Source organism: Sutcliffiella horikoshii, assembly GCF_044809035.1.
Taxonomy (GTDB): domain Bacteria; phylum Bacillota; class Bacilli; order Bacillales; family Bacillaceae_I; genus Sutcliffiella_A; species Sutcliffiella_A horikoshii_G.
On sequence record NZ_CP085237.1, the window covers coordinates 3,094,511 to 3,152,181 of the forward strand.

Genomic DNA, 57,671 nt, shown 5'->3' on the forward strand with positions numbered 1-57,671 from the left:
GAATGTGATGCCAGTTTTAAAGGAAGATAGTTGGTATCGAAACAACGGATATGCTACTGGAGGAGTCCTTCAGGAAAATTCGAAAATATTTGCTAATACTTACTCTTCCACTTCTTACAATCACAGCAACTTAAATAATGTAGTAGTGGTAAGTAAAGGAGACATTACCATTACAGGATTAGGTGCAAAGGGTTTTAAAGGAATTCTTATTGCTCCATACGGGAAAGTAACATTTGGTGGTGCATCATTCGAAGGAATTGTTATTGCTAGAGACGGTTTCTATACACAAACAAACCCATCCATTACATTCAACAATATTGAAAACTTTTTCCCAAATGAAAATGCACTTCCGTTTGAATAATTAGAGCTGCTCACAAACCTGAGCAGCTTTTTACTTTATTTTTCTGGTACTACTTCTATCCGATTCGTCCAAATATACCCCGAGAACCCGTCCGGAACCCTCACCATATCCTCCTCTGAATCAAATCCTTCTGAAAATCCCCCATCGCCAGCAACGATGATTACCCTTGTATCCACTTTATCCATTCGCTCCTGGAATTTTCCGGACCATCCCCATAAAAATGGACCTATCTTCTCAGGAATATGCAGCTGGGTTTCTTCACAAGCTTCAGGAACATAACCTGTCCAGCCGATTGCGATATATGGAATAGGCAGCTTTTGATGGTACCTTTGGACATCACCCTCATATCAGGCAGCTTATCCTTAAAGCTAGAAATCGGCTGATCTCCTCCGTAAACGGCCAAGCTTTCCAAATTCGTTAAAGGATTGCTTTTCAAATAATCCGCAAGTAAATCGCCTTCTTTCGGATCATCACTTTTTATATGAATCAGCAGTTCATTATCAGGGAATTTTTCCAGGACCTCCCCAAGCGTCGGAATTAGCCCAACTCCTTTTCCACGTAAAGGGTACGTCTTTCCATTGTCTGCCGTGTAGCCATAGCCAACATCCAACTGACGAAGTTCTTCAATTGAGTGTTCTCGCGTTACACCTTCTCCATCTGTTCTGCATTCCAATGTCCAGTCATGAAAAACGGCGAATTCCCCGTCTGTTGTGGGATGAACATCCAACTCCACAACATCTGCTCCAAGCCGGAAAGCTTCTTCCATAGAAGCAATCGTGTTCTCGATATAGAAATGCTCCGGTTCGTAGATTCTTTCTGCCGTACATGAGTCCCACTCAATTCCTTCCATGGAAAATGTTTGGTGAACACCCCTATGAGCCAAGAGCTTTGGTTCACTTTTTTCGTTATCTAAAAAGAGAGAGGTGTTATTGAAGAACATGAAAACAATTAATATGAACATGCCTATGCCAAAATATTTGAAAACCTTTTTAATTTTTTTCATTTAAAATCAGTCTCCTTCCCAAAACAAAACCGCCCCTATAAAAGAGGCGGCCCAATCAAATCCTTAGCGTACACCAAAGAATTTTTTAATTTTAAACATAACTCCCTTATTTTCATCTTCTAGGGATTGAAGTGGAACGGATTCACCAAGGATGCGTCTTGCGATGTTGCGGTAGGCGATGGATGCCCTGCTGGTCGGATCCATGACGATTGGTTCACCACTGTTGGATGCACGGATGACACTGTCATCATCAGCAACAATTCCGATGATGTCGATTGCTAGGATGGATACTATTTCATCCACATCAAGCATTTCTCCGTTTTTCACCATATGGTTACGGATACGGTTGACGACAAGTCTTGGCGGTTCAATATTTTCTTCTTTTTCAAGCAGCCCTATAATACGGTCTGCGTCCCTCACAGAGGAAATTTCAGGTGTGGTCACGACAATGGCTCTGTCCGCGCCGGCAATGGCATTTTGGAAGCCTTGTTCGATTCCTGCAGGGCAATCTATGATGATATAATCATAGTCTTGTTTTAACTCTGCAATCAGTTTCTTCATCTGTTCAGGTTTTACTGCCGACTTGTCACTTGTTTGTGCAGCCGGCAGGAGCTTCAGGCATTCAAAGCGTTTATCATTGATTAAGGCCTGGTGCGTTTTGCAACGTCCTTCGATGACGTCGACCAGGTCATAAATGATTCGGTTTTCAAGCCCCATGACAACATCAAGGTTGCGAAGCCCGATATCTGTATCTACTAAACATACTCTTTTTCCTTGTAAGGCAAGAGCCGTCCCGATATTTGCAGAAGTTGTTGTCTTGCCGACTCCACCTTTACCAGAAGTAATTACGATAGCCTCTCCCACTTGTTACATTCTCCTTTCAAGCCGTGTTAACATCGGTCTTAGTTGTGAAAGCAATTGTAAGCGGTCTATGACAATTTGATCTTGATCATCTATATAGGCGCTCTCCATTTCACTGCTTCCTTCTAGTTGTTCACTTAAATCTGGAGCGCGGTTTATCGTGTTATCAATAGAAAGCAAGGTTGGCTTCATCAAGCTGGCTGCAATGATGGCATCTTTTTTTCCTTGAAGCCCTGCATACGCGCTGCCGCGAAGTGCACCAAGGATGAAAATATTGCCTCCAGCCTTTACTGTTCCGCCGGGGTTCACATCTCCAATGAGGAGAAGGTCGCCCTCTACTTCAAGAACCTGTCCCGAACGGATCATTTTGGCAACAGGAACGATTTCTGATTCCTTTTTCCACTGATTGGCCTGTTCTTTTGTGACGACATTGCTTTCAATGTCTTCCACAATAAAGTTTTTCTTGCTTCGTATTACATCACGCAGCTTTTCTTGTTGCTTATTGGTTAGAAAACGATTCCCCACCTTTAATCGGACTCCAAGGAGCGGGGTTTCGTCTGGATTGCTATTCGACGTTAGTTTTGCTTCAATTTCAGCTAAAAGTTCTTGAAATGAGCATGTATCATCGAGATGCAGGGTTAGGCCCTCTTTTGTGCCCTTAATGGTTACATACTGTTGTTTTTGTCTATTCACGACGTTCACCTCAACAAGTATATAATTCGACATCGTCCTTCTATTTCCTTTTTCCTATACTCATAAAATAAAAAAAGATTGCTAGATTTAGTATGTAATGGAAAAGCCCGTCCCGTTGATGGGGATGGGGCTTTTTTAGGTCAACTCATCTTTCTGCTCGATTGCCAGGCGTTCCATGAACAGTTTGATTGGGAAGAGTAGGATTAGTGTAATGATGGCGTTGAAAATGATAGTGGGTACCAGGCGTACGGATAAAAAGTCGGAATGTGTCAGTTCGGTGGTTCCTATTAAGGAATGAATGCCAAATACAAGATGCTCTGTGATGGCAATGGAGACCAATACCATTAGAAAAGCGATCAAGTAGTTTGCATGGACAAACCGTAAAATACTAGACACAATATAGACCGAAATTCCGAACGCAAACAGGTAAACACCCAAGATTTCCGTGTAAACCACATCATACAAAAAGCCAAACAGCATCGCGCAGATCAAACCCACATATGGACTTGTGTAAATGGCACAAAGGACAATGACAATGAGCATAAACCTGGGCACGATAACCCAATTTTCATTGAAACTATGCAGTCCAAAGAAATCGACACTTATACTTTCAAGAATAAACAAGAAAAGAAGCAGGGCTGGTAAGACGTATTTTCTCACTCAGAGCCCCCCTCTTCAGATGCTTCTTCTTCTGATTCGACTGGTTCATCACCTGATATTAGTGTGCGTTTTACAATCATGACTTGATTGATGTCGTAAAAGTCAGCTGCAGGTTTAACATAAGCCATCTGTGTTAATCCGTACTCATCTGCAACTACTTCGGTTACCTCCCCGATCATTAGTCCTTCAGGGAATACGCCGCCAAGCCCTGAGGAAAGAACTTTCTCTCCTTCTTTCACTTCCGCTTGGTGAGGAATACGCTTTAAGAGCAGTGCACCTTTTTCTTCATCATATCCTTCGATTAATCCGAAGATATCTTCTTCTCCTTGTATGTAGGCAGAGATTCGATTCTTAGGATCGAGCGAGCTCAACAATTGGACTGTGGAAGTGAATGCATTGGCCTGCTTGATTTTACCGATCAAGCCACCTGAGGTGATAACGGCCATGTCTTTTTCCACGCCATTTTGTTTGCCTTTATTAACTGTAATCTGTTCGACCCATTGATCTGGGTTTCTGCCGATAACAGTGGCAGGTTTTGGTTCATAATCGCGTAGTGAATCGAGCTCGCCGATTACTTCGCGGAATTCTTCGTTTTCTTGTTCCAGCTTCTGGACTTTCGTTTCTAAGAGAGCATATTCTTCTAGTCTAGCACGCAGCAGTTTATTCTCTTCATACGTATCCTTTATATATCCTACATTATCAAAGAAACCCGCCATAGCATGTGCGGGTCTATAAAAGATAGATTGGACAAAGCCTGTGGAGTCCTTTACGAACTGTTCAGGCCATGTCAAATCGTCCCGTTCTTTTAAAGAGAAACCAATCAATGCCACTAGAAAAATTAAGCTCACCAACAAAATAATCAACCTTTTATTGAGGAAAAATTGTGGCATGACTTAACACCTACTTAGCGATAATCTCTTGATTTCTTTTTAAACTCATCAATATAATCCAGTGCTTTACCTGTTCCGATAGCAACACAATCCAATGGATTTTCAGCAATAATAACCGGCATTTTCGTTTCTTCACTAATGACTTTATCTAAGTTGCGAAGTAATGCTCCGCCACCAGTAAGTACGATCCCGCGGTCCATAATATCAGAAGCCAACTCAGGCGGCGTGCGTTCTAATGTTGCTTTTACGGAATCAACAATGGCAGTTACGGTATCCTTCAGTGCTTCTCCCACTTCTTTAGCGGTGATTTCCACTGTTTTAGGAAGTCCTGTCAACAGGTCACGTCCACGGATATCCATTGGTTCAATACCTTCTGGATCTCCGGCAGAACCAACCTCAAGCTTCAACGCTTCCGCTGTACGCTCCCCGATCATCAGGTTGTAGTTTTTACGGATGTACGCAATGATGGCATCATCCATTTCATCCCCGGCCACACGGATAGACTGGCTGGTAACAATTCCACCAAGGGAAATGATCGCTACTTCCGTCGTTCCTCCACCGATATCAACAACCATGCTTCCAGTAGGTTCCCAAACTGGTAGGTTCGCACCAATTGCTGCTGCAAACGGTTCTTCGATCGGGTAGGCATCACGTGCGCCTGCCTGGCGAGTCGCATCAATTACTGCTCTTTCTTCTACCGCTGTGATTCCGGATGGAACACAAACCATAACATATGGCTTACGAGAGAAGGAACTTTTGTTTTTCAACGCTTGTTTAATATAATATTTCATCATGATAGCCGTTGTTTCGTAATCGGCAATGACTCCATCTTTCATCGGACGCAATGCGACAACATTCCCCGGCGTACGACCAATCATGTTTTTTGCATCGTTTCCGACAGCAACAATGGATCTTGTGTCAGTTTGCAGCGCCACAACAGACGGCTCACGCACAACAATCCCTTTTCCTTTAATAAAAACTAATGTATTGGCTGTTCCCAAGTCAATACCAAGATCTCTCGTTCCAAACATATAAGTGTATCTCCCTTTCTGATACTAATGCGTAATAGTGGTAAATGAAAAGTGATAAGTCGGACGAAGCATGCCCATATATTTTCATTAACATGTGGATAACGTTTATTGTAGAAATTTGATGGATTAAGAAGGTTGTCCTTCCAAACTCATGAGTAATATTATAGCGTAGGATAGGAAAAAAGCATAGTACTTACACGTAGCCTTTTTCTTTCAAACTGATGAATTTCTGATCGCCGATGATTAAATGGTCCAAAAGCTCTATGCCGATAAGCTTTCCGCATTCACTAAGACGCTTGGTCACATCGATGTCCTCACGACTTGGAGCCGGGTCTCCAGATGGATGATTATGGATACAAATAAAGGATGCCGCCGACCGCCTGAAAGCTTCCTTGAACACCTCGCGCGGATGGACTATGGAAGCATTCAAGCTCCCGATGAAGACGGTCTGTTGATGGAGCACCTGATTTTTTGTATTCAAGTAAAGGCAGACAAAGTGCTCTTGAGACAAGAAACGCATATCTTCCATTACATAATTGGCTGCATCTTCAGGAGAACGGATGACATACCTGTCCTCATACTGCAGCCGGTGAATTCTTCTTCCAAGCTCCACCGCTGCCATTAATTGGACAGCTTTTACCTTTCCGATCCCTTTTAAGTCCGTGATTTCTTCAATAGAAGCGTCCTTTAACAATCGCAAGCCTTCAAAATTCACTAAAAGCTTGTTTGCTAATTGCAGGACCGATTCCTCTTTGGAACCGGTCCGAAGCAAGATGGCAAGGAGCTCATGATTGGAAAGGCTTTTGGGCCCATCTTGGAGCATCCTCTCTCTTGGCCGTTGATCTTCGGGGTAATCTTTTATCATCAGTGCAGTGGTTTTAGTGGATTCCAATTCACTCTTCCCCCTCATAATAAAGATGGAGGGTCATGCAACGGCCATTTTATTCAAAGCTTTTCAGTTCACGAACCGTTCTTGAAAGCGGAAGCCCCACAATAGAAAAGTAATCTCCTTTAATTTCTTTTACAAAAAGAGCCCCTACTTCCTGGATCCCATACGAACCAGCTTTGTCCATTGGCTCCCCAGACTGAATATAGAACTCGATATCCTCATCTGTCAGTTCCCAAAATGTCACAGAGGTCTTTTCATAAAAAGTTACTTCTTTTTCTTTACTGAGTATCGCCACCCCGCTAATTACATAATGGGTGTTTCCGCTCAGAGTTCGCAATGTGGCTCTTGCCTCTTCTTCACTTTCCGGTTTTCCAAGGACCTTATCTCCAAGGACGACAATCGTATCAGAGCCGATAACAACGGCATCTTGATTTTCTTGGAAAACATTTTGCGCTTTCTGATAAGCAAGAGTGGTGGCAATTTCTTCTGGTGTGAGTTCAGGGTCAAAGGTTTCTTCTATGTTGCTCACCTTCACGGTAAACGGGAGATGTACTTGTTGGAGAAGTTCCTTTCTTCTGGGGGATCCTGAGGCTAAAATAAGAGGTTTCATGTTTTATCACCTTCCGCAAGTAGTCAAAAATTTTGAGAGATACAGGTTAATCCTATCACAAAGAAAGTCGATGGAACAAATTTCTTATGTGGTTTTGTGAAGATTGTTTTTTGGGCAGAAAAAAAGCCCCAAAATTTGTTTTTGGGACTTTGATGAATCAGGAAATCAACTAGAAGTTTAACGTTACTTTCCGCTACAGTCACTTGTTTCTTAATACAAAAATGCTGTGGCGTCTAGGAGTTTTTGTTGGGCATTCCATAGGGATTGTGCGTTATTGGATTCTTGGTAGGACTGTAGATCTTCGTATGCGCCGGCAAGGGAAATCTTCCAACTTTTAGTTGCGTCTGTAAGTTCGGCATCTTTAATGGCTGCCACTTTTTCAAAGGACGCACTTAGGCTGTCTGCGGTAGAGCTGTCCAAAGAGCTGCCTTGTAAAAGTGAGGCCGTTGCCACGGTTAGTTGATTGTACAACACCTGACCTTCTTGGATTAACAGTGTATCCTGTTGAGTAAGAGAGTCTATTGTTTTTTCTGAGAGAGCCATTTCTTTTGCAAAAGGTTCAAATCCTTTTGCTTGGACTTCCGTTGCAATTTGTTTCATGCCATCCACGCTTTGTCCCACTGCCATCAAGACAAAAGTAGGTTCAGAGCCAACAGCGACGGCAGGAAAACCAGCAGCTTTTAATCTGTCCATTTCTGCATTCGCACCATCCATTGTAGAAAAAGCACCTGCCTGAAGTACAGAAATGTTCTGGGCAGAAATCGTTGCACTGTCGTCACCGCTTACGGCTGGAGCATCTGGTGTATTACTTGTTTCTGGTGTAGCAGGGGCAACCGTCGGTACGGCAGGATTCAATGGTGATTCTGACATGTTCATGACTCCAAGAATGAGAAAACCGAGACATGTTCCGATTCCGATTGCCATACCGATGGAAACTAACAACTGTTTTGAGAAGGATGGGGGCACGAACTTTTTCTTTTTTCCAAAGGGCACTTGACGCGCTTTTTCCCCCTTATCTTTTTTCAACTGACGGAGATCTTCAATATAAGAGGGCTTAGTTGAAGAACTTTTCGTGTTTTGTTCTGTTGTTGGTGTTGGTGTTTCTTCCGGAAGGACCCACTCGAAGTCTTCCTCTTTTTTCTCTGCTGCCGCTGCGGATTCATTCACAATGATAATTGGCCGTTCCTCTTCCGGGAAATTTTCCTTTTCCGGGACATCTTTTTGCTGGGGGTTTCCTTTTTCTTTCGTATTCTTTTTCTTCTTTTTGCCGTAGCCATACGAGTTTTCTTTTCCATTAATTTTTATTTTAACCTGGTGATTGTCCACTTTTCCCACCTCCGTGTACATTTTACAATTTTTGTCTTGGTCAGATTTGTTTCATCCTATCATAGGCCATAAAAAAAAGAACAAGACTTTTGTCGTCTTGTCCTAATTCTTTTCCGACACATTATATGATGGTTCAATCATTTCGACCATTTCCACGGAAATAATTTAGTTGTTGTCGATAAATGGGTTAACTCGGTTGCCAGGCTCAGGAACGGATAATGGCGGAAGTTCTTCTATTAAATCATCCAGCTCCGGATGATAAAAAGCAGATACGGTAACCGAGTAAGTTAAAGGTTCTAGTTCCTGATCCGTTGAAGTGACTTCCGGCAGTCCGGTGAAGCTGACTGATTCAATCTGCGTAATTCTAGTCAAACTCTCTAATGCAGTTAGAAAGGTAGACAAGTCTTCATATACTTCCGATTCAACCGATAGATTGACTGTTACTTTTTTCAACCCTTCCGGCAGGTACACCTCTTCTTGCACAGTCTCTTCTTCCTCATCATGCATGGTCTCATACTCTTCCAATGTGGTAGAAGCAGGGACAAATTCCCCTTCTCCAAAAGACATGCTTACGATGGTGCTTTCAGATAATACTTCCGCTTTTTCCAACTCCAAGATCAGTTGTTCTAAAAAAGGAGTAACAGGAATTTTTCGTTGCAGTTCAACAGTTGTGTTGCCGTTCGCCTGCGCGGTTTGCTCTTGTTGCTCTAAAACTTGAATGAGCTGCTCTTCAATGTTTTTTTCTTGGTGCAACTGTTCTGCTCGTGCTTCCTTTGGTGCATAGGATAAATAATAGAAACCCGCAATACCCAGTACAACGAGGAGAACGCAGGAGCTTAGAAGAACATAATGCTTCCGTTCAAGTTCTATCATCATAGTTCTTCGCCTCCATCCTCATCTGTTTCCGTATCCGTTTCTATGCCGTCTTCTGATTCTGTTTCTTCCTCTTCTAACTCATCCACTGCTTGAAATGCACTACGGTCAAAACCAAGAGTATATTGGCCGACATATCTAGGAAGGACATCCATCGTTTCCTCGTCGCCAACCTCTACCGTAGATATGGAAGAAAGATCAATGGAATGGTATTGAGGGGATTCATTTAAATGATAGAGAAAGTAGGCTGCATCCCTTGATTCATCAAATTGAACAGAAAGATTGAGAAGCCCCGTTTCATCATATGAAAAACTTTGGATGAACCCGCGTTCTGGCAACAGCCCAATTAAATCCTGCATGACCGGAACCATTTCAAGCGGATATTCCTCTGCCCATGCGACCGTGTCTTCCAGACGTTGTGCGGAAGAATTTTGCGGGCGATTCATTGCCTCTTCTTTTGCAATCCGTAATTGCTGCGTCATCTCGAGATCTTGTTCGGCCGTTTTGACATCATTATTTATCATAGTAGAAAAAATAAAAATAATAATTGCCGCAAATAACAGGAAAAAAGCACAAATGCCATACACAAGAGGCGTCGTGATATTTCGTGATTTTCTTTTTGGTAATAAGTCGATATCAACTAGCATCATTGCACCTCTTTTAATGCCAACCCTAAAGGATAGTAATATTTCGGGTCAACCGTCTCTTGGTCTTGTGTATAAACTTCCTGTTCAAACGTGTCAACTTTTACAGAAATTTTTTCTCGGATCTTTGCTAATATTAATGGGAAATTAGGGTGATCTCCATGGAGAAGAACCCGATTGATTTCCTCGTTTCCTTGGTTCAAGGAGTAACGGAAAAAGTTCATGATTCGTTCCACTTCAATAATGAAGTCTTCTAAAAACACATTAAATTGGACAATATCCCCCGCCCACTCCAGCTGCGTATTGGTAACCGATACTTCCCAAACCTTCATGTCTTGAGGAAATGCAACAGTCCTCATAAATACAGGTACATGGTTCACAAAGATGCTCAGAGTAATACAGCTCACATCAAAATGTATAACTAAAAGGTGATCCTGTTCATTGCGCTGACCAAATTCATAATAAAGTCTGTACAAACAGAGAGATGAAACATCTGCTGCTGCCGGTTTCATCTTATTGTCCTCTAACATGGCTGACATTTCGGTAACAACCTCTTCTGGCGAAGCAAAAAGTACAAGCTCGGTCTTTTCCGACCGGTGAAGAACATGCACATCAAAAACCGGATCTTCAAAGGGCAAGTGAATGGTTGACCCTAACTCTAGATACAAGTGACCAATGATTTCATCGTCCATGATATTGGAGGGAATGGTCAGTTTCCGTGTAACCACATACTGATCTGGAACAACAAAGCGGACATGCTTCCGTTTCAGTCCCCATTCTTCCACACATTCTTCTAATATTAGACGAAAAATATTTTCATCGACAATCTTCCCGTCACGAATGATATTTGGCGGCAAATATCGTTCATTTGCGCGTTTGACTATCAAAGGATTTAAACTCTTCAACTCTACCATTCGAATGACATGGTCGCGGATAACTATATTTATGAAGTTGTTTTGCTTTGGTTGCAGAAACGAAAATTCCATCCAAAAAGCTCCTTATGTAAGATGATTTACTAGAAGTGTAAAGCAAAATACCAATCTAGTATTTGCTCCCCTTTAAAATAAGTGATCAGTGCAGCCAGTGCGATGGAAGGTCCAAACGGAAACGGGACACCCCTTTTCACTTTTCCAACCACCATCCCGAACAACGCCGCGATCATGCCGATGAGCGAGGATAGGAAAAACGTCAGTATTACAAGCTCCCACCCTAAAACAAAACCTAAAACAGCAAAAAGCTTCACATCCCCACCACCCATTCCACCTTTGGAAATTACGGCGACCAAAAAGGGAATCAAGAATCCAACTGCCAATCCAATCAGGTGGTCTGGTATGGTCTGGTAAGGAATAAAAAACCGTTCGAAAATGAATAGCCCCATGAAGAACAGTAAAATCTTGTTTGGGATGATCATATAATGCAAATCTGATATCACAATGATAATCAGCATGGAAATAAAGGTCCATGCGACAATCAGTTCATACGTCCATCCCATCAAATGCGGAGCTAGGACAAATAGCACAGCCGTTAAAAGCTCGAATAATGGATAAATAGGAGACACGGACTTTTGACAGTGCCGACATCTCCCTTTAAGAAATACATATGAAAGGACGGGAACTAAATCTAGCCCCGTCAATGTGGTCTTGCAATTCGTACAATGTGACCTTGGTGTGACTATTGACTCACCCTTTGGAATCCGTAGGCCTACTACGTTGTAGAAGGAGCCTAGGAGGAGGGCGAAGATTGATACAATAATTAAAATAAGATTAACCTCCTGCAGGTGGAACGATTTCCCCGTCCGCATTAAATATCTTTGCTGAGCCATCATAAGTTAAAGTAGCACCTGATACTTTCCCATTTTTAGTAATTACTTTAACCACAGTATATTTAGAGTCAATTTTCTCAACGTATGTAGAGAAAGTTTCAAGTCCGTGTTCTGTTTCTGTCGCATCACCAGAAGGCTGAATATCGCCATTAGCTATTGCTAACCTTGCCCCACTCATTACTTGTAAAGCTGTTGCAGAGTGTGCATCATTTCGGCTCTTCTCAATAATATTTCCTATACTCGGTATAGCAATCGCAGCAATAATCCCCAATATAACAACAACAGCAAGTAATTCGATAAGCGTTAACCCTTTTTCGTTACGAAGCATTTTTCTACATTTTTGTAACATCGTAATTTTCCTCCCTAATTGGAAATATGTAGTATTTATTTCTATTTATAATTCTATTATACTATCTTCCAAATTTCAATAAGATTTTACACGTTTCTACATCTGAATGTGGTTAAAAATATCGAACATTGGAACTAGTATGGATGTGACTATAGTCCCAACTATGACAGCAAGCACCACAATCATTAATGGCTCTATTAAACTCTTCAATCTGTCTGTTGCGTAATCTACTTCTTTTTCGTAGAATTCCGCTATTTTATCCAGCATGGAGTCCAGTGATCCTGTGCTTTCTCCAATGGTAATCATTTGGGTGACAAGCGGCGGGAACGCCCAGTGGTCTTTCATCGGACCTGTGAGGGACTCCCCTTTTTCTAGTTCTATTTTACTAGCAGCTAGAACGCGTGCAATGACTTCGTTTTCGACAATCTTCTCTACAATGGAGATAGCCTGCAGAATAGGTACGGAACTGGAAAATAAGGAACTAAGTGTTCTTGTTAACCTTGCAATAACTGCCTTTTGTAGTAACGGTCCGAAGATCGGAATACGCAGTAAAGCATAGTCAATATAATACTTGGTCTGTTTATGCTTATTCATTGCCATCAACCCCATGACAGCACCGAACACTAATAATAGGAACAGCCACCAAAAGCTTTGCATCCACTCGCTCGCCCCGAGGACAAATCTTGTAATCAACGGCAGGTCCGCTCCAAAATCGCTGAACATCGCAACAAATGTTGGTACCACGCCAACAAGGAGGAAGATTACAACTCCAATGGCGATAACTCCAAGAACTAATGGATAGGTCAAGGCGGAAACAATCTTTTGCCTTGTCTCGTTCTGTTTTTCAAACTGAGTTGCGAGGCGATCTAGCGTATCATCAAGTGCACCGCTTGCTTCTCCGGCTTTGATCATGTTAATGAACATAGTCGAAAATACTTTTGGGTGCTTGGCTGCCGCTTCAGAAAGCGGATTCCCTTGTTTCATTTCTTCTTCTACATCAAACAGCACTCGTTTCAATGCTTTGCTTGAGGTCTGCTGGGCTAAAACATTGGTTGCTTCTACCACTGATATCCCGGCGCGGATCAGGGTGGAAAATTGGCGCAGGAAGATAACAAAGTCCCGAAGCTTGACTGGGTTCCCGATGGTGATTTCCTTAGTGAATATGGACTCTGGTACTTCCTCTAGATTCATTACTCGTATGCCTTTTTCTTTTAACGTCACAATGGCTTCCCGGCGTGAGCTGCTTGTGATGCTTCCTGTCTGCTTGCCGGCTGTATTTCTTCCGGTGTAGGTAAATCTAGGCATGTTGCATCGACTCCTGTAGGAAGCTTTCGGCTGACAACCTGCTTATATCGCCTTGTTGAATAAGCCTTTTAATACTCATATCAAGTGTGTGCATTCCTTGTGATTTACTTGTCTGCATCACGTTTTGGATTTGATGAATTTTTTCGTTACGAATAAGATTGGCCACTGCCGGTGTGTTGATAAGTATTTCTGTGGCCACCTTTCTTCCCTGCCGATCAATGGTTGGGAACAGGCGCTGTGAAACGATGGAAACCAATACGGACGCAAGTTGAATACGAATCTGAGCTTGTTGCGGCCCAGGAAAAACGTCGATAATCCGGTCAATCGTGGATGGTGCACTTGTCGTATGTAGGGTTCCTAAAACAAGATGACCGGTTTCTGCTGCCGTTATCGCTGTTTGTATTGTTTCTAGGTCACGCAATTCCCCAACCAAAATGATATCTGGATCTTGACGCAGTGAAGCGCGTAGACCTGATGCGAAGCTTCCTGTATCAATACCAACTTCACGCTGATCAATCATACATTGATTATGTCGATGCAAATATTCAATCGGATCTTCAAGCGTAATGATATGTTTTTTCTGCGACCTGTTCATAAAGTCAATCATCGATGCCAGAGTGGTCGATTTTCCACTTCCTGTCGGACCGGTTACGAGAATCAAGCCTTGAGGTTTGTCCATCAAAGCTTGAAGAATGGACGGCAGTTTCAATTCTTCCAATGAAGGAATTCTTGTTGGAATGATACGGATCGCTATCGCTACAGAGTTTCGTTGTCTGTAGGCATTCACTCGAAACCTCGAAATGCCCGGAACACTGTAGGAAAAGTCCAGTTCCCCTTTTTCTTCAAAGCGGTCCCACATAAATTCAGGAATCATTTGTTTTGCCAATGTTTCCGTGTCTTCAGGACTCAGGGTATCTTCCCCGTATCGCTTCAGCTCTCCATTGACCCGAAAGACTGGCGGCACTCCAACAGATAGATGGATGTCCGATGCTTTGAATTCATATGCGGCGTGAAGCCAATTGTTTATCTTCTCAATCATGGTCATTCACCTACTCCGATAAAGCGACACGCAAGATTTCCTCGGTAGTCGTTAATCCCTTTTTCACTTTTTCTAAACCATCATCTATTAAAAATACGGTATCCTGTTCATAAGCAAGTTCACGAATGGTCTGAACGGATTCATTGTTCATGACAAGTTTTTTCATTTTATCATTGATGACTAATAGCTCATGGATGGCAAGACGGCCTTTATAGCCTGTCATATAACATGTTCCACAGCCTTTTCCTCTTGGTACCTTTTCGACGGTTAACCCGCGTTTTGCAAAGATCTCGATCTCTCTTGCCGTCGGTTCCTCCATTTTGGTGCAATCACGGCATACTTTTCTCACCAACCGTTGAGCAAGGACGCCATTGATGGATGATGCAACCAGAAACGGTTCTACCTTCATATCAATCAATCTCGTAATGGTACTGATAGAGTCATTGGTATGTAGGGTGCTAAGTACTAGATGACCAGTTAAGGAAGCGCGGATGGCCACTTCCGCTGTTTCTCTATCACGGATTTCCCCTACCATGATCACATTCGGATCTTGACGGAGAATGGCGCGAAGTCCCTTGGCAAACGTCATCCCGACATTTGTATTCACCTGGATTTGATTGATTCCTTCCAGCTGGTATTCAACAGGATCTTCGACAGTTATGATATTGACTTCTTCGCTGTTCAGATGGTTAAGCGCTGCATAGAGGGTGGAGGATTTCCCTGAACCAGTCGGACCAGTAATAAGAATGATTCCAGTAGGTCTGTGAATCAGATCCATAAATCGTTCATTGTTCTTTATATTGAACCCTAGCTGAGAAATGTCGTTTAATGCGCTGCTCATATCAAGTATACGCATTACGATTTTCTCCCCGAAAACCGTTGGTAAGGTGGATACCCGGACATCTACAGGATGAAAATCAATATTCGTTTTGATTCTGCCGTCCTGCGGTACACGGTGTTCGGTGATATCCATTTTTCCAAGGATCTTGATTCTTGCTATCAAAACGTTCTGTGTATGTTTCGGTAACGTTCTCTCTGTTCGAAGCACACCGTCAATACGGTAGCGCACAACGACTTTCGTTTCATGAGGGTCGATGTGAATATCACTTGCCCTTTGCTGAACTGCATTTTGCAGGAGCTGATTCACAATTCGTACAATTGGAGAATCATCCTCTGTGATGCTCTCTTCCTGCACCTTCATTTCCACATTTGGTTCAAAACCATCTAAAAGCTCGTCCATGGAATCGTTTGTTTCGTAATATTTATTGATGGAACGCAGAATATCATCTTTTGTCGCAATGACAGGCTCTACTTCAAAGCCTGTGGATAAACGAAGGTCATCCATGGCGAAAAAATCCATTGGATCTGCCATCGCAACAAATAGTTTATCCGCTTCTTTTTTTAACGGGATGATTAAATTTCTTTTTGCAAAGTCTTTGGAAACTAGATGTATGAGCTTTTCATCCAGCGGATAACGATACAAGCTGACATGAGGGATTCCCAATTGAAATTCTAGTACCTCTATAAGCTGCTGTTCGGTGATATATCCTTTTTGAAGGAGCACATCTCCTATTTTTTGTTCACGTGTTTTTTCTTTTAATGCACTTTGCAATTGACTTTCTGTGATGATCCCGGCATCAACTAGCAGGTCACCAAGTCTTTTTCTGATTTGTACCATTGGATTCATCCTTTTGCGTCACTTATTTGCCCGTATAATCACTGCCAGATCCCGGGTTGTTGTTATCATCATCGCCTGCATTTCCATTCCCTGAGCCTGTGTTGTTGTTTGTCCCACCAGTGTTTGTATTGTTGTTTGATCCACCAGTGTTCGTGTTTTGATTTCCGTTAGTGTTATTTGTATTGGTGTTGGAACCAGATGTGTTTGTGTTTGTATTCGTATTAGGATTGTAATTTGTATTATTGTTGGAGTTGCCGAAATTCGTGTTTGTTCCTGTGTTAATGTTAGAGCCGATATTGGTATTCGTATTCGTATTCGTATTTGTTCCGGTATTATTTCCGATTGTATTTGGATTGTTTGGATCTGTAGCAACGACAGGCGTTGTTAATCCGTGCAGCTCCACGCGCTGTATTGGAGCATAGAAATCTTCACTGTAGACGATAGTTTCCATAATTTTTCCTTCAGCGTCTGTTGCAGTGCGCACCAGTTGTACATAGGAGCCATTTTGACCTGGCTCTTTTACACGCGTCCCGGATCCTGGAATCGTCGCAGAATACTGGACAACCGTTTTCGGTGAAAGGGTCTGCATTTCCACTTGCTCCACTTCATAGGTGTATGGTAGCGGACCACCTTTTAACTCGCCTGTGAGGGAAGTTCCACTTACTGACAAAGTGATGGTGTATTCACTCGAATTTGTGTTGGTAAAAGCGAAATCCATCTTATCTTTTTGGTAACGTGCTTCAAATCCATCAGAAGCCCATGTAGGAAGCTCTTTGGAGATATGGCGTTCTACCACACCGAAGTTGGTAGGTGCAATTAATTCATATAACATAGAGGCAAACATGCTCGCAGCCTCATCGGATAAAGTAAGCTCTTCCGTCTCAAGCCAAGTCTTCACCGAGAATACTTCACTTTCGCGAAGTTTGATTTCTTTGCCATTCAATGCTCCTTGAAGCTCGTTTACGCCAGTTTGGCCAGCAATATTCAATGTAATTTGAAGAGCAGTCTGATCCATCACTTCATCATCTACAAGGTAATCAGAAAATGAGAAAGTATGGTCCCCTTCTTTGAGGTGAGAGGCTACTTCTTCCAAGTCCTTTTTCAATTTTTCCGTATCCATGGCAGAAAAAATGTCAGATGTTTGGGAGAGAACTTCGATTTGCTCCAATAAGATCCCATTAGGTAGCTCTACCTTCAATGGATTCTGGGAACCGTCCTCTGCGTACTCCACTGTTTCGGGTATGTAAAAAGTAAAAACATCTTTCGGAAAAGGTTGTAGTTCCCCCGCCCATTCCAAATAAACCGTTCCATTGGATAACCAACTGTTTTTAGCTGCCTCCACTTTATCCAATGCATCTGTTTTAGACGTGTTGCTTACTTCTGCATTTGCGATAAGGGTGGATGCAGAAAACGAATTGGTATGTGGCAGCCACTGATTGGTGACCATGGTTCCGACTTGGATAAAACCAAAAATAAATAATGTACAAACAAGCAAAGCTGCCAATAGTTTTAAACTTTGCATTCCTTTCCCTCCACTCTAAAAACCTTTGGATGAGTCATTTGTTATGCTATTTTTTTGTTCCATTGTGTGTTGTTGTTCAGTTGAAGATTTGAATAATGGCAATCTTTGAAGAAGAATAGCGGTAAGCAGCAGGAGAAGTATCATGGATAGTATGCTATGCCATAAAGTGAGAAGTTCAAATATGTATATTCCTAACACGCTAACCCCAAAAGCAATTGTGGGAATAACCCATTTTCCTGTTTTAGAAAATTTCATTGGAAATAAAAAGAATAGTGCCAACAGTAGTAGTAGTGCCAGACCGGCAAATAAATAGTCCCCCAACTCGTCACCGCTTTCTGTGTATTTTACGTTTTTTGTTGAACGAAGTAGACTATTGTAATTGTATAATAAAGCCAGGTAATTTGAAATAGTAGATTACAAGATAAAACATTTTATTGAAGAAATTGTTTATTAAACCAATAATTTTTTTTACATATCTTTGAAACATTTCTTGATTTCGGACGTTGTTGTGGTGAGAGGGGGGCCAGATGAAACAATCTATTGATGATATTTATGAAGAGCATATGCAGGATATTTTCAGGTACCTCCTTTCCTTATGCAGGGAGCATCATCTAGCGGAAGATCTTGTACAGGAAACATTTTTGCGTGCGTATTTATATTTGGAGAATTATCGGGGTGAGGATGTGAAGCCTTGGTTGTTCCGGATTGCTCATAATGCGTTTATCGACCACTACCGGAAACACAAGCGGACCATTGTGAAGGAACAAGGTTTTTTCCATCGGCTATTTGGCAAAGGGAAAGGCACCGAACAGGAAGTGCTCTTGAAATCAGAGGTTGCCGAGGTTATGGAAGCAATCAACACGTTGAACGAGCAGCAAGCTCAAGCCATCCTCCTTTATGATTACCATAGCTTTAGCTATAAGGAAGCGGCAGATGCCATGGGCGTCACTGATACGTATTTTAAAGTTCTGCTCTACCGCGCTCGTCAAAAAGTTAGAAGCATTCAAGGAAAGGAGAACGAAAAAGAATGAACGATGATTTTAAGGAAAGATTAGAACGTTATGATAAAGGCGAAATGAGCCCCGAAGAAAAGGAAGAATTTGAAAAAGAAATGAGCGCTCGGGAAGAACAATGGATGAAGCCCTTAATGGATAAAAAGAAGCAACGGAAGATATTGCGAGCAAGTAAGTGGAAGGCGCGGATTGGGACGGCTTTGACCGCTATACCAATTCTCCTGTTGGTTATGATGGCCTCCTCTGTCTTAACAAACCTCTATTATCATGGATTTTCGACTGGTTTATCGGAAGAATATACACGTTCTCAGAAATTGGCTGATGTTATCAGCTTTTCTCAATTGGTAACAGATCCTTTTGCTGAAAAGTATAGTGCAGATACAGAAGTTGGAACATTTTTTAAAATGGGGGTAACGAAGGAGTTAAGAAAGCAGGTCGGAAAAGAATTCTATACTGTCGGAGAAATGAATGTAGATTTCCTATTTTCTAAAATGGGGGCAGTGGAGAAAAAGTATTACGGAAAAGATGAAAATACCCCTGCAGAATTTCAGCATCCTTCCCTCCTTTCAGAATATAAATATGACTCCTCATCGGAGTGGGAAAGACTTGAAATGCTACCTGAAGGAACAGTTGCTACCACCTTTATCACTTTTACAGAATTAATGTCCACGGAAAAAGTATTTGAACAATTTGAAGGGAAAGATCTTGAGGTAATCTGGTTTCCAGTGGATATTCCTGATGAAAGGGATAACTATCATCCGATATCCAACATAGGTTTTCCAAACTATCCTATCTTTCACACAGATGATTGGTCCCTTACTTCGAGAACGGAGGAACGTTCTCTTTTCGGTTCTATCTCTACGGAAAGCAGGTCTGCACCTGTTTATGAAGAAGGCGATACAGAGATGTTGCATGAACAGTTTTTAAAGACCCTTCACTTTCTAAAAGATTATCAAAAAGAATTTAATCAGATTCAATACATGCATAATGATATAAAGTTGAATGAACTTGTCCGCTATCTCGAGAAAAATGATATTGCCCATCATGGGGTTGTTATAACCGGACCAACTAAAGAGATTCTCTCCTTGAAAGACGAAAAATGGATCGGAGCCATTCAAGTGGATGAAGTAGCCTTATGGAACTGGAGTAACTAATAAAAAACTCTCGCCAGCAAATTGGCGAGAGTTCTTTCGTTATGATGTTTTCCGATATTCCGCAACTTTATTTCGACCAGCCTTCTTCGCCCCCACATACATTGCTCTGTCTGCGTGGCGGATCAGATCAAGTGTGTCCTCTGCATCATCTGGCGCTGTGGCAAACCCGATACTTGCCGTTACTTTCACCATTTGAGCTCCCTGGGTTTCACGAATATGTTGTTTGAGTGCAAATGATCGTGTGGCAAGATGCACCCTGATGCGTTCGGCGAGTTCAAAGCATTGTCCGCGTTCCATATCAGGAAGTAGAATGACGAATTCTTCTCCGCCATAGCGGGCAACCGTTCCTTTGCTGCCCACAAGGATCGTAAGTCTTTCCGCGACCTGCATAAGTATCTCATTCCCACTTTGATGCCCGTAAACATCGTTCACTTTCTTAAAGTGATCCAAATCCAACATTATTAGGGAGAGGCATTTCGAATGACCCTTGTTTAGCTTCTCGTATTCTTTATCTAATACACTTTCAAAAAAGCGGTAGTTGTATAACTTGGTTAATGCGCAGCGTTCACTTTTTTGCTTGGTTTCCTGATAGTGTCGGGCCTTTTCCATTGCCACCCCGAAGTAAGAGCAAAGAATATCGACAATCATTAATTGAGATTTATCATAAGTCCGCTTGGATGTGCTCGCTAACAAAACCAATCCTTCAATTTTGTGATTTCGAATGACCGGAACACACATTAGACTCTCAATATTCTTAGGAAGATGTGTTTTTGACATATGCTTCCACTCTTTTTTCGTGAAATAGCACACGCTTTTTCCACGTTTCAGCATATAAGCAAGGAGCTCTTCATCATCTGTCAGTAGAACTGAATTAGTCTCCACACTGTTTTCTTTGTCCATGACACGAAGTACTTTCATGATTTTTTCACCGTTCACATCAATGATGGCGGCATAATCCACCTTGAAAAGCGTGGAAATTTTATCTAAGAAAACATCCAGAACACCTTGTGTATCAAGCCTTTCTGTCAACTGATGTCCGACATCCGCTGCTTGCTGAAGGTAAACATTTACTTTCTGACTGGAATGATAGAGTTGAAGAATCAGAGTCAAAATGACAAAAGGCAAACCTACATAAAGTAGTGCCACCGGACCAACCTGCTCATAGAGAGTGTAGAGAATCAACCCGACAGGCAGAACCATGATGCTTGTTACAGCGTCCCACTTTGTATCAGGCGTAATGAACTTACTTTTACGTTCATAGATTTGCACTTGGATAAAATAAAGGGCTACTGTATTTAACGTGAAATAAACGAATTCATGAGCAAGAATCGGACCAATGACGGCAATATTCAATAATCTCGTATCTCCCGGAGTCCCACCGAGCAGGTAAAATACAAACCCAGCAATTAAAGAAATACTTGAAAACATAAGCATATTGATAGGGATGCGAAGCCTGTTCTCACTGTTAAAGCGCATATAAGCCATTAATGCCATAACGGAGACCAGGGTCACGATCATTTCAATGAATAAACCGAAGGATAAGAGGGCTGCCAAGGAAACACCCTGTGCCAGAAACAACGGTACCTCTCCGACGACGATTGGAATTAGGGCAAGTATGATAGCCAACCCCAGAAATCCAATAATGTGCCCCATCGGCAAATCTTCAAACACAACAGGAGAAAGCTGATACCCTAACCACAAAAAGATAGGAACCATGACAATAAAGCTTGTCCAGATCACCACTTCTTTTTGGCGACTTACTGCTTGAACCACCAAACTAACCCCTCCCTTCTTTATCCTTTTTTCGACACACTTTCACAATAATTAAATATTATCAAATTTTCTAACATTTGTCACAACAAAAATAGGATAATTCTCCCTAATTTATTTTACCTACCCTATGTGAGTATAGTCCTAATTTCAGAAATGAAATAGAGAGACCCCGTAATCAATAAGATAGAATGTTCATCAAGGCTTGATACAGCCATCTGTAACGCTGTTTTGCAATCCTCTTCAAACGTCTTTTTCCGGTGATTGCACTTGGTAAAAATTTCTTCTGCACTTGCCGCTCTCGGAAAATTAAATGAGGTAAAAATTATTTCATCTGCGATATTTTCCAACTGGCTTACCATAAATTCAATTGGTTTATCTTTTAAAGCGCTGAATAAGACGACTACTTTTCGATCGGCATATCTTTTTTTCACTGTATTTACTAATGCGTCCATGGCCTCTTTGTTATGCGCACCATCAAGGATAATAGCAGGTTCCTTTTGGATTATTTCAAATCTCCCGGGATGCTCGGCTTTTAACAGCCCCGTTTTTAGAACCCGCTCATCATACTCCATGTTCCACTTATCTATCAATTGTAAATACGCCATGATGGCCAATGAGGCATTGGCAGCCTGATGCTCACCTTGCATCGATAGTTTTAAATTATTTATGGTTCTTATTGCCGATAGAAAGGAAATTTGCTCACCCCCCCATGCCTCTTCTCCTATGACATAGGAAAAATCTTCTTCCATAAAATATAAGGGACTTTGATGGGACAAAGCTTCCTTCTGAATGATGTTTTTCGCTGCAGGCTTTTGTTCACCGGAAATAATCGGCACGCCACTTTTGATGATACCTGCTTTATGAAGGGCAATTTCCTCAACGGACGTTCCAAGAAATCCAATATGATCATGTCCAACGTTGGTAATGATGGAGAGCACCGGATTCATCACATTCGTTGAGTCCTCTCTTCCGCCTAATCCCACCTCTATCAATGCAATATCCGCCTTTTTCACTTTTGCAAAATAATAAAAAGCCATCGCCGTCTGCAGTTCAAATTCGGTTAACCCCGCTTCTTCCAGCCCATGCTTATTAAACACTTCAATCATTGCCATCATTTCTTCATCGGTTATATCCGTTCCATTGACCGATATTTGGTCATTGATAAAGCGATACGAAGGCGAATGAAACACCCCGACCTTTAATCCCATCTCTCTTAAAATGCTCTCTAAAAAGCGCAATGTAGAGCCCTTCCCGTTAGTCCCGCCGATATGTACGACCTGTATTTGATCCTGAGGATTCCCGACCTTCTCTAAAAACCGGACTATCCTGTCCAAACCGAGGTTAATTTCATTTTTTATAGTAAAATGTACTTGCTTCTGCAAATCCTTAAATGACAAAAACATATTAATCTCCTTTTTGGTTAGGGGATACTCTAATTTTCCCCATTAGGTTAAAATTAATGATATAGATTCCATACAAGCAAAACACTCTCAACACAAACTATATTATAGACTAGATAATATATAAATTTGGAGGATCACTCATGAAAAATTTAGTATGCTGGATCATTTATAACGGAAACCTCCCTGAACAAAAATTTATTGAATTGGCAGAATGGTTCGATACGGAAGCAAAAAAACATGCCGTCTCTACTAAGTTAATAAAAAACAATGAACTATTTCCGACTGTAACAAATGGCCAGGCAACATTGGAACTACTTCATAACCATCAGGAGTTGCCAGACTTTGTTTTCTTCCTTGATAAAGATGTGTTACTTGCCCGCCACCTAGAAAAGATGGGCATCCCAGTCTATAACAGTGCTTCTTGCATTGAAATCTGTGATAATAAATCGCTCACGTTCCAAGCTCTTGCAGGCCACGGAATCCCAATGCCGAAAACACTATTTGCACCAATGGTATTCCATTCCCATGAGAATCTAGAACCCTTTTACCATGCGGCAGATACCCTAGGTTTTCCAATTGTCGTAAAAGAAGCTTACGGCTCTTTTGGTATGCAGGTTTACTTGATTGCTAGCATGGAAGAACTACTCGTGAAAGTGAAGGAAATAGGGAACCGACCTTTTCTTATGCAAGAATTCATCACCTCTAGTAAAGGCAAAGATATCCGGTTAAATGTGGTGGGAGATGAAGTTGTTGCTTCCATGATGCGTGTTTCAGAGACAGACTTCCGGGCAAACGTGAGTAACGGCGGAAAAATGTTCAACTATACACCGAGCACCTATGAAAAAGAAGTCGCTATTAAAAGTGCAAAGCTCGTTGGTGCTGATTTTGCCGGGGTGGATCTCCTGTTCGCAGAAGACGGATCGCCGCTAGTTTGCGAAATCAACTCCAATGCCCACATCAAAAATATCTATGATTGCACGGGAATCAATGTTGCGACCTACATCGTCCCTCATATTTTACAGAAGTGGAAAGAGCAAAAAAATGAAAACTAAAGGCTGGCTTGTTTACGAAGAAGAACACGCTAAAAAGAACCTGGGATTCATTCAATGGTTTCTAGATGAGGCAGAAGGGCTTGGGATAGAATTAGACTTTATCCTACAGTCCCGCATATCTTTTGGCGTACAAAATAAGGAATTAATAATACATCTGGACCAGCAATCCATTCACGTACCAGACTTTGTCATCATGCGAAACATGGATCCACTTTTCAATGAACAGCTTGAACGGATGCGCATTACATGTTTCAACTCCCACCATGTTTCTGTTATTTGTAATGATAAGGCAAGGACCCATCAATACTTGGCAGGTAAAGGGATACCGATGTTGGATACGTATTTCAGCACTTCTGACGAGCTCCTTGCAGGAAACCTTCCCCTATCATTCCCGTTTATCATCAAGTCGCGGACAGGCAGAGGCGGCGGGGAGGTATTTTTGGTGGAAGATCTCGTACAATTGAAAGCAGTCGTTGCCCAACTCTCCTCTCGTTCCATCATTCTTCAACCAGTAGCCGGTTCACCTGGAAAAGACTTGCGTGTTTATGTGTTGGGGAAGGAAATTGTCGGTTCCGTGCTTCGCTCCAATCAAACAAGCTTTAAAGCAAACTATACTCTCGGTGGACAGGCAAAGGCATATACACTTAGTGACATGGAACGTTCTATTGTAAACAAGATTATTCAGCAGTTTGATTTCGGCCTCGTTGGCATTGATTTTTTATTTGATAAAGAAGATCGTCTGCTTTTCAATGAAATTGAAGATGTTGTCGGTTGCCGCACACTATGCCTAACAAGCGACATCAATATCGTGAAAAAGTACTTAGAATTTATTTTACAAAAGCTTTCATTTGGAGGGGAATTCACATGACATTTCAGACAATGAAGGAAGCTGTGCCTTATATCTACTCCTCTCTGCTAAAAGCAAAACCTTTTCAAGATGAGGAAAACGACGCGCTAACGCGGGCGCCTTACTTAACGAAGGAACTATTGAGTAAACTCAACCTCATCCCTTCCTGCGATAAAGTCATCCTTGTGACCGGAAGTAAGGGAAAAGGCTCCACTTCCCGGATGATTGCCGCAATCCTCCGGATAATGGGGTTAAAGGTTGGACTATTCACCTCTCCCCACCTGATTGATTACAATGAGCGTATACGGGTCAACGGGAAAGCAATCTCGGATGAAGCGTTTCTCACCTATTTAAATAGGCATGTACCTGTCATGGAAAAGATCACAGCTTCCATTGAAAATCCCAAGCATTATCTGGGACCGACTGGAATCCTGCTGTCTGTTGCGCTGGCTCATTTCCAAACAGAAGCAACCGACATCAATGTCATTGAAATAGGACGCGGCGGCACATATGATGACACAAATGTTCTGGAAAATAAATGGGCTGTTGTGTCGAAGGTTATGGCTGAACATCTTGGGTATCTTGGGCATTCATTGGAAGATATCGTGCGGCATAAAGTGGGGATTATTAAAGAGTGTACAGACTATGCGGTTATCGGAAAGCAATCAGTGGTAGCGTTGGAACTGATGAAGGATTTGGTTGGTGATGGACCAGCTTACTATGGTTTCGATTACGCCCCTGCTCTTACCTCGACCAGTTTAGTGGGAAGTAAATTTACATTAAACACGTTGTTCGCGAGATACGAAGACCTCACTCTCCCCTTATTGGGATCCTTTCAAGTGGAAAACGCAGCACTTGCCATCCAAGCATGTGAAACGGTGTTGGGAGGAGCCCTGCCTAAGGACCTATTGAAAGAAGCACTACAAGACCTTAAGTGGCCAGGTAGGTTAGAGGTGGTTGCCGAGAATCCGACTGTCGTGTTGGACGGTTCCATAAACCGTGTCTCTGCTGCATATTTAAAAGAAATTCTGCCACTTGTAGATTCCAGCAAGGTTGCTACTATCATTGCGGTTCCTTCGAATAAAGATTATGAAGGTGTCATTAAGGTTTGCAGTGAGTTTTCGGACATATTGGTTGTGACGAGGCCTGATAACTCTCACAAAGCTTTTCCAGATGATGCACTTGCAGTTGCCCGGAGATACGACGAGGGAGCTGTGGAAGTGGGCTTGCTGTCAGAGGCTGTTGTTTTGGTGCAAACATTGGAGCCTACTCTTATCTTTGTAGTCGGAACGCAGTCGATGATTGGAAGTGCCAAAGAGATTTGGAAGGATTCATTGTTGGATATTGGTTAAATTGACGCTTCGGTTACCTCTCTTGGGGTCGCCGAAGCGTTTTTGATTGAGATTATATGTTTGAGATTGGAGGTTCTACCTTTCCCCGATGACCTTCTACATTTCCCGGAGCAGCTTCTACCGTTTTGGCAAAACCTTCTACACTTAAAGAGAGACCTCCTACCATTTCCAAGCCACCTTGGACCTTTCAACACATTTCGACACACCCACCGACATATCCAAAAAATAAAAAAATCCCAGACAGACATCCCCTCTAAAAAGGACATCTACCTAGGATCTTATTTTACAAAAAGCTATTATCCCTTCAACTCATCAATACGAGCTTGAACGGCATCACGCTTTTCTACATAGTCTTGCTCTTTTGCTTTTTCTTCTTCAATGACATTTGCTGGGGCTTTCGCGATGAAACCTTGGTTAGAAAGCTTCTTCTGCACGCGCTCTACTTCTTTATCAAGTTTTGCAAGTTCCTTGTTCAGACGGGCGATTTCTTCGTCAATATTAATCAATCCTAAAAGAGGAAGGATCAATTCCGCGCCAGTCACGACTGCTGTCATTGCCTTTTCGCCACCGTCTAACGCAACATCTGTTCCAATCAACAACTCACTTGGATTACAGAAACGCTCTAGGTAAGAACGGTTGCTTTCAAGCTTCCCGGCAATTTCAGAAGTTTTCGCTTTAACAAGCAATTTAACCTGCTTGCTCATTGGTGTGTTCACTTCGGCACGAACGTTACGTACGCTGCGGATGATGTCCACAAGTAAACGCATATCTGCCGCCGCTTCCTTGTCTGTCAACTCATCGCGAACTTCCGGCCATTTTGCAACCGTAATGGACTCGCCTTCGTGAGGAAGCTGCTGCCAGATTTCCTCTGTGATGAATGGCATGAACGGATGCAACAAGCGCATTGTGTTATCCAATACGTAAGCCAAAATAGAGCGTGTTGTCTTTTTCGCCGCTTCATCTTCGCTGTACAATGGAATTTTCGCCATTTCGATATACCAGTCACAGAAATCATCCCAGATGAAGTTGTAAAGGGCACGGCCCACTTCACCGAACTCATATTTCTCTGCAAGCTTTGTTACGGTCTCGATTGTTTCGTTTAAACGAGTAAGGATCCACTTGTCTGCTACGGACTTCTCGCCGCTCAAGTCGATATCCTCAAACTTCATGTCGCCCATGTTCATCAAGGCAAAACGGGATGCGTTCCAAATCTTGTTCGCAAAATTCCAAGTAGACTCTACTTTTTCATAGCTGAAGCGCAGGTCCTGACCTGGAGAGCTTCCAGTAGATAGGAAGTAACGCAGGGAATCCGCTCCGTACTTTTCAATAACATCCATTGGATCCACACCGTTTCCAAGGGACTTACTCATCTTGCGGCCTTCCTCATCACGTACAAGTCCATGAATCAGAACATCTTTAAATGGTCGCTCACCTGTGAATTCAAGTCCTTGGAAAATCATGCGGGAAACCCAGAAAAAGATGATATCATAACCCGTTACTAAGGTACTTGTTGGGTAGAAACGTTGATAGTCCAGTGATTCTGTTTCAGGCCAGCCCATTGTGGAGAATGGCCATAACGCGGAACTGAACCATGTATCAAGAACGTCCGTATCTTGCTCCCAATTTTCGATATCTTCCGGTGGATTATGGTCCACATGGATTTCGCCTGTTTCTTTGTTATACCAAGCCGGAATTCGATGGCCCCACCATAATTGACGGGAAATACACCAGTCACGGATATTTTCCATCCAGCGCATGTATGTGTTCTCAAAGCGGTTCGGTACAAAGTTAACCTTGTCTTCTTGAGACTGAAGGTCAATCGCTTTGTCAGCAAGCGGCTGCATTTTAACAAACCATTGTGTAGAAAGGTATGGCTCAACAACTGCTCCGCTACGCTCACTGTGACCAACGGAATGCATGTGCTCTTCAATTTTGAAAAGAACACCACTTTCCTGCAAGTCTTTTACAAGCTGCTTGCGGCATTCGAAACGATCCATGCCATTGTATTTACCGGCTTTCTCGTTCATACTGCCATCTTCGTGCATTACTAGGATACGCTCCAGGTTATGGCGGTTCCCGATTTCAAAGTCATTCGGGTCGTGAGCAGGAGTGATTTTAACTGCACCGGAACCGAATTCCATGTCTACGTAGTCATCGGCAACGATCGGAATCTCACGTCCTGTGATAGGTAATGTTACCATTTTTCCAATCAAGTGCTTGTAGCGCTCATCTTCAGGATGAACCGCAACCGCAGAATCTCCAAGCATCGTTTCCGGACGAGTAGTCGCGATTTCAATGGAACCGGAACCATCTGTCAGAGGGTATCTCATGTGATAGAAAGCACCTTGAACATCTTGGTGAATTACCTCGATATCAGAAAGAGCCGTTTTAGTAGCAGGATCCCAGTTGATGATGTACTCACCGCGGTAGATTAGCCCTTTCTTATAAAGCGATACGAACACTTCGTTAACCGCTTTGGAAAGCCCTTCATCCAATGTAAAGCGCTCGCGGCTGTAATCAAGGCCAAGTCCTAGCTTGGACCATTGTTGGCGGATATGTTGCGCGTATTCATCTTTCCATTTCCACGCTTCTTCCATGAACTTTTCACGGCCAAGGTCATAGCGGTTGATTCCCTGGTTGCGAAGCTTTTCGTCTACTTTCGCTTGTGTCGCGATTCCCGCGTGGTCCATTCCAGGTAACCAAAGTACATCAAAGCCCTGCATGCGTTTCATGCGTGTGATGATGTCTTGCAGGGTCGTGTCCCATGCGTGCCCCAAGTGCAAGCGGCCTGTTACGTTTGGCGGCGGGATAACGATGGTGTATGGTGTTTTTTCCTGGTCGTTAGTCGCTTCAAAAAAGCGACCGTCCAGCCAGTATTGATATCGGTTTTTTTCAATCGTTTGTGGATCGTATTTGGTCGGAAGGTTTACTTCATTCATTTCCATCCTTTTTCTCCTCCTATTTGTTACAAAATAAAAAACTCCCTTCATCCAAATAAAAGGACGAAAGGAGTTAAGTTTCGCGGTACCACCTTTTTTTACAGGGTGAAAAAGATATACTTTCCCCTGTACACTCAAATCTGTTAACGGCTCTCCACCGGTTTCAACTACTGGACGCATTGCGTTCGCTGAAACTACTCGAGGGCGACCTTCCAATCCGACTTTCCTGAGAAACCTTTCAGCTGATGGTTTCCCTCTCTAAAGGGGTCTGCAATTGTACTCTTCCCTGTCACTGTATTTGATCGTTATCTTATTACCTTACTATGTTACATAAAGGATATGCTAATAGTCAATAAGCTTCTCCAATTTTTTATTAAGTTATGCACAAAATCAAATAATTGTTCCAAAATGGGCACTATTTTCTGCACCCTATCATATGTTAGGTATATATACTTCGAGAAAAGTGTGCTTAAGGAGGTACCTTATGCGAAAATACAACCCTTATTCCTTGCCGCCGTGGTTAAGACAGGTTCGAGGTGTATGCGCGCAATTTATCATTCCTATTTGTGTATTTCAAGGAATACGGACCATCTTCCTTCCCACAACCTTTGACGTTCTGATTCTTGCCATCTGTATCGTGGTTGCCATTTGCTTTCATTTGGAATGGATCTAGGCAACCTGAATGACTGCCTCTTTTTTTGGGGGGGCAGTTTTATTTCGTTCTTCGACACATTTCCTATAGCATATTTCCTAAAAATCATCCATAATACTACATAAAGATAAGAATTTTCTACCAATTTCGACTTTAGAAGGAGACGTCCATGATTTCATTTATGCAAAAACCAAAAAAGGTTCCTTATACTGCTGACATGCAGTTTCCGGATAGACAGGCTGTCATCAGCCATGCAAAGGATGCGGATCTGGCAAGCCGCCTATTTTATATGGGATTTACCAAAGAGCACCTGCAGGCTTTACAAAACGCCAAGCCGGTGGTTTTCGAACTACTGGATGAAGTCCTCGAAAAAGTTCTGGAACATCTATATAATCAGCCTCCGATGAAGCGTGTTGCCACGAGCAATTCGAGCAAGGAGAGGTTAAGGGCAGTATTTGTGCAGTATTTCCAAAGCTTATTGAGCGGAAAACTCGATGAGGAATTTTTCAAAATGCGAAAGAGAATCGGACAAACCCATAATGGTGTCCATCTACCGGTTACCTGGTTTTTAGCAACCTATTCCGCTATGCAGACTCTTTTGCTTCCTAAAGTGGTCGAACTTTTTCAAGATTCCCCTAAGGATCTGGTAACAACCTTGACTGCATTGACTCATATCATTAATCTTGACTCCCAGCTCGTGGTGGAAGAATACATTCATGTGCGAATCGATCTGCTAGAGCAGGCAAATGAAGCCAATCGTACTCTGCAGGGGGAGCTAACAAAGATCAGTGAGGAAGTTGCTGGCACGGTGACAGAGACGGAAGAGACCATCCAGACGGTCACAATGAAAGCAGAAGAGGTCTTGAAGGATACAGACCTTACCCAAAAAAGCAGTCAGAACCTTTTGCATTTGACTAATGACAATGAAATGCAGATGGAAAAGATGGTAGGTAATTTTGAAAAGGTCATGAAGGAAGTCAGCCAATCACTAGAAGAGATGCATACGTTGAAATCTGTTTCTGAAGAGATCATTACCATGACTCAAGGTATTGATAACATTGCCGATCAGACGAACCTTCTTGCTTTGAACGCTTCAATCGAGGCCGCACGTGCCGGTGATGAAGGCCGCGGGTTCGCAGTAGTTGCCAGCGAGGTACGTAAGCTTGCAGAAAGTTCAAAGGATCTTAGCAGTAAAATCAAAGTGCTTATTGATAAGAGTGACCAGCAGATCACCAATGTAACGAGCATGATGTCCTCCATGCACAAAGTGACCGCACAATCTCAACAGAATATCGTACAAGTGAAGGGCGGCATTGTTACTGTGAAAATGGAGATGGACAACTATCTCAACCGCTTCCATAAAAATAAAGCCGATCTTGATATCATTGTAAATTCATTTAAGGAAATCAATCAATCGGCTGTAAGTTTGTCCGTGCTGACGGAGACGTTGTTGCAAAAGGCTGTGAATAAATGATTTAATAAACGCCAAGTTATTATTTGTTGTTACACTCATCTGTTGATTTTCGTTTCAGGCGCTTCGCTTTCCACGGGCGGTCCGGGAGCCTCCTCGCTTCGCTGTGGGGTCTCCCTTCTGCCTTCCTCCCGTAAGAGTCTGCGCGCCTTCCACTACAATCAACAGTATTACTACGTCTCCATTTTGGATTTCATATTTCTAATTAACGGTAAACACGACCAATTGATTATGTTTGAAAATCATTTATTGATCTTTAAAATAATCAAAATCAATACTTTTTATAACAAACGTTTCACTAATATCTACACCAACATTGTGATCAATCATTAGTTTTGCTAATTGTTTTCCGTCAATTAAAATTATCTTTTTTGCTTCTAAGCGTTCTGCATATTGCTTTGCATTATCTGTAAAGTAAGAAGTGGTGATGAACACTCCTTTCCTAGCACCCTTGCCGTCTAATGCCCCTGAAAAACTTTGTACAACGTCCCTGCCAACTGAATTAGTAGCTCCATATCTTTTTGCTTGGACATAAATATTATCAAGACCCAACTTATCTTCTTTAATAACCCCGTCCAATCCCTCATCATTTGTTCGTTGTGTAACTTTTCCATCACCGTATCCCATAACTGTTAACAACTCAATTACAATATCTTCAAACTTAATCCAATGTACGTTGCGGAGTTGTTTTAATAATGTTTCCGCTAATTCCTGTTTGAGTTCATCCAATTTTTCTTTCACTACAGTAAGGGGGTCAATAACCTTTTCAAGTTCTTCTATTTCTTCTTCAATTTCATTCATATTTTCAGTTAATAATTCAAGACCCTCAGAGGTAATTTGATAGGTAAGTTTATTTACTTCTTCAATATAGTTTTCCTTTTTTAAACTGTACCTAACACTTCGAACCCTAGATAAAAAGATGATATCAGATGTATTCTCATACTTCATTACTTGTTGTTCATCCGTTAATCGAAAGTGATCTACTAGTTTTTCTGTAATTTCACTTGCTGGGTAGGCTTTTCCGTCCTTAATCATATGTAAATAGGGAATCATCATATCCTTAATAGAAGGAATGGATTCTTTAATATTCTTATTTGAATTACCGGAATCAAACATATCAAACAAAATCTTTTCTTCTTTTTTGTTCTTTGGTATTCCTTCATTAGAGAAAAGAAGTTTTATCTCCGCCGTGTTTAACCCAGCTTCATTCAGCCTTTTTAAAAGCTTCATAATTCTTAATGATTCAGAATTGTACATAACTCTAGTACCAGTTAATTCTTCAGGAATATACTCCTTAAAATGTTTTACCCACCTTCGACCATTCGCTTCCGACCAGCCCACAATTTCTGACATTTTCTTTTTTGAGTATAATAGTTTATTCAAATTTTTACCCCCTACTCCAATCAACCTACTTTAAGAATATATTACCATGAATTTACTGTATTTTCTGTAAAGTTATCCCTTAAATTCTTTATACTTCAAAACTTTACAAAATTAAATTCAAAACCTAGATTCATACATACTAATTTATATGTAAAAAACCCATCCCAGCTTAACTGGTTTGGGCCTCTTTGTTTTTATTTTGCTCTTCAATCTGATTGATCCTGCCTGCTACATACTCAATATTTTTGGCTTGCCAGTAGCTTCCTTGAATTTTTTTCACCAATTCCCGTTCCGAATGCGTTCGCCTTTGGTTTGGGTTTGGAGGCTGTTGGAACTGTTCGACCGCCTGCATGAACGAAGCAGGGTGCGAAAGATAACTTAGTGTAAGATCTTTTTCATATTCTTGCAGACTGAATCCCTTTTGATACTCATAGAACCAGTCAATACAGTCATCGCAGAAAAGAGGATAGGTCCGTAAATACCGTTGATAAAAAGAGATAATATCGTTTGCTGGCGCCGCTTGCTTTGCTCTTTCCCAGCTTATAAAATAGCCCCTGCCCTCTGTATCTTTTACAAAATGGTGAAACGACACTCTTCCATGTGTCATGGCCACACGATGTTTCTTCGTTTCTTTTACAGCCTCCTGCCAGTTCTCCAGCTTTTGCAGCGAAAATTTCTGAGCAAGTGAAATTTCATGAGCGTATGTGCATACCTGAAGTTCAAATGGTGACATATATAATCTCTTTTCACATACATCCACAAACTTCTCCAGGCCCTCCTGCTCTTTCGTCCACTCCTCAGATATCCGATTATAGAAAGCTGTTATCTCTTCTTCCGGATACTCCTTTTCTTGTACCGTCATGCTATGGAGCTTGGCAAGCTCTTTGAACATTAAGCTGTCCTTGAAATCCAGTTCCCGTTCTTCATTGTCCTCAATCCAAGGCATCAGGTAATATGCATCCGAGTAACTCTCAATAAAGTAGTACCCTTGCCTTGTTTGATAGATAGGAACAACCGTCTTGATTCCACGTTGAAACAGGGAATGAATATTGCGAAACAAAGGATAGGCCTGCTCTTTCTTAATTTTTTTCAAGGCAAAAGCCCCTTTATTCGTTGCAACTCTCCAAACCCCGGCATGCGGTTCCACATATTCAGGGTTGATGCCATATTGATATACTATCTCTTCAACGCTTTGCTCATTTGTCTGCATCGCGAAAACTCACTTCCTCTGGTATTTTCGGGTAAAAAAGAAGTGAGAAAGGTCGCCCCTTCCTCACATTCCTCCAAAGCCGGTTATTGACTCTTAGAGGAAGCCTTTACCGGAATATACAACAATTGCCCTTCATTAACATGGTCATCTGTAGAAAGCCTATTGACCCTTATTAACTGTTGAATGGATACATCATATCGCTCAGCAATATGATCCATGGACTCCCCTTGCTGGACAATGCAAATTTTTAGTTTGGTGAAATCTTCCCCGCCTTCATCTGCAAAAATCTTGGTCAACGATAAATCATTTTCATCTCGCGGCTCATCGGAATAACCATCATGGTCATATTGCTGTGATGGTGCGGTAGCCTGTTGACCCTTCCTCTTATCAAAGAAGGAAACGACATTGGATGCTTCTTCCTCGTTCTGATGGTGGGTTCCTGCGTGCAAAGAATGTAGTGGAGCATACGCATCCTCCGCCTTAGTCTGATAAATATAGTCTGCAGGATTATATGGCGCTTCTTCCTCTACCGCAGGAGCTTTTCTTGCCTCCACTTCAAACGGGGCATACTCGCCATCCTCATCGTAATTGTATTGCATATTTCTATCAATCTCATCTTGATTGAGGATCTCTTCTTCTTCGTCTTCATCGTCCTCTGTATAGTACTGGTAGGTATCTTCCTCATATTCATTATCTGAGTTTTCACTTCGATACATCGGTTCGTATTCGAATGCTTCCTCCTCTTCAGCCGTTTCTTCAACATTTGCTTCTTGCTCGTATTGCGGAGCTTGATTTTGTGAAGCATATGCTTCTTCATGGTCGCGGTTCGGTTCCACTTCATATTGATACGCTTGTTCTACACTCTGCTCTTCCTCTTCCCAGGCAGGAGCGCTCTGTTGGTGGCCGTAAATACCAGAGATGGACAACTCCGCATCCAATTGCAGGCAGCCTCGAGTTGGGACACTGTAATCGAATGACTCAATCGCCACATAAATATCGTCCAAACTCTGAATCCTGTTTTTCGGTATTGTAATATCTACCGGAAAGCGATGGTTCAACGCGCAGACGCCGTCCTCTCGCTGCTCCACTTCCTGTACCACACGGGCTTGAGGCAGATACTCCTCCTCATCGTCGCCCTCTGCATTCACTTGATATTCCCCCGTTAATAATAAAGCTCCACGTATGGAAACATATTGGTCCTGCTCATAAATTTGTATATCAGGATCTAACGCAATGGAGATAAGCTCAGATACTTCCTGTCCCTTTTGAAACCATATCGATTCCTCAACTGAAAACCTCAAGCACGATTGCTGTTCTGAAGACAAAGGGGTTCCTCCTTTCACACCTATCAAAAATTTACTATATCAATAAAGATGTATGTTGAGATTTTGGAGAATATGAATGAAAGTTAGAAAATTTAAGGAGGGGGGTCAGACCCCGGCAGGAGATTTGAGCTGTGCGTCGAAGGGTGCATGGAAATTTGAGGTCGTTAGTAGATTGTATGATTTTTGGTGTGGTTTGATGTTAGGTTGTTTTGTTTTTCTGGTATGTTGGTGGTGGTTGGGAAAAACCAAAAAAACCCGCTCCAATGCATTCACATGCACCAGAGCGGGTTTCACTTAAACAAGTAAATCAATAATTAACCTTTAATCGCCGCAAACGATTTTTCAATCGCTTCTAATGTCTTTTCAATGTCCTCATCTGTATGAGCAGTGGACAAGAACAGGCCTTCAAACTGGGATGGCGGTAAGAACACGCCATTGTTTGCCATCTCACGGAAGAACTTCGCGAAATAACCTAAATCCGAAGACTTTGCCACATCATAGTTAACGACTTCCTCACTATTAAAGAAGAAGCCAATCATGGAACCTGCGCGATTTACAGATACAGGCACATCGTATTTCTCCCCAAGAGCGACAATCCCCTCTTCTAGGCGATCCGCTTTCTTGCCGAACTCTTTATACGTTTCAGGTGTCAATTGAGCGAGTGTTTCATATCCAGCTGTCATTGCAAGCGGGTTCCCAGATAAGGTACCGGCTTGATAAATCGGACCGCTTGGAGCAATCTGAGCCATGATCTCTGCTTTACCGCCATATGCACCAACAGGCAGTCCACCGCCGATTACTTTTCCAAGACATGTTAAGTCAGGTGTTACGCCGTAATATCCTTGTGCACAATGGTAATCCACACGGAAACCTGTCATTACCTCATCAAAGATTAGTATTGCGCCATATTCCGTTGTCACCTCACGCAAGCCTTCCAAGAATCCTGGTTGTGGAGGAACAACTCCCATGTTACCTGCAACAGGCTCGACAATGACACCGGCGATATCGTCACCAAATTCTTTGAATGCGTAACGGATGCTCTCCAAGTCATTGTATGGCACGGTAATCGTGTTTTGCGCGACACCCTCTGGAACACCTGGGCTGTCTGGCAAACCAAGTGTAGCGACTCCAGAACCGGCTTTAATCAACAAGGAATCCCCATGGCCATGGTAACAGCCTTCGAACTTGATGATTTTGTTGCGTCCAGTGTACCCACGCGCAAGACGAAGGGCGCTCATTGTTGCTTCCGTTCCGGAGCTTACCATACGTACTACTTCGATGGAAGGTACTCTTTCGATCACAAGCTTAGCAAGTTCATTTTCAATAAGTGTCGGTGCACCAAAGCTTGTCCCTGATTCTGTTACTTTTTTGATTGCTTCCACTACGCGGTCATTGGAATGTCCGTGAATCAGTGGTCCCCAAGAAAGGACATAATCTATGTATTCGTTCCCGTCCACATCGTAGATTTTGGAGCCTTTTCCTCTCTCCATGAAGATTGGGTCCATGTCTACTGATTTAAAGGCACGTACTGGGCTGTTGACGCCGCCTGGCATTAATTTGGACGCTTCCGCAAAAGCTTCTTTAGACTTTTCATAACTTCTCATTCTTCTATCATCCTTTCTTTTATCTGAAATGGATTTTTGTTACAGGCATCCACCTTACTTCTCATCCAACCATCGTGCTACGTCTTTTGCGTAGTAGGTGATGATCAAGTCAACACCGGCACGCTTCATGCCGATTAGTTTTTCCATGACGATTTCACGTTCGTTGATCCATCCGTTCATGGCTGCCGCTTTGATCATGGAGTATTCTCCGCTCACATTGTAGGCAACAACCGGTACATTGAAGTTGTTTTTCACATCACGGATGATATCTAAGTATGCCATGGCAGGTTTCACGATCAGGAAGTCCGCTCCTTCAAGCATGTCAGACTCTGCTTCACGAAGTGCTTCTTGGCGGTTCGCCGGGTCCATTTGATACGTTTTTCTGTCTCCGAATTGAGGAGAGCTGTGTGCTGCATCACGGAAAGGTCCGTAGAACGCAGAGGAGTATTTGACGGCATAGGACATGATTGGAACATCTTCAAAGCCGTTCTCATCCAACCCTGCGCGGATTGCAGCCACAAATCCATCCATCATGTTAGAAGGTGCAATAATGTCTGCCCCTGCACGCGCTTGGCTTACAGCTGTGCGCGCCAATAAGTCTAATGTCGGGTCATTTAAAATCCGTCCTTCTTCCACAATGCCGCAATGTCCATGAGACGTATATTGGCATAGGCAAGTGTCTGCAATGACCACAAGTTCTGGGAAGTGAACTTTGATCTGAGTGATCGCCTGTTGGACAATCCCATGCTCATGATACGCTTGCGTACCCACTTCATCTTTTTCTTTTGGCACACCGAACACAATCACTGATTTAATGCCCAGGTCCGTAACTTCGGCCATTTCAGCATTCAACAGATCCAAGGACAAATGATAGACACCTGGCATGGAAGGTACTTCATTTCGGATATTTTCCCCTTCTACCACAAAGATCGGGTAGATGAAGTCTTCCTTATGTAAATATGTTTCACGCACCAGTGAGCGCATGTTATCTGAATTTCTTAATCTTCGATGACGATTAAATTGCAAGTCTTTCATATTATGTATCCTCCCTTTTGAAATATTGCACAATTTCTTCTAGCAGACCGTCCATCGTATATAAGGATGGACTGATTGCCACGTTGATTCCTGCTTTTTCTGCAGCATGTTTTGTAATCGGACCGATGGTTGCGACCGGACCTTCAGGCAGTCCGAATAGTTCCATGAAGTTATGTACGGTAGAGGGGCTCGTAAAAGTGTATAGGTCCACCTTTCCCTCTTTTACCAGATTCCATTCCTTCTCATCAGGCACTCGAATCACGTTTTCATATACGACTATCTGCTTAACATTGTACCCTATTCTACTTAGTTCTTCACGCAAAAGGGGCCGGGCAAGGTTGCCCTGTATGAGCAGTACCGAACTTCTTTTCTCTTTATTAAAACTCTCTATCAAATCTTCTGCCGAAAAACGATTTGGCACAAGGTCCACTTTATAGCCTAACGCTTCCATTGCTAGCTTAGTTTTTTCTCCGACCACTGCAATCTTGTTTGGCAAGTGACCTTGATAGAGTTCAAAAAAATACTTCACGCCATTTACACTTGTAAACACAATCCACTCAAAATGTGAAATGTTTGCCTTAATATCTACCTTCACTTGCCATGTATCCGAAACCTGCTGAAATTGAATAAGAGGGACTTCAAGCGAGGTCCCTCCGAGTGCTGCGATCTGTTTGGAAAAATACCTTGCCTGCTCTTTGCTTCTTGTAATAAGAATGCGTTTATCGGCTAAAGGCAAAGTACGGTCCATTACTGATCCAGCTCCTTTTTCACATTATCAATTAGTGTCTTTCCGCCTTGTGCAGTCAGACTCTCCGCAGCTTCCAATCCGACCTTCACAGGATTTGTTCCTGTGATTCTCTCTTTATATAAAACAGATCCGTCTGGTGCACCTACTAGTACGGTTAACGCGATATTGTCATCCTGTCCAACAGAAGCAAATCCCGCAATCGGCACCTGACATCCGCCTTCCATTTTATGAAGAAACGCACGTTCAGCTGTGACTGCTTTATGTGTAACAGAATCTGTGAATAATGATAGAGTCTCAAGCAGTTCTGCATCATCTTCACGGCATTCAATGGAAAGTGCTCCTTGCCCTACAGCTGGTAAGCATAGATCTTCATCAAGGAATTCTGTCACGACATCTTTTGACCAACCCATTCTTGCAAGGCCTGCTGCGGCTAAAATAATCGCATCATAATCTTCGTTTTGAAGCTTTGCAAGGCGTGTATCAATATTTCCGCGAATCCATTTAATTTCTAAGTCCGGACGTTTTGCAAGAAGCTGTGCACCACGGCGCAGGCTGCTTGTTCCTACAATCGATCCGCTCGGCAGATCAGCAAATTTCACATGATCCTTGGAGATGAACGCATCGCGGTGATCTTCACGGAACGGAATGCATCCGATGGTCAATCCTTCCGGTAAAACTGCAGGCATATCTTTCATGCTGTGGACAGCCATGTCTATTTCCTTATCCAACATCGCCTGCTCGATTTCTTTTACAAAAAGACCTTTCCCTCCAACCTTAGATAAGGTCACATCCAGGATTTGATCTCCCTTCGTTACGATTTCCTTTACTTCAAAATCGAAAGGCGCACCTAAAGCCTTCAGTTGATCAATGACCCAGTTCGTTTGGGTTAAAGCAAGCTTGCTTCTTCTAGAACCTACAATTATTTTTCTCATATTTCCTCCTTACCCAAAACCAATGGGATTCCTATAAGATCCAAAAATGAAAATTTGATAATCTACCGAACAGGAAAAAGTTGATGAGGACGACAAGAAACGCTGCGATATTCCAGCTCGCAATAGCCTTCCCGCTAATTCCTTTGGCAAGTCTTTGATAAAAATAATAGCTGTATGCGGTAATGACGATAAATGATCCGATCACTTTCATGTCATACCATTGAAATTCGGACAGTTTCACAGATGCCCAAATGCTTCCTAATATTAACGACAGCAATAACATCGGTACTCCAATTACATTCAATACATAGGACATATGATCAAGTTTCGCCAAATCCTGAATGCGCAATAACCGCTTGCCCCACTTTTTCTCCTTTAACAGCCGATATTGGATGACATATAACAAGGAAAAAGCGAAAGAAAGGGAAAAGGCACCATAGGACAGGATCGCCATTGTGATATGTATGATGAGCAACTCAGATACCAACGCTTGCGCGACCACTTGTGATTCATGCTGTATCGGTGTGAACGTATGCAATGCCAAGACCAGAAATCCTATTACATTTGTAAAAAATACGATGAAATCTACTCGTAAGATTCTATTAATGACAAGGGAAAAGGTGATCAGCACCCATGTATAGAAGTACATTCCCTCATAAAGGGTCAAAATGGGAAATCGTCCGGTATCAAGCATCCGCAAAAATAAGAACACCGTTTGCAATACCCATACAATTGCAAGTAACCAGAAGGCTGTTTTATTTGCCTTCTGGTTATGTTGAAGAAAATCAATGAAATATAAGAGCACGCTTAAGGCATATAGAAGAATCGTTAATTCGTACAGCCTTGCGATTGTCATCTCTAGCATAGTTAACAGCCTCTCTTACGACCTGTATGTCGCAGCTTGAGGAAGCGGGATTCCTACAGGAGAAGCAGAATTCTTCTCCTTTTTCACAGTATAGTACTGTGTTTGAACTTCTTGCTGGACCGCCTCTTCTATATTAAAGATTTTGGTGAACAGTTCTAGAGATTCTTTTGCGTCAGATTCGGCTGAAAGTTCTTTCGCTCGTAAAATCGGGTCGCGCAACATCTGGTTAATGATGCTTTTCGTGTGCTTATTCAAGACCTTGATTTCACGCTCTGAAAGATGAGGCAGTTTACGTTGGATACTTTGCATCGTTTCGGATTGAATATCCAGCGCTTTTTGACGTAAGGCGGAAATGACCGGAACCACACCAAGTGTGTTCAACCAGTATTTAAACTCCACAATCTCCTCTTCTATGAACAGTTCAATCTCTTCTGCCGCTTTCTTGCGTTCTGCCAAGTTGGCATTGACGATTCCCTCGAGATCATCAATATCGTATAAGAAGACGCTCTCTAGCTTATCCAATTCAGGATCCAAATCTCTTGGAACGGCAATATCCACCATGAAAAGTGGACGCCCTTTTCTCATACGCTCGACATAGGTCATATCGTCTTTAGTCAAAACATAATCTTTGGCACCGGTAGAAGAGATGAGAATATCCGCTTCTACCAACGCACAGGAAAGCTCCTGCATAGACTTTGCCTGGCCTGCGAAACGATTCGCCAGGTTTGTTGCTTTTTCCAACGTACGGTTGATAACCGTGACTTTTTCTACCCCGTTGCTGTGAAGGTTCTGGACGGCGAGTTCTCCCATTTTCCCTGCGCCTAAAATTAATACATGCTTGTTTTTTAAATCCCCGAAAATCTTTTTCGCAAGCTCCACCGCTGCATAGCTGACAGAAACGGCATTAGATCCAATATCTGTTTCGGAATGTGCACGCTTAGCTAAAGTGATAGCTTGTTTAAATAATTGATTGAAAATCGTTCCGACCGTTTTATGTTCTTGTGCGGCAAGAAAACTTGTACGGATTTGGCCTAGGATTTGCGTTTCCCCAAGCACCATGGAATCCAATCCACAGGACACTCGGTACAAATGCTCGATTGCCCCGTCATGTTCATATATGTTCAAGTAAGGAGAAAACTCTTCCTTGTCTAAACCGAACCAGTCTGCAAGGAAAGCTTTAATATAATAACGTCCAGTATGCAACTGATCGACTACTGCATAGACTTCCGTACGGTTGCAGGTAGAAACAATGATGTTTTCCAAGATGGACTTTTGGTCCTTCAATGCTATCATTGCTTTATTCAGATCAGCTGGATTAAATGTCAATTTTTCACGTATTTCAACAGGGGCCGTTTTATAATTAACACCGACTACTATGATATGCACTTGTTCGTACACCCCCACAAAAAATAATATCATCTACTAAAATTATAACATGACTAATGCTAGATACTTTTGTTAAAATGTGAACAAATAGTTTCCAATTAAGTAATTAGGCTGCATGAAAATACACCGTTTTCATGGTTTCTCTTAGTTATATATTACAAACATTACAATTCTTTTATTCACCAACTTGTACATTAACAGAATTTCATTGTAGAATCAAGGTTTCAGCCTCGATCTCAAGGAGGAAAATATGAAGAAAAATAGCTTTCTGCCAGGTTTGCTTTTATTGTTTTTTGGTGCATATTTCCTGTTACAACAATTAAACATATTGTTGTGGGAAGGGATGTTGCACTGGTCCACTATCCTTGTTATTACAGGAATTGCACTTTTGTTACAAGCTTATAAACAGAGTGATTATCCTAACATTCTCCCTGGCTTTGTTTTACTGGGAATAGGTTTGCATTTTCAGTTAAAAGACATAGTTGATGCCTGGCCCGATCATTTCGCGGTAATCATTTTGATTATCGGGATTGGTTTTATCCTGCGTTCGCAAAAGACGAAGGGCGGGATGTTTGAAGGAGTTCTGTTATGTATTCTTGCCAGTTTCTTTCTTTTTTACGATTCGTTTATGGAGATGCTTGGTGTGGTAGAGACGGGTGTTGCTAGTTTACATACTTTTTGGCCTGTTTTGTTGATTTTGCTTGGTGCGTTTTTTGTTTTTAAGAAGAAATAAGGGAAGACCTACAAGCAATGGAGTGTTATTCCGTTGTTGTAGGTCTTTTTTCTCTTGGTTATTGTTTAGACGCAGCTGTTGATTTCCGCAAACGGCTTCGCTTTCCGCGGGTCGGCCTTGAGCCTCCTCACAACGCTTCAGGGGTCTCAACATTGCCGCTACTAACCCGCAGGAGTCTACGCCTTTTGCTCCAATCAACAGCTAGAAATCATTTAACTCCCTGTTTTTGGTTACAGAACAGCTTCTAGGAAGTCTTTTGTTCGTTGTTTTTTTGGGTTTTTAAAGAGGTCCTGTGGTGGGCCTTCTTCGACGATTTTGCCGTCGTGCATGTAGATGACACGGTCGGCGACTTCTTGTGCGAATCCCATTTCGTGGGTGACGACCACCATGGTCATTCCTTCTTCGGCAAGTTCCTTCATTGTTTTAAGTACTTCTCCCACCAGTTCGGGGTCAAGGGCGGATGTTGGTTCGTCAAACAGCATCACTTCAGGCCTCATGGCAAGCGCACGGGCAATTGCCACACGTTGCTTTTGCCCGCCCGAGAGTTTTTCGGGATAAACATTCTCTTTGTCTGACAAGCCTACTTTTGCCAAAAGGTCGGATGCAATTTTTCTTGCTTCCTCTTTTTTCAGCCTCTCAACCTGGACAGGAGCTTCCATAACATTCTCTAAAACGGTTTTGTGAGGGAAAAGATGAAAATGCTGAAACACCATGCCAACTTTTTGACGGACTTTATTTAAATTGTCTTTTTCTACGTCTACTTCCTTGCCATCTATGACCACGGTGCCGCTATCCTTCATTTCAAGAAAGTTCAAGCAGCGCAGGATCGTACTTTTACCGGATCCGCTGGCACCAATCAGGCAGACAACTTCTTTATTTTTCACTGTCAAAGATATATCTTTTAAAACATGTAGATCTCCGAACGATTTATTTAAATTTACGACTTCTATTTTATTACTCATTACCTCTACCTCCTATCTCCTATCTATCACTAGCTGAGAATTTACGTTCCAATAGATTAACAAATATTCCAATCAACCCTACAAGGAATAAGTAGTAAACAGAAACTACCAACAAGTACGTCATATAGTCAAAGCTGTTTGCACCTTGTGTTTGCGCTACATTGAACAGTTCGTAGAAACCGATGAATGCCGCTAAGGATGAATCCTTTAAACAGATGATAAACTGATTTCCAAGTGGCGGCAGTGCCCTTCTGAACGCCTGTGGCAAAATAATTCTTCTCATCGCCAGATTGCGGGTCATACCCAAAGAGCGTCCTGCTTCCATTTGTCCCTTGTCAATCGATTGAATGGTTCCACGGAATATCTCCGCAATATAGGCACCATTATGGAAGGCCAGAGCCAATGTGACGGACCAGAATGCAGTGATTCCCATCTGTACTAATCCATAGTAGAAAACAAAGATTTGAACAATTAACGGGGTTCCCCGCACTAGGTATATGTAAGTATTCGCAATCCATTCAAGTACTTTAATCTTAGATATTTTAAGAAAGGCAAAAAATAAGCCGACAAAAAGTGCAATTACAATTGAAATGGCTGTAATTTGAAGGGTTTTTAGCATCCCTCTTAAAAACATGTCGTATGAACTGAAAAAAACATCAATAAAATGTGCTAAACTGGGCATACTTTGCTTCACTCCCTTATGCTGATGTGTGCTATTAGTGGTGGTTAAAGCTGATAAAAAATGTGTGGTGAGTGAACACCACACATTTCAGAGACAGGATTGATTATTCTAGTTCGGTATTACTCACCCGGGTCTGAAGTAATGTCTTCACCAAAGTACTTTTCACTTATCTCTTTCAATTTTCCGTTTTCACGTAATGTTTCAAGCGCTTCATTAATCGCTTCCAGTAAGGCTTCATTTCCTTTGGCTACCGCCACAGCCTGTTCACTGCGATCCAATAGTTCGCGTGCCTCCAGTTTCATTCCGGCTCCGATTGCTTCACGACCGGTTACAAAATCAGTTACCACTGCATCATGGCGGCCATTGTTAAGTGCCTCTAATGCTACAACGTCGCTATCATAGTTTACGATATTATCAGATACACCCTCCACTAAATCTGCATAGGTGGATCCTCTGGAAACGGCAATTTCCATTCCCTCTAGATCCTCCATGGTTTGGATATCACTGTCAGGACGCACAAATATCTGGGCACCAGAGTAATAGTACGGTGTGGAGAAGTCCACTTCTTTTAATCTCTCTTCCGTAATGGTATGACTCGCAACCGCAGCATCAAAGCGGCCATTCTTTACTCCTTCAACAATACTCGCAAAAGTGTACTTTTCCTGCTCTGGTTCCAACCCAAGCTCAGCTGCAATAGCTTCCCCGACTTCGATATCAAAACCGGTCATGTTTCCGGAACCGTCTGTAACACTAAATGGCGCAAATTCTCCTGAAGAAGCAAATATAAACTTGTCTTCCTTTACTAATTCGTACCCTTCGCTTGTTGTTGTTTTACCACCGCATGCTGCAAGAATGGTGGACAACAAAAATAACGTGACTAACAATACCCTTTTTTTCAATTTCCAAAATCCCCCTTAGTGTCCATTTTTTTCGTCTCCCTTTTATGTTAACAATTACGGAAAACTACCACAAATAAGCTCAGTAATCATATTTGATAATTTTTCTGTAAATTCTAACTTCAGAAGACCTGACTACCTGTGTATCTTATGTATGCGCGGAATTACTCCTTGTACATTCTATTCCCTAATGCTCCACGCTAATAAACATATTTTTCGAAATTTTTCGCACTTTTAAAAAACAAAAAAATAGATTCCATAGCCTGTGTCACCTCACAGCCATGAAATCTATCTAAACCTCTAATTATTTGATAGGATACGTTTTATTTCTTGGAGCAGTTCATTCCCTGTAATTATTCTTTCGCCCCCTCCTTGAACAAAGCTTTCACTGCCGCCTCCTTTTCCATTTATTAACGGAAAGACATCTTTCGCAATAAGCTTCATATTCAAGTCAGATTTGCTCCCCTTTGCACCAACAAATTGCACCTTTCCTGCATTTTCCGCAAATAGGAACACGTTAATGTCATCGGCACCAGAGGTTATTTTCCGGGCCATACTCTGAAGCTCTGACATCTCTCTAGTTTGAAACACAGCCAAGATTAATGCTCGGCCTCCTACTGATTCCATTTGGGAAGCAAGTGCCATTGCTTCATAATCAAGAAGCTTATCTTTTGTGTCTTTTAACTCTTTTGCCTGTTCTTTACTTTGCCCTAACATTCTTGAAACTGCTTCAGCCATTCCATTCTGAGGAGCATTCAGTAATATGGATAGTTCAGAAAGCACCTGTTGTTTCTCTTGAAGCTGCTTTAACACTCGATTCCCCGCTACAAAGGTGACGCGGATCATTTTCTTTTGTTTTTCCAACGAAAGGATTTTAAGGGAAGCTACTCCTCCAGTTGTACGAGGATGTGTTCCTCCACAACCGCTATAATCAAAGTCCGGAATGATTACTAAGCGGATATTTTCCGAAACAGACAGCTCTTTTCTTAACGGGTAATCTGATAGCGCATCCTTTGAGACCCACTTGGCCACTATCTTGCGGTTTTCAAGGATAATTTTATTAACTAGTGCTTCAGCTTCCAGAAATTCCTGTTCTGTCAATTCATTGATATCAAGGTCAATGGTGGATGTTTCTTTGCCCAGGTGAAAACTTTTCGTTTTATAGGAAAATAGCTCTTCAAAAGCTGCTGATAAAAGATGCTGCCCTGCATGTTGCTGCATATGGTCATATCGTCTTTCCCAATCGATGGTTCCTTTGATTTCACCAGTTGTTTCGGGAAGTGGGTCCTCCAGGTAATGTCTGATTTCTCCGTTGATTTCCTGGACATCAATGACCTTTTGATTGTTCAATGTTCCAATGTCATAAGGTTGTCCGCCTCCTTCTGGGTAAAATGCGGTTTGTTCTAAAAGGGCATACCATTTTCCAAATTCGTCTTGAATTTGCTTTATTAGTGTGGTGGTGAATGTCTGTATGTAAGGGTCTTGATAAAACAACTTTTCCATCTATATCACTCCTGGCTATAAACTAAAAAACTGCGTTCAGAGGATCTCTTCCTCTGATTCGCAGTTTAGTGTTACTTCATTCTTTTTTGCAACATGCCCCAGACTTCATCTTTTCCTTGTCCAGTTTCGGAGGAAAAGAGGATTAACTCGTCTTCTTTATCCATACCGAGTGTTTCTTTTATTACTTTTAAGTGCTTTTGCCATTTCCCTTTAGGGATTTTATCGGCTTTGGTCGCAATGACGACTACTGGAAGCTCGTAATGCTTCAGGTACTCATACATCGTGACATCATCCTTGGATGGTGGATGGCGAAGGTCCACTATTTGCAGAACCGCACGAAGCTGTTCTCTGCTTGTCAAATAGGTTTCCATCATTCTGCCCCATGCATCACGCTCGGATTTCGGGACTTTAGCGAATCCATAACCAGGTACATCGACGAAATGCAACATTTCATTGATCAGGTAAAAGTTCAATGTCTGTGTTTTTCCTGGTTTGGAGGAAGTTCTCGCAAGGTTCTTACGGTTGATCATCTTATTGATAAAAGATGACTTTCCTACGTTTGAACGACCCGCCAAGGCGAATTCTGGTAAAAGCTCACTAGGATATTGTTCTGGTTTAACGGCACTTATGACTATTTCTGCTTGTGTTACTTTCATTTTTTCTCTCCTGCTAATGCGTGTTCTAACACTTGATCTAAATGTGATACTAAAACAAACGTTAAATCTTTTCGCACACTTTCTGGAATATCATCCAAATCTTTTTCGTTCTCTTTAGGTAGTATAACCTTTTTTAGCCCGGCGCGGTGTGCACTCAGTGATTTTTCTTTCAATCCGCCAATTGGAAGCACACGCCCTCTTAACGTAATTTCACCCGTCATCCCCACATCTCTTCTGACCGGTCTGCCAGTTAGTGCTGAAATAAGAGCAGTGGCCATCGTGATCCCTGCGGAAGGACCGTCTTTCGGGACAGCTCCTTCTGGGACGTGAATATGGATATCGTTTTTCTCATTGAAATCCGGGTCAATATTTAATTCATCCGCTCTGGAACGGATAAAGCTGAATGCTGCATGTGCAGACTCTTTCATGACATCCCCAAGTTTACCGGTCAACATCAGTTTACCTTTTCCTGGTGACAGAGATACTTCAATCGATAAAGTATCGCCTCCGACGGTTGTATATGCAAGGCCAGTCGCCACGCCAACCTGGTCTTCCTCTTCCGCCTGTCCATAACGGAATTTAGGCTTGCCAAGGAAATCTGCAAGGTTTTTTTCTGTAATGACTACCCTTTTCTTCTCACCGGAAACGATAAGTTTGGCAGCTTTTCTGCAAATGGATGCAAGCTGTCTTTCCAAACTACGCACTCCGGCTTCACGGGTATGGTGGCGGATGATGGACATTAGTGCCTCATCTCTAATTTGCAGAAGATTCTTCTGTAAACCATGCTCTTTTGCCTGACGAGGAAGCAGATGGTCTTTTGCAATGTTTAACTTTTCGATTTCCGTATAACCAGCAATCGTAATGATTTCCATCCGGTCACGAAGCGGTCCAGGAATGGTTGCTAAATTGTTAGCTGTTGCAATGAACATGACATTGGATAAGTCATACGGCTCTTCAATATAATGGTCGCTAAAATTAAAGTTCTGTTCAGGATCTAAAACTTCCAATAATGCAGAAGATGGATCTCCCCTGAAATCATTGGACATTTTGTCGATTTCATCTAAAAGGAAAACCGGATTGATGGTTCCCGCTTTTTTCATACCCTGGATGATTCGTCCCGGCATTGCTCCAACATAGGTTCTTCTATGACCGCGGATTTCCGATTCATCCCGAACTCCCCCAAGGGAGACGCGGACAAATTTACGATCCAGGGACTTTGCGATGGAACGAGCCAAGGAGGTTTTACCGACACCTGGAGGTCCTGCCAAACAAAGGATTGGACCTTTTAAAGATTTTGTCAGTTGTTGAACAGCCAGGTATTCCAACACGCGTTCTTTCACTTTTTCTAATCCAAAGTGATCTTCGTTAAGAATCTCTTCCGCTCTGATAATATTCAATTGGTCTTCTGTTGCTTCTGTCCATGGAAGGTTCAATAGCCAGTCAATATAATTGCGGATGACAGAGCTTTCTGCGGAACTGGATGGAATTTTTTCATAGCGGTCGATTTCCTTCAATGCGGTCTTTTTCACATTTTCCGGCATCCCGATCTTTTCGAGCTTTACTTTCAGATCCTCGATCTCGCCGCCTTTTCCTTCTTTATCCCCAAGCTCTTTTTGGATTGCTTTCATCTGTTCGCGAAGATAATATTCCTTTTGTGTACGTTCCATAGAACGCTTAACACGCAGGCCGATTTTCTTCTCTAGCTGCAACACTTCTTTTTCATTATTAACATGCTTGATCACTTTGTTCAGACGTTCCTTCACATCTCGCGTTTCAAGGATATCCTGTTTATCTTTCATATTGACAGGCAAATGAGATGTAATGATATCAGCCATTCTTCCAGGCTCCGTTATATCTGAAACGGTATGATATGTTTCAATCGTTGTCTTTTTGGAGAGCTTTGTGTATGTATGAAAATAGTCCAGCAAAGTTCTCATTAGTGCTTCATCTTCCGGATCTTTCTCTTCCGTATCGGGATAAGTCAAAAGCTTGGCTTCCCAATGTGTATCTTTTTCAATGAACTCTTCAATTTTTGCACGTTCCAACCCTTCCACCAGAACACGGACCGTACCGTTTGGAAGTTTTAACATTTGTTTAACTTTTGTAAGAGTACCCCATGTATATAGGTCTTCTTTCGCAGGATTGTCCGTACCCACTTCTTTCTGTGTAGAAAGGACGACAATATCGTCTCCAAGCATCGCTTGTTCTAACGCTTCTATCGACTTTTCCCTTCCGACATCCAAATGTAACACCATTGTCGGAAAGACCATCAATCCTCTTAAAGGCAATAATGGAACATGATATTCCTTATTTGTTGCCATAGTAACACCCCCGTACGCTCTTCCATTATGTATCTTTGTTCAATTCTATCCTAATTAAATTGCCCTGTCTAATTAAAGAGACAGTTTAACCTGTAAAAGAGTATTGTTTTATTATCTTTTACAACTTTGCCTTAGTTAATAAAGAAACGGTAGTAAAAATTTTACCTTTTTCAAGACCCAAGTGCAATAAGTAAGGCTCGGTATATGTAAAACAGGCAGACCGTCACAAGGCCTGCCCACCCTCTACATGGATTCTGTTTTTGGGATGCTGATTGGAGCTTGTAAAATGCTCTCTACGTTCGTTTCCATTATCTTTTCTCTTAATAAAGCAAGATCCAATACTTCTTGGAATTCTTTTACTGGTATGACTTCAATGCCGTCGATTTCTTTAATGATCGATTGCATATTGTCCGCTGGTATGATAACTCTTTTTGCACCAGCTTGTTTGGCCGCTTTTATTTTCGGAATGACGCCGCCGATCGGCTTGACCGTTCCGTGGATACTGATTTCCCCTGTCATTGCGACGAGATTGCTGACTGGAATTTTAAAAATGGCCGAATAAATCCCCGTTGCCATCGCAATTCCGGCAGAAGGTCCGTCGATAGGAATCCCTCCAGGAAAATTAACATGGATATCGTAATCAGCAGCAGGAACTCCAAGTTTTCTTAGTACGGTAATGACGTTCTCGATAGAGCCTTTTGCCATACTCTTCCTGCGAATGGATTTCCCGCCTTGATTCCCCATGCTTTCTTCTTCCACAATCCCGGTAATGTTGACTGTCCCTTTTTTCTCTTCGGTAGGAATCGCCGTTACTTCAATCTCTAATAAGGCGCCGGAGTTTGGACCAAATACGGCAAGTCCATTAACAAGACCAGGTTGCGCATCTTCTTTTATTTTGTTCTCATATTTAGGAGCCAATTGGCTGGAGTGTATCACCCACTCAATATCCTCCACCTTTACCGTATCACGGTCTTCTGTGATAGCTAATCCACATGCAATCTGCATCATGTTTACGACTTCACGCCCGTTTCGTGTATAGGAGGCAAGCAAGCAGATTCCTTCTTCTTCCACCAACATATTGATTTTAGAAGCTGCATTTCTAGCAACAGCCTCCAACTCCACTTGATCCAATTCACGAAAGAAAACTTCCATACATCTTGACCTAATGGCAGGGGGGATTTCATTTGGCGTTCTTGTGGTTGCCCCAACAAGACGGAAATCTGCTGGTAGACCATTTTGGAAAATATCATGAATATGTGTTGGTATTTGATTATTCTCTTCACTGTAATAGGCGCTGTCTAAGTACACTTTCCTGTCTTCTAACACTTTAAGTAATTTATTCATTTGGATGGAGTGCAGTTCACCAATTTCATCAATAAAAAGCATCCCTCCATGCGCATGGGTTACAGCTCCTTGTTTTGGTTGCGGTATACCAGCTTGCCCCATTGCTCCAGCACCTTGATAGATTGGATCGTGCACAGAACCTATCAACGGATCTGCAATTCCTCTTTCATCAAAACGAGCTGTTGTAGCATCTAACTCGATAAAGACGGCAGAGCCCCTAAAAGGAGACTTCGGATTCTTTTTTGCTTCTTCAAGCACTAGTCTTGCAGCCGCCGTTTTCCCTACTCCAGGAGGTCCGTAAATGATGACATGTTGCGGATTTGGCCCACAAATCGCAGCCTTTAATGCCTTGATACCGTCTTCTTGCCCGACGATTTCCTTAAAGCTTGTTGGTCTTACTTTCTCAGCAAGTGGCTCTGATAAAGAAATACTTCTCATTTTTCTTAGTTGTTCCATTTCCTTTTTCGATTCTTTATCAATCGTAACTTTTTGCGTCCGTTGGTTTTTGAGCAGGTTCCAGAAATAAAGGCCGATGATGACCCCAAAGAAAAGCTGTATAAACAGTGCTATACCTGTGAAAGACATAGAAACCCTCCTGCATTCTTGATGTGATTATATGGTAGTATCTCCGTGGGATTGGGTAATAATCCAATAAAAAATATTTGGATAAAATAGGCTTCACACGAAATGATTGGAGGGGATAACTGAAATAAATGAAGAAACTCAGTTGATTGCAGTGGAAGGCGCGCAGAGGAAGGGACAGGCGAGACCCCGCAACGAAGTGAGGAGGCTTACGGACCGCCCGCAGGCAAGCGAAGCGCCTGGAACGGAAATCAACGGTGCTTAAAGTAATTCTTCATTTTAAAAAGCACTCTCCCGAAGGAAAGTGCTCATCATTTATTATGCAGAAGTCTTTTCGTCTTGTTTCAACTCTGACCCATCATCTAAAATTAACTTCGGTGCCACATTATCAGCAACCGTTTCAGCAGTAATCACACACTTCTTGATATCCTCACGAGAAGGAAGCTCATACATAACATCCAGCATGATTCCTTCAATGATAGATCTCAATCCACGCGCACCAGTTTTTCTCTCAATTGCTTTCTTAGCAATCTCAGTTAATGCACCTTCTTCAAACTCAAGTTCCACATTATCAAGATCAAGCATCTTTTGATATTGCTTCACAAGTGCATTCTTAGGCTTCGTAAGAATTTCAATCAAAGCATCTTCATCAAGAGGCATTAAGCTTGCTGTCACAGGAAGACGTCCGATAAATTCCGGAATCAATCCGAAACGAAGTAAATCTTCCGGCAATACTTTTCCAAGCAATTCTTTTTGCTCTAGATCATCCGCTTTTGTTTCAGCAGTTCCGAAACCGATAACCTTCTTACCTAAACGGCGTTTGATGATTTGCTCGATTCCGTCAAATGCTCCACCACAGATAAATAAGATATTTGTGGTATCAATTTGAATGAATTCTTGATGCGGGTGCTTACGTCCACCTTGAGGAGGAACGCTTGCAACAGTACCTTCAAGAATTTTTAATAGCGCTTGTTGTACACCTTCACCAGATACATCACGAGTGATGGACGGGTTTTCAGACTTACGTGCTACTTTATCAATTTCATCGATGTAGATAATTCCTTTTTCAGCTTTCTCCACATCATAATCAGCAGCTTGAATCAGCTTAAGCAAGATGTTTTCTACATCTTCCCCAACATAACCAGCTTCTGTTAAGGAAGTAGCATCCGCAATCGCAAATGGTACATTCAAAATTCTTGCAAGTGTTTGAGCAAGAAGAGTTTTACCGCTACCAGTTGGTCCGATCATAGCAATATTACTCTTAGCAAGCTCTACATCATCAATCTTACTGTTGGAGTTAATACGTTTGTAGTGGTTATAGACCGCTACAGATAAAGATTTCTTGGCAGACTCCTGACCAATGACATATTCGTCTAAAATATCACGAATTTCCTTTGGCTTTGGAACGTCTTTAAATTCTACTTCTTCTTCTGTACCTAACTCTTCTTCTACGATTTCTGTACAAAGTTCAATACATTCATCACATATGTATACGCCTGGACCTGCTACAAGTTTACGAACTTGATCTTGTGTCTTTCCACAGAAAGAACACTTTAATTGTCCTTTTTCGTCATTAAATTTAAACAAATTGTTTCACCCCTTATCATTTCTCTCTTTCCCATCCATCGGCTGGCTTCCTAAAAAATGAGAAGAATCACAAATAACTCATCACTTATAAAAAAATAGTTATGTACTGCATTTTACCACATTTTTGCCTAACATTTCTAATAATAATACTTTGGTTATGTATGGATATTTCAGAAGATGAGTCCGTACTATTGTATCCATGATTTCATTTTACTAACACAGTGATGAATGGAAAAAACGGAAAACTTTGCTTCCATTATGGGTCTAGATGGTACAAAACAAGGCACGATCAAGTCGCGCCTTGTCTCTTAAACTCTATTATGCAACATCTTTGCTGTTTTCTACAAGGAAATCAATTGCTTTTCTAATTTTTAAATCTTCTTTAAGACCTTCAAGGCTACCTAAAGCTTGCTTGATTTGGTCTACAGACATGTTGTACATGCCAGCCATTTTTTCGATTTCTTCGTTTGCTTCCTCATCAGTAACTTCGATGTTTTCAGCTTTAGAGATTGCTTCAAGCGTAAGGTTCATTTTCACACGCTTTTCAGCATCTTCTTTCATTTGAGTACGAAGTGCTTCTTCATCTTGGCCGGAGAACTGGAAGTAAAGTTCCATGTTCATACCTTGCATTTGAAGGCGTTGTTCGAATTCACGAACCATGCGGTCTGTTTCAGTTTTCACCATTGCTTCAGGGATTTCCACTTCTGCATTAGCAGCAGCTTGATCCACTAGCGTGTCGCGTAGGTGGTTGTCAGCTTCTGTTTTCTTCGCTTCTTCAAGGCGAGCTTTTGTTTTTGCTTTTAGCTCTTCAAGTGTTTCTACTTCTTCGTCTACATCTTTAGCGAACTCATCGTCAAGTGCAGGAAGTTCTTTTGTCTTAATTTCATGTAAAGTCACTTTGAAAACTGCAGGCTTACCAGCAAGCTCTTCAGCATGGTACTCTTCAGGGAAAGAAACTTCTACTTCTTTCTCCGCTCCAGCTGCAAGACCTACTAATTGCTCTTCGAAACCAGGAATGAATGTGTTAGAACCGATTTCTAAAGAATAGTTCTCAGCTTTACCGCCTTCGAATGCTTCTCCGTCAACGAATCCTTCAAAGTCCATTACAACTGTGTCGCCGTTCTCAACAGTTCCTTCTTCTTTTACAACAAGCTCAGCTTGACGCTCTTGAAGGCCTTTTAAGTCAGCTTCCACATCTTCGTCCGTTACGTTAGCATCTAGACGCTCAACTTCTAATCCTTTGTATTCGCCAAGTGTAACTTCAGGCTTCACGATCACTTTAGCAGTGAAAACAAGCTTTTCGTTTTTAGCGATAGTTTCGATGTCGATTTCTGGTTGATCAACAGGCTCGATTCCAGTCTCAACAACCGCGTTAGAGTATGCAGTAGGAAGAATGATATCAAGAGCATCTTGGTATAAAGATTCTACACCAAAACGTTGTTCGAACATTCCACGAGGAATTTTCCCTTTACGGAAACCTGGTACATTTACTTTAGTTACTACTTTTTTGAATGCTGCGTCAAGACCTTTATTAACTGTTTCCGCATCAACTTCAATTGTTAATACGCCTTGATTACCTTCTAACTTTTCCCATTTAGCAGACATAATTTTCCCTCCAACATCTATTTTCAAAAAAGATAATGATTTCACACTATCTAATTTGATGAACCACACATGGTGGTTGTTGTTTTTCTACATTTTTGCTGCAAGTACACAGTCTTAAACACCCCTTGTTACAAGAGGTTAATCTAAGAACCTATATCGTATATACAGTTTACAACCCTTACATTATAACATAATCCCAGATGAGTTCAACACATACCCTCATAATCGTAAATATGAAAAATCTTCAAGCTTATTGATTTCCCTTATGGCTGACTTTACTTCCATCTTCGAAACATTATATTCTTCTGCCAATTCATCATCCTTTGCATCTAAACCAAACAGTTCAAGTCCGGCACTATGCAGTCCTGCTGCCCATACTTCTGGTTTTTCAGGTGTCAGGGGCAGCGGAAACTGGACGGTATGAATTCGAACCAGCATTTCTTTTAGCCCCTCAAAAAGAGATGGATTATCGGTTTCCACTTTATCTTCCAGTATGGAAATGATTTTATTCAAGAATGGATCCGCTTCTCCATTGACTAAATTGGTCGGAACTATGGTGATTCGTTGACCCATTTTGGTTACTTCTGTTTCCTTGTCCCACCCTTGTTCTATAAGAATGTGGAGCAAGAAGGTTTTCAGGACCGGATGCTTCATTTCATCTTCTAGGTATTTCTGAATGTCTGGGATGAGCGGACGAATATTCCGGTGCTTCAACGATTGGATGAGTTCATATTGTTTCTGGACATTCCCTTCATGAAGCAAAAACAGGTCATCCTCTTGATCATTATAATCTGGTTCCGTTAATTCATTTTCTTCTGAAGGAAGCATCTTTCTAGCAAACTCCAAAAGCTGATAGAAATTTTGTGCATACTGCGCCGGTAGCTTATCCTCTTCAAGAATCGCTTCAATGGTCGTTTTGACTTCCGCATACTCCTTTAATTGAATAAGTACCGTTATGTATATTTGAAGCACATGAAAGTAATCGCCAATATCCTCGCGCAGCATTTTTTTGCAGCGATTTCTCGCCTCTGTAAGCTGACCGAGCTCCATGTAGCACACAACCATGCCAAGCTCTACTTCTGCATAGGCATACTCATTTTCGCGGGCCTGTTCAAACAGCTCCAGCGCCTCGGAAAACTTTTTCTCTTTCATCGTCTGCATGGCTTTTTCCAGCAGTCTTTGTTTTAAGTTGGGAAACTCCACTATCTTTTTTGGTTTTTTCATATGTATAGCCGTCCTATTTTTATTATGGAAATATTTGAAACAAGTTTATCAGTGTTTGGAAGGGAGTACAAGCGATAGGGGTGGACGGAGAAACTTTGTAAAATGTTTAGTTAACCGAACGACTTGTGAATGCTGCTATTTTGTCTAATAGAAGCGGTCTATTAGACCGTACAAGGACCGGTAGCTCCAGTTTTGTCTATTAGAAGCGGTCTATTCGACCTCTCAATGATCGACCACTCCAGTTTTGTCTATTAGAAGCGGTCTATTCGACCTTACAATGATCGACCACTCCAGTTTTGTCTAATAGAAGCGGTCTATTCGACCTTACAAGGACCGGTAGCTCCAGTTTTGTCTATTAGAAGCGGTCTATTCGACCTCTCAATGATCGACCACTCCAGTTTTGTCTAATAGAAGCGGTCTATTCGACCTTACAATGATCGACCACTCCAGTTTTGTCTATTAGAAGCGGTCTATTCGACCTCTCAATGATCGACCACTCCAGTTTTGTCTAATAGAAGCGGTCTATTCGACCTTACAATGATCGACCGCTCCAGTTTTGTCTAATAGAAGCCCTCTATTCGACCTTACAAGGATCGACCACTCCAGCATTGTCTAATAGAAGCCCTCTATTCGACCGGACAAAGGTTTTTGTTGTTATCTTGTCTATTAGAACACAAAAAACACCATGTCATCATTTTCATCAACACTCTTCAGAAAAAGTGTTCATAAAAATGCACATCGTGTTTATTATTAGGTAAAGTGGCGTCCCAGGAGGGATTCGAACCCCCGACACACGCCTTAGAAGGGCGTTGCTCTATCCAGCTGAGCTACTGGGACATTTATTGAAATTATGTAACCAACGATAAGAAATATTTACTAATTATCATCAGCGACAAGATTTATTATATGAGATATAGTATTTAAAGTCAACACTTTTTAAAAACTTTTCTCAAATAATTTTAACTCACTTGTTTCTTCTATAAAAGAGAGGGAAAATCCCTCCCTCCTGTTACTTTTCAAATGTATGGGAAGAAAGTTTTTCTCCCTTTTCATTATAGTAGTGTACAAAATAACATGCTTCTTTTGCATCAAGTATAGCATACGTTTTGTTCCGTGTCATACGTGGAAGTTCAATACTTCCCGGGTTGATAAATAGAATCCCGTCCAAATATTCCACTCCTGCTATGTGGGAATGTCCGAAACATACGATATTAGACTCTTCTTCCTCCGCTGCGTATTTTAATGGCAGTAAAGAAGATTTCACTTGATACAAATGGCCGTGCGTAGCAAAAAGCCGATGGATGCCGATTTCCTTTGTTAATTGTTGAGGATAATCATCGTCAAAATCGCAGTTTCCTCTTACTCCATAAAAGCCTTTCATTTCTTCACTAGCTGACGGAAGTTCCGAATCTCCACAATGAATGAAAAGATCCACTTCCCCTTGATGACGGGCCTTTATTTGCCGTAGTACCTCTGCTTGTCCGTGATTGTCACTAACAATTAAAACTTTCATGCTTCCACTCCTAGTTTTTGCGGGAGAGCATCTCCCACTGATTGGTTAACTCTTTAATGGCATTTCCCCTGTGACTGATTTCACTTTTTTCTTCCTTGGAGAGTTGGGCCATTGTCTTCTGTTTTTCTTGCACATAAAAGATTGGATCATAACCGAATCCGTTTTCTCCAATAGGCTCTCCCGCAATGATTCCTTCACACGTTCCGCGAACGGTAAACTTTTCTCCTTCAGGATCCACTACCGCAAGGACACATACAAACCTAGCCGTACGTTTTTCATCAGCAATTCCTTCCAAGCCATGAAGTACCTTTTGAATATTTTTTTGATCATCTTTATCCATACCCGCATAGCGTGCAGAGTACA

Annotated in this window: 51 protein-coding genes, 1 tRNA gene, 1 pseudogene and 1 other annotated feature (2 of these 54 running past the window's edge); of the genes and pseudogenes, 10 read left to right on the forward strand and 43 right to left on the reverse strand. The window is 41.9% G+C overall.

Annotated features, from left to right (window positions below; all coding sequences use genetic code 11):
* Positions 1 to 361 carry the 3' end of a prepilin-type N-terminal cleavage/methylation domain-containing protein gene (locus LG307_RS16225; protein WP_404444084.1) on the forward strand. It extends 1,001 nt beyond the left edge of the window, so 361 of the gene's 1,362 nt are visible here — the last part of the coding sequence; its start codon lies off the left edge, out of view; its stop codon occupies positions 359 to 361.
* A 35-nt stretch (positions 362 to 396) separates the two neighbouring features.
* Here LG307_RS16225 and LG307_RS16230 read toward each other — a convergent pair.
* From LG307_RS16230 to LG307_RS16315, 18 genes and pseudogenes are all read right to left on the reverse strand, one after another.
* Positions 397 to 1,364, reverse strand: a pseudogene (locus LG307_RS16230) (glycerophosphodiester phosphodiesterase family protein).
* Between the two features lie 63 nt (positions 1,365 to 1,427).
* Positions 1,428 to 2,228, reverse strand: coding sequence for a septum site-determining protein MinD (minD, locus tag LG307_RS16235; protein WP_404444087.1), 801 nt, complete (start codon positions 2,226 to 2,228; stop codon positions 1,428 to 1,430).
* 3 nt (positions 2,229 to 2,231) lie between these two features.
* Positions 2,232 to 2,951 (reverse strand): septum site-determining protein MinC, encoded by a 720-nt coding sequence (gene minC / locus LG307_RS16240; RefSeq protein ID WP_404444090.1) that lies wholly within the window; start codon positions 2,949 to 2,951, stop codon positions 2,232 to 2,234.
* A gap of 102 nt (positions 2,952 to 3,053) precedes the next feature.
* Positions 3,054 to 3,578, reverse strand: a complete 525-nt coding sequence (gene mreD / locus LG307_RS16245; RefSeq protein WP_404444093.1) for a rod shape-determining protein MreD — start codon at positions 3,576 to 3,578, stop codon at positions 3,054 to 3,056.
* Positions 3,575 to 4,468, reverse strand: a complete 894-nt coding sequence (gene mreC, locus LG307_RS16250) for a rod shape-determining protein MreC (protein ID WP_404444094.1) — start codon at positions 4,466 to 4,468, stop codon at positions 3,575 to 3,577. The genes mreD and mreC overlap by 4 nt, the downstream gene beginning before the upstream one ends.
* A 14-nt stretch (positions 4,469 to 4,482) precedes the next feature.
* Positions 4,483 to 5,499 carry a rod shape-determining protein gene (locus tag LG307_RS16255; RefSeq protein ID WP_404444097.1) on the reverse strand — a complete coding sequence of 339 codons (1,017 nt, stop codon included), beginning with the start codon at positions 5,497 to 5,499 and terminating at the stop codon, positions 4,483 to 4,485.
* Positions 5,500 to 5,692: 193 nt separating this feature from the next.
* Complete coding sequence (radC, locus tag LG307_RS16260) at positions 5,693 to 6,364, reverse strand: DNA repair protein RadC (RefSeq protein WP_404450479.1); 672 nt, start codon at positions 6,362 to 6,364, stop codon at positions 5,693 to 5,695.
* A gap of 76 nt (positions 6,365 to 6,440) precedes the next feature.
* Positions 6,441 to 6,998 (reverse strand): Maf family protein, encoded by a 558-nt coding sequence (locus tag LG307_RS16265; protein ID WP_404444100.1) that lies wholly within the window; start codon positions 6,996 to 6,998, stop codon positions 6,441 to 6,443.
* A gap of 210 nt (positions 6,999 to 7,208) precedes the next feature.
* Positions 7,209 to 8,324 (reverse strand): SPOR domain-containing protein, encoded by a 1,116-nt coding sequence (locus LG307_RS16270; RefSeq protein WP_404444103.1) that lies wholly within the window; start codon positions 8,322 to 8,324, stop codon positions 7,209 to 7,211.
* A gap of 165 nt (positions 8,325 to 8,489) precedes the next feature.
* Positions 8,490 to 9,200, reverse strand: coding sequence for a pilus assembly protein PilO (locus tag LG307_RS16275; protein ID WP_404444105.1), 711 nt, complete (start codon positions 9,198 to 9,200; stop codon positions 8,490 to 8,492).
* The gene (locus tag LG307_RS16280) at positions 9,197 to 9,847 is read right to left on the reverse strand and encodes a hypothetical protein (protein ID WP_404444108.1); all 651 of its coding nucleotides are present in this window, start codon (positions 9,845 to 9,847) and stop codon (positions 9,197 to 9,199) included. Before LG307_RS16280 ends, LG307_RS16275 begins: the two co-directional genes overlap by 4 nt.
* Positions 9,844 to 10,827 (reverse strand): type IV pilus biogenesis protein PilM, encoded by a 984-nt coding sequence (gene pilM / locus LG307_RS16285; protein ID WP_404444111.1) that lies wholly within the window; start codon positions 10,825 to 10,827, stop codon positions 9,844 to 9,846. Before pilM ends, LG307_RS16280 begins: the two co-directional genes overlap by 4 nt.
* A gap of 29 nt (positions 10,828 to 10,856) precedes the next feature.
* The gene (locus LG307_RS16290; RefSeq protein WP_404444114.1) at positions 10,857 to 11,666 is read right to left on the reverse strand and encodes a prepilin peptidase; all 810 of its coding nucleotides are present in this window, start codon (positions 11,664 to 11,666) and stop codon (positions 10,857 to 10,859) included.
* Complete coding sequence (locus LG307_RS16295; RefSeq protein ID WP_404444116.1) at positions 11,605 to 12,012, reverse strand: type II secretion system protein; 408 nt, start codon at positions 12,010 to 12,012, stop codon at positions 11,605 to 11,607. The genes LG307_RS16290 and LG307_RS16295 overlap by 62 nt, the downstream gene beginning before the upstream one ends.
* Before the next feature lie 96 nt (positions 12,013 to 12,108).
* Positions 12,109 to 13,317: a type II secretion system F family protein gene (locus LG307_RS16300; RefSeq protein WP_404444119.1), complete on the reverse strand. Its 1,209-nt coding sequence runs from the start codon at positions 13,315 to 13,317 to the stop codon at positions 12,109 to 12,111.
* Entirely contained in the window at positions 13,310 to 14,356 is a 1,047-nt protein-coding gene (locus LG307_RS16305) for a type IV pilus twitching motility protein PilT (RefSeq protein WP_404444122.1), read from the reverse strand. Before LG307_RS16305 ends, LG307_RS16300 begins: the two co-directional genes overlap by 8 nt.
* A 10-nt stretch (positions 14,357 to 14,366) precedes the next feature.
* Positions 14,367 to 16,034, reverse strand: a complete 1,668-nt coding sequence (locus LG307_RS16310; RefSeq protein ID WP_404444125.1) for a GspE/PulE family protein — start codon at positions 16,032 to 16,034, stop codon at positions 14,367 to 14,369.
* 22 nt (positions 16,035 to 16,056) lie between these two features.
* Positions 16,057 to 17,556, reverse strand: a complete 1,500-nt coding sequence (locus LG307_RS16315) for a hypothetical protein (protein WP_404444128.1) — start codon at positions 17,554 to 17,556, stop codon at positions 16,057 to 16,059.
* A gap of 142 nt (positions 17,557 to 17,698) precedes the next feature.
* Here LG307_RS16315 and LG307_RS16320 point away from each other — a divergent pair, with 142 nt between their 5' ends.
* From LG307_RS16320 to LG307_RS16330, 3 genes are all read left to right on the forward strand, one after another.
* Positions 17,699 to 17,869, forward strand: a complete 171-nt coding sequence (locus LG307_RS16320; protein WP_404444130.1) for a hypothetical protein — start codon at positions 17,699 to 17,701, stop codon at positions 17,867 to 17,869.
* A gap of 214 nt (positions 17,870 to 18,083) precedes the next feature.
* Complete coding sequence (locus LG307_RS16325) at positions 18,084 to 18,587, forward strand: sigma-70 family RNA polymerase sigma factor (protein WP_404444133.1); 504 nt, start codon at positions 18,084 to 18,086, stop codon at positions 18,585 to 18,587.
* On the forward strand, positions 18,584 to 19,723 hold the full coding sequence (locus LG307_RS16330; RefSeq protein ID WP_404444135.1) for an anti sigma factor C-terminal domain-containing protein: 1,140 nt from the start codon (positions 18,584 to 18,586) through the stop codon (positions 19,721 to 19,723). The genes LG307_RS16325 and LG307_RS16330 overlap by 4 nt, the downstream gene beginning before the upstream one ends.
* 39 nt (positions 19,724 to 19,762) lie before the next feature.
* Here LG307_RS16330 and LG307_RS16335 read toward each other — a convergent pair whose 3' ends face one another.
* Positions 19,763 to 21,496 (reverse strand): sensor domain-containing diguanylate cyclase, encoded by a 1,734-nt coding sequence (locus tag LG307_RS16335; RefSeq protein ID WP_404450480.1) that lies wholly within the window; start codon positions 21,494 to 21,496, stop codon positions 19,763 to 19,765.
* Positions 21,497 to 21,621: 125 nt separating this feature from the next.
* Complete coding sequence (locus tag LG307_RS16340) at positions 21,622 to 22,899, reverse strand: bifunctional folylpolyglutamate synthase/dihydrofolate synthase (protein WP_404444138.1); 1,278 nt, start codon at positions 22,897 to 22,899, stop codon at positions 21,622 to 21,624.
* A gap of 140 nt (positions 22,900 to 23,039) precedes the next feature.
* Between LG307_RS16340 and LG307_RS16345 the strand changes: the two genes are divergently transcribed.
* Genes LG307_RS16345 through LG307_RS16355 form a run of 3 tightly spaced genes read left to right on the forward strand, consistent with a single transcriptional unit; the run spans position 23,040 to position 26,150 of the window.
* Positions 23,040 to 23,951 carry a RimK family alpha-L-glutamate ligase gene (locus LG307_RS16345; protein WP_404444141.1) on the forward strand — a complete coding sequence of 304 codons (912 nt, stop codon included), beginning with the start codon at positions 23,040 to 23,042 and terminating at the stop codon, positions 23,949 to 23,951.
* The gene (locus tag LG307_RS16350) at positions 23,941 to 24,819 is read left to right on the forward strand and encodes a RimK family alpha-L-glutamate ligase (protein WP_404444144.1); all 879 of its coding nucleotides are present in this window, start codon (positions 23,941 to 23,943) and stop codon (positions 24,817 to 24,819) included. Before LG307_RS16345 ends, LG307_RS16350 begins: the two co-directional genes overlap by 11 nt.
* Positions 24,816 to 26,150, forward strand: a complete 1,335-nt coding sequence (locus LG307_RS16355; protein ID WP_404444147.1) for a bifunctional folylpolyglutamate synthase/dihydrofolate synthase — start codon at positions 24,816 to 24,818, stop codon at positions 26,148 to 26,150. The genes LG307_RS16350 and LG307_RS16355 overlap by 4 nt, the downstream gene beginning before the upstream one ends.
* 296 nt (positions 26,151 to 26,446) lie before the next feature.
* Here LG307_RS16355 and LG307_RS16360 read toward each other — a convergent pair whose 3' ends face one another.
* Complete coding sequence (locus LG307_RS16360; RefSeq protein WP_404444150.1) at positions 26,447 to 29,095, reverse strand: valine--tRNA ligase; 2,649 nt, start codon at positions 29,093 to 29,095, stop codon at positions 26,447 to 26,449.
* A gap of 50 nt (positions 29,096 to 29,145) precedes the next feature.
* Positions 29,146 to 29,391, reverse strand: a binding site (T-box leader).
* A 182-nt stretch (positions 29,392 to 29,573) separates the two neighbouring features.
* On the opposite strand from LG307_RS16360, the gene LG307_RS16365 reads away from it, so the two are divergent.
* Both LG307_RS16365 and LG307_RS16370 read left to right on the forward strand, forming a co-directional pair.
* Complete coding sequence (locus tag LG307_RS16365; protein WP_010195840.1) at positions 29,574 to 29,762, forward strand: hypothetical protein; 189 nt, start codon at positions 29,574 to 29,576, stop codon at positions 29,760 to 29,762.
* A 148-nt stretch (positions 29,763 to 29,910) separates the two neighbouring features.
* Positions 29,911 to 31,215 carry a protoglobin domain-containing protein gene (locus tag LG307_RS16370; RefSeq protein WP_404444153.1) on the forward strand — a complete coding sequence of 435 codons (1,305 nt, stop codon included), beginning with the start codon at positions 29,911 to 29,913 and terminating at the stop codon, positions 31,213 to 31,215.
* Positions 31,216 to 31,458: 243 nt separating this feature from the next.
* On the opposite strand, the gene LG307_RS16375 is transcribed toward LG307_RS16370, so the two are convergent.
* The 9 genes from LG307_RS16375 to hemA all read right to left on the reverse strand — a co-directional run bounded on the left by LG307_RS16375 (position 31,459) and on the right by hemA (position 41,700).
* Positions 31,459 to 32,595, reverse strand: a complete 1,137-nt coding sequence (locus LG307_RS16375) for a restriction endonuclease (RefSeq protein WP_404444156.1) — start codon at positions 32,593 to 32,595, stop codon at positions 31,459 to 31,461.
* A 169-nt stretch (positions 32,596 to 32,764) separates the two neighbouring features.
* Entirely contained in the window at positions 32,765 to 33,805 is a 1,041-nt protein-coding gene (ysxE, locus tag LG307_RS16380; protein ID WP_404444159.1) for a spore coat protein YsxE, read from the reverse strand.
* An 83-nt stretch (positions 33,806 to 33,888) separates the two neighbouring features.
* Entirely contained in the window at positions 33,889 to 35,130 is a 1,242-nt protein-coding gene (gene spoVID, locus LG307_RS16385) for a stage VI sporulation protein D (RefSeq protein WP_404444162.1), read from the reverse strand.
* Positions 35,131 to 35,444: 314 nt separating this feature from the next.
* Positions 35,445 to 36,734 (reverse strand): glutamate-1-semialdehyde 2,1-aminomutase, encoded by a 1,290-nt coding sequence (gene hemL / locus LG307_RS16390; protein WP_404444164.1) that lies wholly within the window; start codon positions 36,732 to 36,734, stop codon positions 35,445 to 35,447.
* Positions 36,735 to 36,788: 54 nt separating this feature from the next.
* Positions 36,789 to 37,769 (reverse strand): porphobilinogen synthase, encoded by a 981-nt coding sequence (gene hemB / locus LG307_RS16395; RefSeq protein ID WP_404444167.1) that lies wholly within the window; start codon positions 37,767 to 37,769, stop codon positions 36,789 to 36,791.
* Position 37,770: 1 nt separating this feature from the next.
* Entirely contained in the window at positions 37,771 to 38,517 is a 747-nt protein-coding gene (locus LG307_RS16400) for a uroporphyrinogen-III synthase (RefSeq protein WP_404444170.1), read from the reverse strand.
* Positions 38,517 to 39,449, reverse strand: a complete 933-nt coding sequence (hemC, locus tag LG307_RS16405; protein ID WP_404444173.1) for a hydroxymethylbilane synthase — start codon at positions 39,447 to 39,449, stop codon at positions 38,517 to 38,519. The genes LG307_RS16400 and hemC overlap by 1 nt, the downstream gene beginning before the upstream one ends.
* 31 nt (positions 39,450 to 39,480) lie before the next feature.
* Complete coding sequence (locus LG307_RS16410; protein WP_010195815.1) at positions 39,481 to 40,314, reverse strand: inner membrane protein YpjD; 834 nt, start codon at positions 40,312 to 40,314, stop codon at positions 39,481 to 39,483.
* 15 nt (positions 40,315 to 40,329) lie between these two features.
* Entirely contained in the window at positions 40,330 to 41,700 is a 1,371-nt protein-coding gene (hemA, locus tag LG307_RS16415) for a glutamyl-tRNA reductase (protein WP_404444176.1), read from the reverse strand.
* Positions 41,701 to 41,950: 250 nt separating this feature from the next.
* On the opposite strand from hemA, the gene LG307_RS16420 reads away from it, so the two are divergent.
* Positions 41,951 to 42,433, forward strand: a complete 483-nt coding sequence (locus LG307_RS16420) for a LiaF transmembrane domain-containing protein (RefSeq protein WP_404444179.1) — start codon at positions 41,951 to 41,953, stop codon at positions 42,431 to 42,433.
* Between the two features lie 230 nt (positions 42,434 to 42,663).
* On the opposite strand, the gene LG307_RS16425 is transcribed toward LG307_RS16420, so the two are convergent.
* From LG307_RS16425 to LG307_RS16485, 13 genes are all read right to left on the reverse strand, one after another.
* Positions 42,664 to 43,395: an amino acid ABC transporter ATP-binding protein gene (locus tag LG307_RS16425; protein ID WP_404444182.1), complete on the reverse strand. Its 732-nt coding sequence runs from the start codon at positions 43,393 to 43,395 to the stop codon at positions 42,664 to 42,666.
* Between the two features lie 19 nt (positions 43,396 to 43,414).
* Positions 43,415 to 44,077, reverse strand: a complete 663-nt coding sequence (locus tag LG307_RS16430) for an amino acid ABC transporter permease (RefSeq protein WP_088019031.1) — start codon at positions 44,075 to 44,077, stop codon at positions 43,415 to 43,417.
* Between the two features lie 119 nt (positions 44,078 to 44,196).
* Positions 44,197 to 44,976: a transporter substrate-binding domain-containing protein gene (locus LG307_RS16435; RefSeq protein ID WP_404444185.1), complete on the reverse strand. Its 780-nt coding sequence runs from the start codon at positions 44,974 to 44,976 to the stop codon at positions 44,197 to 44,199.
* Between the two features lie 297 nt (positions 44,977 to 45,273).
* Positions 45,274 to 46,476 carry a DHHA1 domain-containing protein gene (locus tag LG307_RS16440; protein ID WP_404444187.1) on the reverse strand — a complete coding sequence of 401 codons (1,203 nt, stop codon included), beginning with the start codon at positions 46,474 to 46,476 and terminating at the stop codon, positions 45,274 to 45,276.
* A gap of 71 nt (positions 46,477 to 46,547) precedes the next feature.
* Entirely contained in the window at positions 46,548 to 47,132 is a 585-nt protein-coding gene (gene yihA / locus LG307_RS16445; RefSeq protein ID WP_088019034.1) for a ribosome biogenesis GTP-binding protein YihA/YsxC, read from the reverse strand.
* Positions 47,129 to 49,453 carry an endopeptidase La gene (gene lon, locus LG307_RS16450; RefSeq protein WP_404444190.1) on the reverse strand — a complete coding sequence of 775 codons (2,325 nt, stop codon included), beginning with the start codon at positions 49,451 to 49,453 and terminating at the stop codon, positions 47,129 to 47,131. Before lon ends, yihA begins: the two co-directional genes overlap by 4 nt.
* Positions 49,454 to 49,696: 243 nt before the next feature.
* Positions 49,697 to 51,382, reverse strand: a complete 1,686-nt coding sequence (gene lonB / locus LG307_RS16455; RefSeq protein ID WP_404444193.1) for an ATP-dependent protease LonB — start codon at positions 51,380 to 51,382, stop codon at positions 49,697 to 49,699.
* Positions 51,383 to 51,697: 315 nt separating this feature from the next.
* Positions 51,698 to 52,966: an ATP-dependent protease ATP-binding subunit ClpX gene (gene clpX / locus LG307_RS16460; RefSeq protein ID WP_010195793.1), complete on the reverse strand. Its 1,269-nt coding sequence runs from the start codon at positions 52,964 to 52,966 to the stop codon at positions 51,698 to 51,700.
* 318 nt (positions 52,967 to 53,284) lie between these two features.
* Positions 53,285 to 54,571 (reverse strand): trigger factor, encoded by a 1,287-nt coding sequence (gene tig / locus LG307_RS16465; RefSeq protein ID WP_404444196.1) that lies wholly within the window; start codon positions 54,569 to 54,571, stop codon positions 53,285 to 53,287.
* A gap of 219 nt (positions 54,572 to 54,790) precedes the next feature.
* Entirely contained in the window at positions 54,791 to 55,795 is a 1,005-nt protein-coding gene (locus tag LG307_RS16470; RefSeq protein ID WP_404444199.1) for a tetratricopeptide repeat protein, read from the reverse strand.
* Positions 55,796 to 56,555: 760 nt separating this feature from the next.
* Positions 56,556 to 56,632 (reverse strand) — tRNA-Arg (locus LG307_RS16475).
* Between the two features lie 172 nt (positions 56,633 to 56,804).
* Entirely contained in the window at positions 56,805 to 57,308 is a 504-nt protein-coding gene (locus tag LG307_RS16480) for a metallophosphoesterase (protein WP_404444201.1), read from the reverse strand.
* Positions 57,309 to 57,318: 10 nt separating this feature from the next.
* Positions 57,319 to 57,671 carry the 3' portion of an XTP/dITP diphosphatase gene (locus tag LG307_RS16485; RefSeq protein WP_404444203.1) on the reverse strand. 250 nt of this gene lie beyond the right edge of the window, so only the last 353 of its 603 coding nucleotides appear in the window; its start codon lies beyond the right edge, outside the window; the stop codon is at positions 57,319 to 57,321.

Bases quoted from the DNA above. Each gene is read 5' to 3' on its own strand.
- yihA (WP_088019034.1), bottom strand. From the start codon at position 47,132: ATGAAAGTAACACAAGCAGAAATAGTCATAAGTGCCGTTAAACCAGAA.
- LG307_RS16480 (WP_404444201.1), bottom strand. From the start codon at position 57,308: ATGAAAGTTTTAATTGTTAGTGACAATCACGGACAAGCAGAGGTACTA.
- LG307_RS16360 (WP_404444150.1), bottom strand. From the start codon at position 29,095: ATGGAAATGAATGAAGTAAACCTTCCGACCAAATACGATCCACAAACG.
- LG307_RS16310 (WP_404444125.1), bottom strand. From the start codon at position 16,034: ATGGTACAAATCAGAAAAAGACTTGGTGACCTGCTAGTTGATGCCGGG.
- LG307_RS16275 (WP_404444105.1), bottom strand. From the start codon at position 9,200: ATGATGATAGAACTTGAACGGAAGCATTATGTTCTTCTAAGCTCCTGC.
- LG307_RS16330 (WP_404444135.1), top strand. From the start codon at position 18,584: ATGAACGATGATTTTAAGGAAAGATTAGAACGTTATGATAAAGGCGAA.
- LG307_RS16305 (WP_404444122.1), bottom strand. From the start codon at position 14,356: ATGATTGAGAAGATAAACAATTGGCTTCACGCCGCATATGAATTCAAA.
- lonB (WP_404444193.1), bottom strand. From the start codon at position 51,382: ATGTCTTTCACAGGTATAGCACTGTTTATACAGCTTTTCTTTGGGGTC.
- pilM (WP_404444111.1), bottom strand. From the start codon at position 10,827: ATGGAATTTTCGTTTCTGCAACCAAAGCAAAACAACTTCATAAATATA.
- mreC (WP_404444094.1), bottom strand. From the start codon at position 4,468: ATGCCACAATTTTTCCTCAATAAAAGGTTGATTATTTTGTTGGTGAGC.
- LG307_RS16325 (WP_404444133.1), top strand. From the start codon at position 18,084: ATGAAACAATCTATTGATGATATTTATGAAGAGCATATGCAGGATATT.
- LG307_RS16365 (WP_010195840.1), top strand. From the start codon at position 29,574: ATGCGAAAATACAACCCTTATTCCTTGCCGCCGTGGTTAAGACAGGTT.
- LG307_RS16440 (WP_404444187.1), bottom strand. From the start codon at position 46,476: ATGGAAAAGTTGTTTTATCAAGACCCTTACATACAGACATTCACCACC.
- LG307_RS16410 (WP_010195815.1), bottom strand. From the start codon at position 40,314: ATGCTAGAGATGACAATCGCAAGGCTGTACGAATTAACGATTCTTCTA.
- LG307_RS16355 (WP_404444147.1), top strand. From the start codon at position 24,816: ATGACATTTCAGACAATGAAGGAAGCTGTGCCTTATATCTACTCCTCT.
- LG307_RS16300 (WP_404444119.1), bottom strand. From the start codon at position 13,317: ATGCCTAGATTTACCTACACCGGAAGAAATACAGCCGGCAAGCAGACA.
- LG307_RS16320 (WP_404444130.1), top strand. From the start codon at position 17,699: ATGGATAGTATGCTATGCCATAAAGTGAGAAGTTCAAATATGTATATT.
- ysxE (WP_404444159.1), bottom strand. From the start codon at position 33,805: ATGCAGACAAATGAGCAAAGCGTTGAAGAGATAGTATATCAATATGGC.
- minC (WP_404444090.1), bottom strand. From the start codon at position 2,951: ATGTCGAATTATATACTTGTTGAGGTGAACGTCGTGAATAGACAAAAA.
- LG307_RS16265 (WP_404444100.1), bottom strand. From the start codon at position 6,998: ATGAAACCTCTTATTTTAGCCTCAGGATCCCCCAGAAGAAAGGAACTT.
- LG307_RS16425 (WP_404444182.1), bottom strand. From the start codon at position 43,395: ATGAGTAATAAAATAGAAGTCGTAAATTTAAATAAATCGTTCGGAGAT.
- lon (WP_404444190.1), bottom strand. From the start codon at position 49,453: ATGGCAACAAATAAGGAATATCATGTTCCATTATTGCCTTTAAGAGGA.
- LG307_RS16340 (WP_404444138.1), bottom strand. From the start codon at position 22,899: ATGTTTTTGTCATTTAAGGATTTGCAGAAGCAAGTACATTTTACTATA.
- LG307_RS16370 (WP_404444153.1), top strand. From the start codon at position 29,911: ATGATTTCATTTATGCAAAAACCAAAAAAGGTTCCTTATACTGCTGAC.
- LG307_RS16470 (WP_404444199.1), bottom strand. From the start codon at position 55,795: ATGAAAAAACCAAAAAAGATAGTGGAGTTTCCCAACTTAAAACAAAGA.
- LG307_RS16255 (WP_404444097.1), bottom strand. From the start codon at position 5,499: ATGTTTGGAACGAGAGATCTTGGTATTGACTTGGGAACAGCCAATACA.
- LG307_RS16345 (WP_404444141.1), top strand. From the start codon at position 23,040: ATGAAAAATTTAGTATGCTGGATCATTTATAACGGAAACCTCCCTGAA.
- radC (WP_404450479.1), bottom strand. From the start codon at position 6,364: ATGATAAAAGATTACCCCGAAGATCAACGGCCAAGAGAGAGGATGCTC.
- hemB (WP_404444167.1), bottom strand. From the start codon at position 37,769: ATGAAAGACTTGCAATTTAATCGTCATCGAAGATTAAGAAATTCAGAT.
- LG307_RS16280 (WP_404444108.1), bottom strand. From the start codon at position 9,847: ATGATGCTAGTTGATATCGACTTATTACCAAAAAGAAAATCACGAAAT.
- LG307_RS16430 (WP_088019031.1), bottom strand. From the start codon at position 44,077: ATGCCCAGTTTAGCACATTTTATTGATGTTTTTTTCAGTTCATACGAC.
- hemL (WP_404444164.1), bottom strand. From the start codon at position 36,734: ATGAGAAGTTATGAAAAGTCTAAAGAAGCTTTTGCGGAAGCGTCCAAA.
- hemC (WP_404444173.1), bottom strand. From the start codon at position 39,449: ATGAGAAAAATAATTGTAGGTTCTAGAAGAAGCAAGCTTGCTTTAACC.
- LG307_RS16290 (WP_404444114.1), bottom strand. From the start codon at position 11,666: ATGATGGCTCAGCAAAGATATTTAATGCGGACGGGGAAATCGTTCCAC.
- LG307_RS16350 (WP_404444144.1), top strand. From the start codon at position 23,941: ATGAAAACTAAAGGCTGGCTTGTTTACGAAGAAGAACACGCTAAAAAG.
- tig (WP_404444196.1), bottom strand. From the start codon at position 54,571: ATGTCTGCTAAATGGGAAAAGTTAGAAGGTAATCAAGGCGTATTAACA.
- LG307_RS16400 (WP_404444170.1), bottom strand. From the start codon at position 38,517: ATGGACCGTACTTTGCCTTTAGCCGATAAACGCATTCTTATTACAAGA.
- LG307_RS16315 (WP_404444128.1), bottom strand. From the start codon at position 17,556: ATGCAAAGTTTAAAACTATTGGCAGCTTTGCTTGTTTGTACATTATTT.
- LG307_RS16295 (WP_404444116.1), bottom strand. From the start codon at position 12,012: ATGTTACAAAAATGTAGAAAAATGCTTCGTAACGAAAAAGGGTTAACG.
- LG307_RS16420 (WP_404444179.1), top strand. From the start codon at position 41,951: ATGAAGAAAAATAGCTTTCTGCCAGGTTTGCTTTTATTGTTTTTTGGT.